The sequence below is a fragment of the Shewanella sp. 125m-7 genome (assembly GCF_052977045.1).
Map to the genome: position 1 here is coordinate 57,672 of NZ_JBRILQ010000009.1, position 57,671 is coordinate 115,342.

47 protein-coding genes, 4 tRNA genes and 2 pseudogenes (2 of these 53 cut by a window edge) are annotated in these 57,671 nt (G+C 42.2%); 43 read left to right on the forward strand and 10 right to left on the reverse strand.

Annotation, left to right across the window (positions count from 1 at the left end; genetic code table 11):
* The 3 genes in view from ACVBIL_RS06400 to ACVBIL_RS06410 are tightly spaced (each overlapping or abutting the next) and all read right to left on the reverse strand, a layout consistent with a single transcriptional unit that may run on beyond the window.
* Positions 1-215 carry the 5' portion of an MlaD family protein gene (locus ACVBIL_RS06400; protein WP_447166149.1) on the reverse strand. The gene continues 2,416 nt to the left of window position 1, outside the view, so only the first 215 of its 2,631 coding nucleotides appear in the window; it begins with the start codon at positions 213-215; its stop codon lies off the left edge, out of view.
* Entirely contained in the window at positions 193-834 is a 642-nt protein-coding gene (locus ACVBIL_RS06405) for a paraquat-inducible protein A (RefSeq protein ID WP_447166150.1), read from the reverse strand. The genes ACVBIL_RS06400 and ACVBIL_RS06405 overlap by 23 nt, the downstream gene beginning before the upstream one ends.
* Positions 821-1,453, reverse strand: a complete 633-nt coding sequence (locus ACVBIL_RS06410; protein ID WP_447166151.1) for a paraquat-inducible protein A — start codon at positions 1,451-1,453, stop codon at positions 821-823. The genes ACVBIL_RS06405 and ACVBIL_RS06410 overlap by 14 nt, the downstream gene beginning before the upstream one ends.
* 185 nt (positions 1,454-1,638) lie before the next feature.
* Here ACVBIL_RS06410 and ACVBIL_RS06415 point away from each other — a divergent pair, with 185 nt between their 5' ends.
* The 13 genes from ACVBIL_RS06415 to ACVBIL_RS06475 all read left to right on the forward strand — a co-directional run bounded on the left by ACVBIL_RS06415 (position 1,639) and on the right by ACVBIL_RS06475 (position 22,440).
* Positions 1,639-1,926 carry a YebG family protein gene (locus ACVBIL_RS06415; RefSeq protein ID WP_447166152.1) on the forward strand — a complete coding sequence of 96 codons (288 nt, stop codon included), beginning with the start codon at positions 1,639-1,641 and terminating at the stop codon, positions 1,924-1,926.
* A gap of 82 nt (positions 1,927-2,008) precedes the next feature.
* Positions 2,009-2,473, forward strand: a complete 465-nt coding sequence (locus ACVBIL_RS06420; RefSeq protein ID WP_447166153.1) for a GAF domain-containing protein — start codon at positions 2,009-2,011, stop codon at positions 2,471-2,473.
* 288 nt (positions 2,474-2,761) lie between these two features.
* A complete protein-coding gene (proQ, locus tag ACVBIL_RS06425; protein WP_447166154.1) occupies positions 2,762-3,397 on the forward strand; it encodes an RNA chaperone ProQ in 636 nt (211 codons plus the stop codon).
* Between the two features lie 33 nt (positions 3,398-3,430).
* Positions 3,431-5,473 (forward strand): carboxy terminal-processing peptidase, encoded by a 2,043-nt coding sequence (prc, locus tag ACVBIL_RS06430; RefSeq protein ID WP_447166155.1) that lies wholly within the window; start codon positions 3,431-3,433, stop codon positions 5,471-5,473.
* Positions 5,474-5,549: 76 nt separating this feature from the next.
* Positions 5,550-8,111, forward strand: a complete 2,562-nt coding sequence (pepN, locus tag ACVBIL_RS06435; protein ID WP_447166156.1) for an aminopeptidase N — start codon at positions 5,550-5,552, stop codon at positions 8,109-8,111.
* 76 nt (positions 8,112-8,187) lie between these two features.
* The gene (locus tag ACVBIL_RS06440) at positions 8,188-8,418 is read left to right on the forward strand and encodes a DUF2835 domain-containing protein (RefSeq protein WP_447166157.1); all 231 of its coding nucleotides are present in this window, start codon (positions 8,188-8,190) and stop codon (positions 8,416-8,418) included.
* 317 nt (positions 8,419-8,735) lie between these two features.
* Entirely contained in the window at positions 8,736-10,784 is a 2,049-nt protein-coding gene (locus ACVBIL_RS06445; RefSeq protein ID WP_447166158.1) for a DUF1302 domain-containing protein, read from the forward strand.
* Positions 10,785-10,801: 17 nt separating this feature from the next.
* Complete coding sequence (locus ACVBIL_RS06450) at positions 10,802-12,166, forward strand: DUF1329 domain-containing protein (RefSeq protein WP_447166159.1); 1,365 nt, start codon at positions 10,802-10,804, stop codon at positions 12,164-12,166.
* 49 nt (positions 12,167-12,215) lie between these two features.
* Positions 12,216-13,232: a WD40/YVTN/BNR-like repeat-containing protein gene (locus ACVBIL_RS06455; RefSeq protein ID WP_447166160.1), complete on the forward strand. Its 1,017-nt coding sequence runs from the start codon at positions 12,216-12,218 to the stop codon at positions 13,230-13,232.
* Positions 13,233-13,244: 12 nt separating this feature from the next.
* Complete coding sequence (locus tag ACVBIL_RS06460; protein WP_447166161.1) at positions 13,245-15,548, forward strand: efflux RND transporter permease subunit; 2,304 nt, start codon at positions 13,245-13,247, stop codon at positions 15,546-15,548.
* A gap of 261 nt (positions 15,549-15,809) precedes the next feature.
* Positions 15,810-20,654 carry an NAD-glutamate dehydrogenase gene (locus ACVBIL_RS06465; protein WP_447166162.1) on the forward strand — a complete coding sequence of 1,615 codons (4,845 nt, stop codon included), beginning with the start codon at positions 15,810-15,812 and terminating at the stop codon, positions 20,652-20,654.
* Positions 20,655-20,713: 59 nt separating this feature from the next.
* Complete coding sequence (gene pyrD, locus ACVBIL_RS06470) at positions 20,714-21,733, forward strand: quinone-dependent dihydroorotate dehydrogenase (RefSeq protein ID WP_447166163.1); 1,020 nt, start codon at positions 20,714-20,716, stop codon at positions 21,731-21,733.
* A 173-nt stretch (positions 21,734-21,906) separates the two neighbouring features.
* Positions 21,907-22,440 (forward strand): cell division protein ZapC, encoded by a 534-nt coding sequence (locus ACVBIL_RS06475; RefSeq protein WP_447166164.1) that lies wholly within the window; start codon positions 21,907-21,909, stop codon positions 22,438-22,440.
* Positions 22,441-22,488: 48 nt separating this feature from the next.
* Here the strand turns inward: ACVBIL_RS06475 and ACVBIL_RS06480 are convergent.
* Both ACVBIL_RS06480 and ACVBIL_RS06485 read right to left on the reverse strand, forming a co-directional pair.
* Positions 22,489-23,332: pseudogene (locus ACVBIL_RS06480) on the reverse strand (ISAs1 family transposase); the annotation flags it as partial.
* 238 nt (positions 23,333-23,570) lie between these two features.
* Positions 23,571-24,170, reverse strand: a complete 600-nt coding sequence (locus tag ACVBIL_RS06485) for a peptidylprolyl isomerase (protein ID WP_447166165.1) — start codon at positions 24,168-24,170, stop codon at positions 23,571-23,573.
* A 625-nt stretch (positions 24,171-24,795) separates the two neighbouring features.
* Between ACVBIL_RS06485 and ACVBIL_RS06490 the strand changes: the two genes are divergently transcribed.
* The 19 genes and pseudogenes from ACVBIL_RS06490 (at position 24,796) to rmf (ending at position 43,056) form a co-directional block, all read left to right on the forward strand.
* A complete protein-coding gene (locus tag ACVBIL_RS06490) occupies positions 24,796-25,098 on the forward strand; it encodes an urease subunit gamma (RefSeq protein WP_447166166.1) in 303 nt (100 codons plus the stop codon).
* Between the two features lie 38 nt (positions 25,099-25,136).
* Positions 25,137-25,442, forward strand: a pseudogene (locus tag ACVBIL_RS06495) (urease subunit beta); the annotation flags it as partial.
* A gap of 131 nt (positions 25,443-25,573) precedes the next feature.
* Positions 25,574-27,292, forward strand: a complete 1,719-nt coding sequence (locus ACVBIL_RS06500; protein WP_447166167.1) for an urease subunit alpha — start codon at positions 25,574-25,576, stop codon at positions 27,290-27,292.
* A 40-nt stretch (positions 27,293-27,332) separates the two neighbouring features.
* On the forward strand, positions 27,333-27,716 hold the full coding sequence (locus ACVBIL_RS06505) for a fluoride efflux transporter FluC (protein WP_447166168.1): 384 nt from the start codon (positions 27,333-27,335) through the stop codon (positions 27,714-27,716).
* A 9-nt stretch (positions 27,717-27,725) separates the two neighbouring features.
* Positions 27,726-28,106 carry a CrcB family protein gene (locus ACVBIL_RS06510; RefSeq protein ID WP_447166169.1) on the forward strand — a complete coding sequence of 127 codons (381 nt, stop codon included), beginning with the start codon at positions 27,726-27,728 and terminating at the stop codon, positions 28,104-28,106.
* Positions 28,107-28,116: 10 nt separating this feature from the next.
* Positions 28,117-28,740, forward strand: coding sequence for a hypothetical protein (locus tag ACVBIL_RS06515; protein ID WP_447166170.1), 624 nt, complete (start codon positions 28,117-28,119; stop codon positions 28,738-28,740).
* A 44-nt stretch (positions 28,741-28,784) separates the two neighbouring features.
* Positions 28,785-29,483: an urease accessory protein UreF gene (locus ACVBIL_RS06520; RefSeq protein WP_447166171.1), complete on the forward strand. Its 699-nt coding sequence runs from the start codon at positions 28,785-28,787 to the stop codon at positions 29,481-29,483.
* 36 nt (positions 29,484-29,519) lie between these two features.
* Positions 29,520-30,179, forward strand: a complete 660-nt coding sequence (gene ureG / locus ACVBIL_RS06525; RefSeq protein ID WP_447166172.1) for an urease accessory protein UreG — start codon at positions 29,520-29,522, stop codon at positions 30,177-30,179.
* Positions 30,172-31,095 (forward strand): urease accessory protein UreD, encoded by a 924-nt coding sequence (locus tag ACVBIL_RS06530; protein WP_447166173.1) that lies wholly within the window; start codon positions 30,172-30,174, stop codon positions 31,093-31,095. The genes ureG and ACVBIL_RS06530 overlap by 8 nt, the downstream gene beginning before the upstream one ends.
* Positions 31,096-31,127: 32 nt before the next feature.
* The gene (gene yut / locus ACVBIL_RS06535) at positions 31,128-32,123 is read left to right on the forward strand and encodes an urea transporter (RefSeq protein WP_447166174.1); all 996 of its coding nucleotides are present in this window, start codon (positions 31,128-31,130) and stop codon (positions 32,121-32,123) included.
* 54 nt (positions 32,124-32,177) lie between these two features.
* The gene (locus tag ACVBIL_RS06540) at positions 32,178-33,176 is read left to right on the forward strand and encodes an energy-coupling factor ABC transporter permease (RefSeq protein ID WP_447166175.1); all 999 of its coding nucleotides are present in this window, start codon (positions 32,178-32,180) and stop codon (positions 33,174-33,176) included.
* On the forward strand, positions 33,173-33,979 hold the full coding sequence (locus tag ACVBIL_RS06545; protein ID WP_447166176.1) for an energy-coupling factor transporter transmembrane component T family protein: 807 nt from the start codon (positions 33,173-33,175) through the stop codon (positions 33,977-33,979). The genes ACVBIL_RS06540 and ACVBIL_RS06545 overlap by 4 nt, the downstream gene beginning before the upstream one ends.
* Before the next feature lie 3 nt (positions 33,980-33,982).
* A complete protein-coding gene (locus ACVBIL_RS06550; protein WP_447166177.1) occupies positions 33,983-34,744 on the forward strand; it encodes an energy-coupling factor ABC transporter ATP-binding protein in 762 nt (253 codons plus the stop codon).
* Positions 34,745-34,788: 44 nt separating this feature from the next.
* Positions 34,789-36,108 carry an ammonium transporter gene (locus tag ACVBIL_RS06555; protein ID WP_447166178.1) on the forward strand — a complete coding sequence of 440 codons (1,320 nt, stop codon included), beginning with the start codon at positions 34,789-34,791 and terminating at the stop codon, positions 36,106-36,108.
* A gap of 407 nt (positions 36,109-36,515) precedes the next feature.
* Entirely contained in the window at positions 36,516-38,651 is a 2,136-nt protein-coding gene (rlmKL, locus tag ACVBIL_RS06560; RefSeq protein WP_447166179.1) for a bifunctional 23S rRNA (guanine(2069)-N(7))-methyltransferase RlmK/23S rRNA (guanine(2445)-N(2))-methyltransferase RlmL, read from the forward strand.
* Positions 38,641-38,877 (forward strand): glutaredoxin family protein, encoded by a 237-nt coding sequence (locus tag ACVBIL_RS06565; protein ID WP_447166180.1) that lies wholly within the window; start codon positions 38,641-38,643, stop codon positions 38,875-38,877. Before rlmKL ends, ACVBIL_RS06565 begins: the two co-directional genes overlap by 11 nt.
* Before the next feature lies 1 nt (position 38,878).
* Positions 38,879-40,798, forward strand: coding sequence for an ABC transporter ATP-binding protein (locus ACVBIL_RS06570; RefSeq protein WP_447166181.1), 1,920 nt, complete (start codon positions 38,879-38,881; stop codon positions 40,796-40,798).
* Between the two features lie 29 nt (positions 40,799-40,827).
* On the forward strand, positions 40,828-42,690 hold the full coding sequence (locus ACVBIL_RS06575; protein ID WP_447166182.1) for a DUF3466 family protein: 1,863 nt from the start codon (positions 40,828-40,830) through the stop codon (positions 42,688-42,690).
* 189 nt (positions 42,691-42,879) lie between these two features.
* Positions 42,880-43,056 carry a ribosome modulation factor gene (rmf, locus tag ACVBIL_RS06580; RefSeq protein ID WP_447166183.1) on the forward strand — a complete coding sequence of 59 codons (177 nt, stop codon included), beginning with the start codon at positions 42,880-42,882 and terminating at the stop codon, positions 43,054-43,056.
* Between the two features lie 111 nt (positions 43,057-43,167).
* On the opposite strand, the gene fabA is transcribed toward rmf, so the two are convergent.
* Positions 43,168-43,683: a bifunctional 3-hydroxydecanoyl-ACP dehydratase/trans-2-decenoyl-ACP isomerase gene (fabA, locus tag ACVBIL_RS06585; RefSeq protein WP_447166184.1), complete on the reverse strand. Its 516-nt coding sequence runs from the start codon at positions 43,681-43,683 to the stop codon at positions 43,168-43,170.
* Positions 43,684-43,750: 67 nt separating this feature from the next.
* Entirely contained in the window at positions 43,751-45,463 is a 1,713-nt protein-coding gene (locus ACVBIL_RS06590) for a S16 family serine protease (RefSeq protein WP_447166185.1), read from the reverse strand.
* 259 nt (positions 45,464-45,722) lie between these two features.
* On the opposite strand from ACVBIL_RS06590, the gene ACVBIL_RS06595 reads away from it, so the two are divergent.
* The 11 genes from ACVBIL_RS06595 (at position 45,723) to rplY (ending at position 53,854) form a co-directional block, all read left to right on the forward strand.
* Positions 45,723-45,813 (forward strand) — tRNA-Ser (locus ACVBIL_RS06595).
* 206 nt (positions 45,814-46,019) lie between these two features.
* Entirely contained in the window at positions 46,020-46,664 is a 645-nt protein-coding gene (gene uvrY, locus ACVBIL_RS06600; protein ID WP_447166186.1) for a UvrY/SirA/GacA family response regulator transcription factor, read from the forward strand.
* 20 nt (positions 46,665-46,684) lie between these two features.
* Entirely contained in the window at positions 46,685-48,514 is a 1,830-nt protein-coding gene (gene uvrC, locus ACVBIL_RS06605) for an excinuclease ABC subunit UvrC (protein WP_447166187.1), read from the forward strand.
* Between the two features lie 47 nt (positions 48,515-48,561).
* Positions 48,562-49,110 carry a CDP-diacylglycerol--glycerol-3-phosphate 3-phosphatidyltransferase gene (gene pgsA, locus ACVBIL_RS06610; RefSeq protein ID WP_447166188.1) on the forward strand — a complete coding sequence of 183 codons (549 nt, stop codon included), beginning with the start codon at positions 48,562-48,564 and terminating at the stop codon, positions 49,108-49,110.
* A gap of 152 nt (positions 49,111-49,262) precedes the next feature.
* Positions 49,263-49,338, forward strand: a tRNA-Gly gene (locus tag ACVBIL_RS06615).
* Between the two features lie 13 nt (positions 49,339-49,351).
* Positions 49,352-49,425 (forward strand) — tRNA-Cys (locus tag ACVBIL_RS06620).
* A gap of 144 nt (positions 49,426-49,569) precedes the next feature.
* Positions 49,570-49,655 (forward strand) — tRNA-Leu (locus tag ACVBIL_RS06625).
* Between the two features lie 988 nt (positions 49,656-50,643).
* Positions 50,644-51,225 (forward strand): type II secretion system protein, encoded by a 582-nt coding sequence (locus ACVBIL_RS06630; RefSeq protein ID WP_447166189.1) that lies wholly within the window; start codon positions 50,644-50,646, stop codon positions 51,223-51,225.
* A 186-nt stretch (positions 51,226-51,411) separates the two neighbouring features.
* On the forward strand, positions 51,412-52,770 hold the full coding sequence (locus ACVBIL_RS06635) for a L,D-transpeptidase family protein (RefSeq protein ID WP_447166190.1): 1,359 nt from the start codon (positions 51,412-51,414) through the stop codon (positions 52,768-52,770).
* A 153-nt stretch (positions 52,771-52,923) separates the two neighbouring features.
* Positions 52,924-53,415 (forward strand): DUF882 domain-containing protein, encoded by a 492-nt coding sequence (locus ACVBIL_RS06640; RefSeq protein ID WP_447166203.1) that lies wholly within the window; start codon positions 52,924-52,926, stop codon positions 53,413-53,415.
* A 151-nt stretch (positions 53,416-53,566) separates the two neighbouring features.
* The gene (gene rplY / locus ACVBIL_RS06645; protein WP_447166191.1) at positions 53,567-53,854 is read left to right on the forward strand and encodes a 50S ribosomal protein L25; all 288 of its coding nucleotides are present in this window, start codon (positions 53,567-53,569) and stop codon (positions 53,852-53,854) included.
* A 62-nt stretch (positions 53,855-53,916) separates the two neighbouring features.
* Here the strand turns inward: rplY and ACVBIL_RS06650 are convergent, their stop codons facing one another.
* The 3 genes in view from ACVBIL_RS06650 to ACVBIL_RS06660 are tightly spaced (at most 49 nt apart) and all read right to left on the reverse strand, a layout consistent with a single transcriptional unit that may run on beyond the window.
* Entirely contained in the window at positions 53,917-55,443 is a 1,527-nt protein-coding gene (locus tag ACVBIL_RS06650) for a SpoVR family protein (protein ID WP_447166192.1), read from the reverse strand.
* 9 nt (positions 55,444-55,452) lie between these two features.
* Entirely contained in the window at positions 55,453-56,721 is a 1,269-nt protein-coding gene (locus tag ACVBIL_RS06655) for a YeaH/YhbH family protein (protein WP_447166193.1), read from the reverse strand.
* Positions 56,722-56,770: 49 nt separating this feature from the next.
* Positions 56,771-57,671: the 3' portion of a PrkA family serine protein kinase gene (locus ACVBIL_RS06660; RefSeq protein ID WP_447166194.1), read on the reverse strand. 1,034 nt of this gene lie beyond the right edge of the window; 901 of the gene's 1,935 nt are visible here — the last part of the coding sequence; its start codon lies beyond the right edge, outside the window; its stop codon occupies positions 56,771-56,773.

Here is a 57,671-nt window from a genome sequence, read left to right on the forward strand (position 1 = left end):
ACGACTTTACCAACCGTAAGACCTTGGTACTTAACTAATGTTTTACCAATGTCCATCCCGGTAGCACTAGGAAAATGAATGGTAACGTCAATTCCTGACTCTCGTATGCTTTTTACACCGAGCCAGGCACCTAATGCGAGTGCAATGATAGGCAGTAACCAAATCGGTGAAAATAACTTTTTCTTTACGATTTTAGGCGCTTGTACTTGAGTCATCTTTAGCTTCCAATCTATCCCAGAGTAAACGGGTATCTATAACTTTTGCAGCAAGCTGCGTGAGTAAAATAACTAAGGCGAATGCAGTTGCCGCAGGAGCGGGCTTGGCATCTAATAACTGTCCCATATTAACTACGGCGACAGTGAGTGAAATAACAAATAGGTCTAGCATGGACCAGCGACCAATCCATTCGATAAAATGAAAGCCGGTCATGAGCCTCTTTTTCGATATAGGCAGTTTAAAACTGATTGCCGAGAGGTAGATAGTTAGCCCGACAATTTTTAGAATAGGGACCAGAATACTGGCAGTAAACAAAATGATCGCAATAGGGATCATATCTGTTTTTACCAAATGAGCGATGCCTGAAAAGATGGTATCTTGGGTTATGCGGCCCTGATTGGTGAGTGTCGTAATGGGATAAATATTAGCAGGGAACAGCAAAATCGCCGCAGTGATCAGTAGTGCCCAGCTTTTTTGTACGCTGGCATAATCTCTAACTTTAAGCGGCGCATCGCAGCGGCTACAGGTTGCGGATTTACAACATGTTATCTTATGACACGTTGGGCAAGATGTTAAACCAATGTCTTTACCTAGGGTCGGTGTATCATTTGTGCTCATCAAGAAAGCTCCACATGTGCTCTAAATCATACTCTCGCATTAAAAATAACGTCATAACAAACAGCATGGTAAAGCAAAATGTGCCAAACCCAAAAGATACACTGGCAAAGTCGGCTAAGTTAAAGGCGGCAACTAAAAAGCTAATGACATAAATTTCTAGCATGGTCAGCTGCGTGAGCACCCCTTGAATTTTTAACAACTGCTTTAACGTTGTTCTAAGGATTGGCGACTGGAGCCCAAGCTTAATGATGAGTATTTGAGACAAAATTGAGATTAACAATAAACCTGGAGCGACAACTGCGGAAATTAATACCGCGATCCCCACTAACCAATAACCTTGTAGATAAACAGAGAGCGCGCCTTCAATTACTGTCGTCGTTCTCATACTGCCTAGAAACTCAAGCTCTAATACCGGGTATAGATTTGCCGGCGCATAAAAGAAAACGGCAGTTAGGCAAAGGGCTAGCATACCGTTTATTGAACAGTATGGAGTATCGTAAAGTGGCGTGTGACATCGTGGACACAGAGCTCGTACCCCGGTGGGCAGAGCGCGCTTCCTTATGACTAAGTCGCAGGACTGACACAAAGTAACACTATTATCTACAGCTTCCATTCCCATCCGTTTTTATACCTAAGCATACACAATAAGCCTTAAACAAATGTTATCGGCTTTGTAATTCACGTATGCAATTGAAAATATTGGTCCATTAACATGATAAGTTTATCAGATATCTAAGAAAACTTGCATAAGAAGTTCAATCTATGAGACTCTTTACTGTATATAAAAACAGTGTGAGGTTCGGTATGGCCGTTGTAACTCAATTTGTAGTCGTTAGAGAAGGGGTTGAAAAGATGACTTTTACATCTAAAAAGGAGGCTGACGCCTACGATAAGATGCTAGATATCGCTGACAACCTAATCCCATTCCTAAGTAAGAGTGACTTGGGCTTAGAGGAAGCGAATATTGAAAAATTAAGCTTTTTCTTGGCTGAGCATAAAGAAGACTTACAGACTTTACTTAAAGGTGGTTCTTTAGAAAAGAAAGTAGCAACAAAGAAATTAAGTAAAAAAGCTGAAAACAAGGACGTTTAATAAAACTCTTTGTTCAATAGCCTCAGTTTGTTGTTAGAATGTTGTGGTTGTATACGCTGCCTCTGGATTAAACTGTTAGGGAATGTTAATTGTGAACGCTTTTTATGACATATTGAATCGTCAAGTTCTCGCACTACTAAGCGGTGAGGATGACTCCATTGCTGCTTTAGCTAATTTTTCGGCATTGTTAAATGATAACCTCACTGATATTAACTGGGTGGGATTTTATTTGCTGAAAAATGAGCAGTTGGTACTCGGTCCTTTTCAAGGCAAAGTAGCCTGTTCGCGAATTCCCGTAGGAAAGGGCGTGTGTGGTACCGCTGTTGCGACTAATACCACGCAGCGGATCGGAGATGTTCATCAATTTGTTGGCCACATTGCTTGTGATAGTGCGAGTAATGCGGAGCTAGTTGTGCCCCTGAGACAAAATGGAACTGTTATTGGTGTGCTAGATATTGATAGCCCATCGTTATCAAGATTCAGTGAAATTGATCAACAAGGCATAGAAACTTTGGTTAAAAGTCTCGAAATTTGCTTATTTGGTTAATCTACGACCAATTATCGCTAATTGTAGGTCGCAATCATTTGAAGCCTCTCTATAATAAGCGGTTTGAGTAATGAAAAAAAACAGACCCGTTTACATTCGGCGAATGAATGGATAGAGTTTGTAGTTTGTTGTTGCTAAGGTAGGTTTGGTTTTAGAGTGAAAAAACAAATGTTAACGATTTTTCATTTGTGATTTGAGTTCTGATCAGACAAATATAAACGACACATTAACTGATACTTGCATTAGTGCTTGTCAGTGGTGTCCCTTTTTTAAACTGTGGAAGTAAAGATGGAATCAACAGAAAAGTTGACCGATACCAACGCTATTCTTGCGTATTTGTACGAAACATTTCCTTTATGCTTTATAGCTGAAGGTGAAACTAAGCCATTAAAAATTGGGTTGTTTCAAGATTTAGCGGAAAGGTTAGCTGATGATTCTAAAGTCAGTAAAACTCAGCTCAGAATCGCGTTAAGAAGATACACAAGTAGCTGGCGCTACTTAAAGTGCGTTAAAGCAGGCGTACAGCGTATTGATTTAGATGGCAATGCTTGTGGTGAACTCGAACAAGAGCATATTGACCACGCGGCAGCTACACTAAAAGAAAGCCAAGACAAAGCTAAGGCTAAGCGCGTTGCGCAAGCAAAGGCGGCTAACCCTGCTAAAGTGGCAAAAAAGCCAGTTAAGAAGCCTGTAGCTAAACGTCCTAAGCCAGCTCAAAGCAGCAAACCTGCAAAAGAGCCTGTAGTAGCTGAGAACTTAACCCCTGCTGTTTTAGCTGAGCTGAAACAGAATCAGCGTGTTAATGTCAAATTAGGTAGATCGCCAGTCGCTGGTGTGATTTTGGACATTAAAAAAGAAGATGTTCAAGTTCAGTTAGACTCAGGTTTAACGATTAAAGTTAGAGTTGAGCACATACTGCTGTAATGGCTTAAAAGCACCTAAAGGAGTAACTTGTTGATGCGAAAACTTTCTCTGGCAGTATCTATTGCCGGTATATTTGTCGGATTCTCGGCATGGGCTGTTAGCCCAACTATTCAATTCAGCGAGTTGCCCGCTCTTAAGCAAGAGCCTCAGCACCAAGTTGCCAGTAAGCGTGTGACAGGGCTTTTCACTCGTTCACACTATCATCGCTTTGATATGGATGATGCTTTCTCTGAACAGGTATTCAATCGCTATTTAAAGCAATTAGATTATCGCAAGAATGTTTTGCTGCAATCTGATGTCGACAGCTTCAAAGGTTATACAACCGAATTTGATGATATGTTGAAAAGCGGTAACCTAGATCAAGCTTATAAAATGTTTGAGTTGGTTCAGAAGCGCCGTTATGAACGATTTGCCTATGCGTTGTCGTTACTTGATGAAGAAATGACTTTTGATCTGCCTGGCGATAAGTATGAATACGATCGTAAGGACGCAAACTGGCCAAAAAACCAAGCTGAATTGAACGAATTGTGGCGCCAACGTGTTAAGTATGACGCGTTAAACCTTTCCTTAACGGGAAAGAACTGGGATGAAATTGTTGAAGTCCTTGAGAAACGCTATAACAATTCAATTAAGCGTTTAAGCCAAACTCACAGTGAAGATGTTTTTCAGGGCGTGATGAATGCATTTGCCCGCACTGTTGAACCACATACCAGTTATCTTTCACCTAGAAACGCAGAACGTTTCCAGATGGAAATGAACCTGAGCCTAGAAGGTATTGGCGCCGTACTTCAAGTCGATGATGACTATACCGTGATTAAGAGCCTCGTCGCAGGCGGCCCTGCAGCATCGAGTGAAAAACTGTCTCCAGAAGATAGGATCATTGGTGTTGGTCAGGAAGGTAAAGACATTGTTGATGTTATCGGCTGGCGTCTTGATGACGTTGTCGAATTGATCAAAGGCCCAAAGGGCAGCAAAGTTGTGCTAGAAATTCTACCTAAGAAAGGTGGCACAAATGCTAAGACATTTGAGTTGACTATCGTTCGCGATAAGATCCGTCTAGAAGATAGAGCGGCAACATCAAAAGTCATTGAGCCTACAGATGGCCCTTACGCTAACCGTAAAGTTGGTGTAATCCAGATCCCAGGCTTTTATATGGATTTGTCGAAAGACGTCTCTAAAGAGCTGGCAGAATTAAAAGAGGCTAACGTTGAAGGTATCATCATAGACCTTCGTGGTAATGGTGGTGGTGCATTAACAGAAGCGACTCTACTGACAGGTTTGTTTATCGAACAAGGCCCTGTAGTACAAATTCGAGACGCAAACGGCCGAGTATCGCAAAATCGCGATAATGATGGCCGCGTGACTTATGACGGTCCATTAACCGTTATGGTTGACCGTTATAGCGCATCAGCTTCGGAGATTTTTGCGGCGGCATTGCAAGATTATGACCGTGCATTAATTGTAGGTGAATCTACTTTTGGTAAAGGCACTGTGCAGCAGCATAAGAGCTTAGGCCGTATCTATGATATGTACGAAAAACCGATTGGGCATGTGCAATATACCATTGCAAAGTTCTACCGGATCAACGGTGGTAGTACTCAGCTAAAAGGTGTTACCCCAGATATTCCGTTCCCAAGTGCGTTAGAGCCTGGTGAGTATGGTGAAGCTGAGGAAGAAAATGCCTTGCCATGGGACAAGGTTCCTGTCGCTCAATATGGCACCTTGGCTGAAATTTACCCGCAGTTGATTACAAGTCTTGATGGTAAGCATAAAGATCGTATTAAGTCTGATGTTGAATTTGGTTATATTTTCCAAGATATTGCTGAATTTAAAGAAAATCATGATGATAAAACTGTTTCTTTAGTTAAGAGTGAACGTTTAGCCGAACGTGATGAAAACGACAAGAAACAACTTGTGCGTGCTAACGATAGACTGGTACGTGAAGGCCAAGCAAAAGTGACGTCACTTGATGATATACCTGATGATGTAGAAGTTGCTGATGCTTTCTTAGATGAAACCGCATACATCACTTTGGATCTAGCTGATATTGAAAAGTTAGCCAAAAATCAAAAATAATCGTATAGAGATAATAAAGAAACGCGCTTAATGCGCGTTTTTTTTAATTAAAATTTAATAAATTAGAGGTTTATTCATGTCCCAGCCACAAGCTAAATTCCTCAAAGACTACCAAGCGCCAGATTTCCAAATTAGCCATATTGAACTGCAGTTTTTTCTTGTTGCAAAAGAAACTCAAGTTGTTGCTACTAGTAAGGTGACCCGTCAAGGTGAGCATCACAAAGCATTGGTGCTTGTTGGTGATGACATTGAGCTTTTGAGCGTTACGATTAATGGTCAGCCGGCAATGTATGAGCAGCACAGTGGCGAGCTTGTAGTTGACACGAGCCTCAATGAATTTGAGTTGCAGATAACCAATAAGTTAGACCCAGAGGCAAATACTAGCCTTGAAGGCTTATATATGTCGGATGGGGCATATTGCACTCAATGTGAGGCCGAAGGTTTTAGGCGTATAACGTACTTTTTGGACCGCCCCGATGTATTGGCTATTTATACCGTACGTATTGAAGCGGACAAGCAGGCGTTCCCTTATTTATTAAGTAACGGAAACTTGGTTGAAACAGGAGATACACAAGATGGTCGTCACTTTGCCAAGTGGCAGGATCCCTTCCCAAAACCCGCTTATCTTTTTGCGTTAGTTGCAGGCGACTTTGACCTATTAGAAGACAGCTTTACCACCTGTAGTCGTCGTGATGTTAAGTTACAAGTTTTTGTTGATAAAGGTAATTTAAATAAAGCGCATCATGCAATGGATTCGCTTAAGAAGTCGATGGCTTGGGACGAAAGTCGCTTCAATTTAGAGTATGACTTAGACATTTACATGATTGTTGCCGTCGACTTTTTCAATATGGGCGCAATGGAAAATAAGGGCCTGAATGTTTTCAATACCAAGTTTGTTTTGGCGGATAAAGCCTCTGCGACTGATGATGATTACCATGGAATAGAATCTGTGGTTGGCCATGAATATTTTCATAACTGGACTGGCAATCGCGTAACGTGCCGTGATTGGTTCCAATTAAGCTTGAAAGAAGGCTTAACAGTATTTAGAGACCAAGAGTTTAGTTCTGATTTAGGTTCGCGGGCTGTTAATCGCATTCATGCCATCAAAGTAATGAAAAACCAACAGTTTGCTGAAGACTCAGGCCCTATGGCGCATCCGATCAGACCTGAGTCGGTTATTGAGATGAATAACTTTTATACCGTGACCGTTTATAATAAAGGCGCTGAAGTCATCAGGATGATGCACACGCTTTTAGGGGAGACGGCTTTTCAAAAAGGCATGGCGCTATATTTTGAACGTCATGACGGCCAAGCGGTTACCTGTGATGATTTTGTTGCTGCAATGGAAGATGCAAGTGGGGTTGATTTAACTCAGTTTAGACGTTGGTATAGTCAAGCTGGCACGCCTCAAGTAACGGTAGAAGAGTCCTATGATGCGACTAATGAAATCTATCAACTCTCTATGTCTCAATCGACACCAGATACCCCTAGTCAAACCAATAAGTTGCCATTACATATTCCGTTTGATCTTGAGCTTATAGGCGTAGAAGGGCAATCAATTGTAAGCAAAGTATTAGACTTTACCGAAGAAAAACAAAGCTTTAATTTCGAAGAGGTGAAACAAAAACCGGTACCATCTTTGTTACAAAACTTCTCTGCGCCAATTAAATTAGAGTTTAATTATTCGATTGAGCAGCTGGTGCATATCATGCGTTTTGCTAGCAGTGAAGTCGCTAAATGGGAAGCTTCAGTTGCGTTATTTAGTCAATCAGTTTGGCAAAATATTGCCAAGCTGCAAAACAAACAGGCAATGTATATAGACCCAAGGATCTTGGACGCATTTAAGGGCGTAATCCTGTCTCAAGATCTTGATAGAGCGCTGATGGCAGAAATACTGACATTAACTAGTGCCAATGCGCTAATTGAGCAAAAAGAATCGGTCGATCTCGACAATCTACAGCTAGCCAGAGAGTTTGTGGTACTTGAAATCGCTTCTGGTTGTGAAGATGAGCTCTTAGCAATAGTGCGTGATTTAGCAGACGTGGATGAAGCCTCAAGTCGTTCGCTAAAGAATGTGTGTTTGAGCTTGTTGCTCAAAGTCGATCAAAGTTACGGCAGCCTAGCCAAGACTCAGTTTGAGTTAGCCGAAAATATGACTGATTGTTTAGGGGCATTATCGGCACTAAACAATGAAGCATCACCTATCCGTGATGAGGTGATGGCGAAGTTTGAAACTAAATGGCTTAATACTCCGTTAGTTATGGATAAATGGCTGGTATTACAGGCTTGTTTAGCCAGTAACGACTGTATCGATAGATTAATTACCTTGTTTGAGCATCAAGCGTTTAGCTTCAATAACCCTAATCGAGTTCGATCACTGATTGGTACATTTGCAGCTGGGAATACATTTGAGTTTCATCGACTAGATGGTGCAGGCTATCGGTTCCTAACCGATGCGATTATCAAGTTGAATACGCTTAACCCTCAAGTTGCCGCTCGGATTATTACGCCCCTCATTCAGTTTAAGAAGTTTGATGCGACTAGGCAGGGATTAATGAAAAATGAACTTCAACGCATTTTGTGCATTGATGGGTTATCAAAAGATTTATATGAAAAAGTCACTAAGGCGTTAGCGTAAAATATAAATTTGTCTACGAGCCTCATTCATTATCTAACCAATGGATGAGGCCCAAATATTTCATGAGAGTTTTACAGTGCCGACATCACATCAAGTATTCCAGTTCCCACTTAACGTTAGTTATCAAGAATTTCTTCCTTACTATAGAGGCGAAGTCAATAAGGTTGAAGTCGTTGATGTTAAAGGACGTACGCTTTGGATTAACGCAAGGCACTTTCGACCTTTCTTAACAAGTAGTGGTATAAAAGCGTATTTCGCAATGACAGTCGATGCTCACGGGAATCTAATTAGCCTTAGAATTAATTAGAGTAATTACTTCAAACGGACGATTACTTTAAACGAAAAGGCTTTTGTTCAAGTAGAACTAGTAAGTGTCTGTAATTAAAACGCTTATTAGTCTACATCCCCTGCTAGCTAAGATTACCTCATGCTGATTTAAATACACCCTTCACAATCCGCATCAATCTCTCTCTTAAGTGACGAAATCTTTTGAAGATTTTCCATGTTTCAACCTTGCTCGCCTCGTAAAATTGCTGTAACAATAGTGTTACCTGTAAGCTAACAGCATGTTGGTTAACAATTCCTATAACAAAAGAATCCAGCAGGTTACGGAGAGAAGCTAAAATGAAAAAGGTTAAAAACGGCTTAAATAAGTCGACGCTTGCTTTGGGGATAGTCGCGGCGCTCGGTTTTGGCATAACAAATCAGGCCAATGCGGTCTCATTTAATTGGGGAGAAGTAGAAGGAACATTCGATTCAACATGGACTGCTGGTGCAAGTTGGCGAACAGAAGGTCGAGATTGGGATAATCAAATCGGTAAGGTGAATCATCCACAATTTGATTGGTCTGGCTATTCAGCATTCGGTAACACCAAATACAGCGCCGCTGAGATTTGGGCGCAACCTGGTTCTTATTCGAGTAACGGTGATTTAGCCGATCTGCTATATACGCAAGGTGATACGACTTCAGAGATTGTTAAAGGACTACATGAGCTTTCTTTAAAGTATAAGAATTTCGGTGTATTTGCTCGTGGTATGTATTTTTACGATCGTAAGGCAAATGATGGAGACTATGGCTATAGCAATCCATTAACAGGCAAAGAGTACGATCCTTGTGAAGATAAAAAAGCTTCAGAAGTCCAGTGTAAAGATATACGTCTACTAGATGCTTTTGTTTATGCTGACTTTGACTTTAACGATGGTGCAAACCCACTGACCATTCGTGTAGGTAATCAAGTTGTCTCTTGGGGAGAAAGCACACTGATTGCACACGGAATTGGTGTCATCAATCCAGTTGATTTAAATATTCTTAATGCACCAGGCGCAGAACTTAAAGAAGCCTTTAGACCACAAGGTATGGTTTGGGCGTCATTTGGCGTGACTGACAATTTATCTGTTGAAGGTTTCTACCAATATGATTGGGAGCCTGTTTGGGTTCCAACACCTGGTTCATTCTTTTCGACTAATGACTTTGCAGGTTATGGTGGTTATTACCAGAATGCGCAGCTAGGTTTTAACGCAAACCCAGATATGGATCTCGACTTCTTGTTGTCTGAATACAATACCCTTGTTGGTATGGTCGGTTCTGCTGCTGTTGATCCCGCAGATTTGGCTAAACTTGCACTGGCTTATCCAACAAAAGCAACGTTAGTCGAAGATCCTGCATCGGCAAGTGATGATGGCCAGTGGGGGGTAAAGCTCGGTTATTACTCACCGGAGTTGGGTGAAACTGAGTTTGGTTTGTACTACATGAACTACCATAGCCGTCGTCCACTTATTAGTGGTACTACGGCAAACTTTAACGATGATGCAATAGCTCGCGATTTACAACGTCTTGGTGGCAAAGCACAGTCTGGTGAAGCCATGACGCGTGAAGATCTGTTAGCACTTGAGACGTTCTCAAAAGCACAGATTGTTTACCCTGAAGATATTCAGTTGATGGGTGTGAGTTTTAATACGTTAGTCGGTGACACTTCCGTTGCGGGTGAAATTGCCCATCGTTTGGATGAACCGTTACAGATTGATGATGTCGAATTACTTTTTGCCGCCATGCCACAACAACTAGCCAATGCGGGAATTCGTCCCGATTTCGATGGCATTTCACAAGTTGAAAACTACGGACCGGGTGAATATGCTGAAGGCTTTATTCGTTTAGATACCACTCAAGCACAGACGACATTTACTCATCTATTTGGCCCCACTTTCGGAACCGATAACCTGACCATGCTGGCAGAAATCGGCGGCGTGTGGATCCATGATATGCCAAGCCATGATGAGCTGCGTCTAAATGGTCCAGGAACTGCTCGTTCAGGTGGTAACCCTGACATGCCGGGGATCATTGAGGCGGTTCATAACGGGCCTGAAACGAATCCTTTCCCAACTGATTTTGCCTGGGGTTATCGCCTCGTTGCAAAAGCTGACTACAACAATGTCTGGGGCGGTGTGAACATTGCGCCAAGAGTGATTTTCTCTCACGACGTTGATGGTATCACGCCAGATCCTATGTTCCTGTTTACAGAAGGCAAAAAATCAGTGGCTTTAGGCGTTAACTTTGACTATCAAAGTCGTTGGGGCGCTGATATCTCTTACAACACCTTCTTTGGTGGGGTAGGGACGACAAATTCAATGGCTGACCGAGATTATGTTTCGTTCAACATTAAGTATTCAATCTAATCACAAGGACAATAACAATGAATAAACTTGCGATATTGCCTGTAGCAGTGATGTTTGCTTTAAGCGCACCCAGTGCTTTGGCTAAAGTTTCTGAAGCAGATGCAGCAAAATTAGGCACAGAATTGACCCCGTTAGGTGGTGAGAAAGCGGGTAACGCTGACGGCTCTATTCCTGCGTGGGATGGTGGTATAACTAAACCTGTAGCGGGTTACAGTAAGGGAATGCATCACCCTGATCCTTTCCCAAGCGACAAGATTGAATTTACGATTACTAATGCTAATAAAGATCAGTACAAAGAATTTCTATCTGATGGTCAGATAAAGCTGTTTGAACTCTACCCAGAAACATTCAAGATGAATGTTTACCAAACACGTCGCTCAGCATCTGTACCTCAGTTTGTATATGATGCGACTAAAGATAATGCAACCCGAGCCGAGTTAATTGACGGCGGTAATGGTATTACTGGCGCCTCGGTCGGTATTCCTTTTCCTATGCCTGAAAATGGCCTAGAAGTGATTTGGAACCATGTACTTCGTTTCCGTGGCGTCGACATTAAAACCTCTCGTAGTCAAGCGGCTCCGACTGCTGGCGGGAGTTATACCTTGGTTGAAACTGCTGAAGAGATCCGTTTTCAGTATTCTCGCCCTGAAATGACCCTAGATAAGCTTTCTAAAGACAATACTCTGTTCTTCTTTAAACAAGTTGTGACTCAGCCGGCGCGTTTAGCGGGGACAGCGTTACTGGTTAAAGAAACAATGGATCAAGAAAAACTGCCTCGTCAAGCCTGGACATACAATACCGGACAACGCCGAGTACGTAAGGCGCCAAACGTTGCTTTTGATACCCCTGGCACCGTGTCTGACGGCCTGAGAACCACAGATGATTTCGATATGTTTAACGGCTCGCCTGTACGATACAACTGGGAGTTAGCGGGTAAGCAGGAGCTTTATATCCCATATAACGACTACAAGCTGCACTCAGACAAGCTTGAATATGAGCAAATCATTACACCGGGTCATATCAATCCTGAGTTTGTCCGTTATGAAAAGCATCGTGTTTGGGTAGTGAAAGCAACGCTTAAGGACGGCATGCGTCATATCTATAAGGCTCGTACTTTCTATATCGATGAAGATTCATGGCAGGTTTCTGTTGCCGATCTTTATGATAATCGTGATGAACTTTATCGTGTAGCCGTCGCTCATGGATTGAATTATTACGAAGTGCCTACCCAGTGGAGTACCTTAGAAGTATTCCACGATTTGCAATCACGTCGTTATATTGCAATGGGTCTAGATAACGAAGGACGTATGTACGATTTCGATGCCAAGCTAAGTGAAGCTAATTTCACACCAGCAGCATTGCGCCGCGCAGGTATTCGTTAACCCCAAAAATAGAGGGGCGCAAGCCCCTCTCTATTTAAAGGAAGTTTGTATGTCGTTTAGCATGCTTCGATTTATCTCAGCATTGAGTGTATTAAGTCTTATTCAGCCTAGTTACGTATTGGCTCAAGAGAATAAGTTAGAACAACAAATTCAACCTCTTGCAGCAAACTCTCTCGTTTTAGATATCGTAAATAATCAAAAAACTTTGGTTGCCGTGGGCGAACGAGGACATGCCTTTGTTTATCAAGACAGTTGGAAACAAGTTAGTACGCCAACGAATGTCTTATTGACTAAAACCTTTTTTATTACGCCTAATAAGGGATGGGCGGTCGGCCATGACGCAACCATTCTCCATACTCAAGATGCAGGGCTGTCTTGGACGTTACAGATGCAGTCAGAAAAGATTGAGAAACCTTTTTTAGATATCTTATTTTTTAATGAACAAGAAGGGGTAGCGATAGGGGCTTATGGATTGTTTTATCGTACATTAGATGGCGGTGAGACCTGGAATAGTGAATATCATCAAGAATTACTCTTTGAAGAGGATGTGGCTTATCTTGAAGAGTTAAAAGCAGAAGATGAAGCACTCTATCTTTCTGAGCGCAGTGCATTGCTGCCTCACTTTAATCGAATTATTCCTGCAACAGATGACACCTTGATTATGGTCGGTGAGCTTGGCTTGGTTGCAACATCGACCGATCGTGGATACAGCTGGGAAAAACAGGACTTTATTTATGAAGGTTCATTGTTTAACGCTGCCGTAGTAGGCAATAACGTTTTTGTTATGGGTCTTAGAGGTAATGTCTTTTCTTCTGATTTTAGCTTAGTCAATTGGCAAAAAGTGCCTTTACCAGTGGACTCAACCATTAATGCTGGCTTTAAAATCGGAGAGGATACGTTGCGGGTTGTGGGGAATGCTGGTGTCATTATCGACATTTCCGTAAAGGGTGACAGCCAGCTGGTAGAGCAACGACAAGGTGAAAACTTGGTCGCTATTGCCGAGGACTCAGAAGGGAACTTATGGGTTGCCGGTAATAAAGGTCTCATCAAATTAGAACAAAAATAATAGGACCTTACTATGTTAGATAAATTAGTTAATGGATTCGAATCTTATCTATTCCGTCATAGAGCTTTTGTCATATTTCTATTTGCGATCGCGACGGTTTTTTTAGGGTTACAAGCAAGTAATCTGAAAATGGATGCGGCATTTGTAAAGAACATTCCGCTTAACCATAGCTACATGCAAACTTATTTAAAGCATCAAAAGCAATTTGGTGGTGCAAATAGCATTATGGTGGCGGTTGAAGATACCAGCGGTAATATCTTTAACCCCAACTTTTTCGATGCATTAAAGAACGTACACGACCAGTTATTTTTTATTCCTGGTGTAGACCGAGCACAAGTTAAATCTCTGTTTTCGCCTTCAACAAGATTTACCGAGGTAGTGGAAGATGGATTTGCCGGTGGGCCAGTGATCCCCGCTGACTTTTCTACTACAGAGCAGGGCTTAAAAGTCGTTCGCGGCAATATCGAGAAGGCCGGTATTGTTGGACGATTAATCGCTGAAGATTATTCTGCTGCAATGGTTAGTGCACAGCTGATGGATTTTGATCCGCAAACAGGCGAAGCGCTTGATACCTTAGCCTTTGCTGAGCAACTTGAAAAAGAATTACGTGAACAATACGAAACCGATGAAATCAAAGTTCATATTATCGGATTTGCTAAAATGGCTGGAGATGTGGCGGACGGTGCTAAAGGCGTACTGTTATTTTTCTTAATCGCTATTTTGGTCACCGCTGTGATGGTTTACTTCTTCTCTAAATCTGTTGCGCTAACCATTTTACCGTTAGTGTGTAGCTTAATCGCGGTTATTTGGCAATTAGGTCTGTTAACCGTGGTCGGCTTTGGTTTAGATCCTATGTCGATACTGATCCCATTTTTGGTCTTTGCCATTGGTGTCAGCCACAGCGTCCAGATGATTAACGCCGTTAAACGGCGAGTGACCGACGGTCAAACGACTAAGGCCGCAGCAGCATTGGCATTTAGAAGTTTGTTAATCCCAGGTGGCGTAGCACTGTTGTCTGACACCATAGGTTTTATGACCCTACTCGCCATTGATATTGGCATTATTAGAGAATTAGCGATTTCTGCATCTTTAGGGGTGGCAGTGATTATCTTGACTAACCTGATGTTGTTGCCGCTGCTTATCTCTTATACCAGGGTAACGCCAAACAAGGACAAGCAAGGTGACACTCCAAGTAAAATCTGGTTAACACTATCAAAATTTGCAACGCCAAAATATGCGGTGTGGGTGTTGATTGTAACTGGGATCCTTTATGGCGTAGGGCTTCAACAGGCCAACAACATGAAGATTGGTGATTTGCAAGGCGGTGCACCAGCGCTACATCTTGATTCTAGATATAACCAAGATACCTTCTTTATTACCGATAAGTTTTCAATTACCACAGATGTAATGACGATTATTGTTGAAGCATTCCCAGAAGCTTGTACTTATCATTCTGTGTTGACTCAAATTGATGATTTTGAATGGCAAATCAGTAATACCCCAGGAGTTGAAGCAACAGCAAGTCTCGCATCTGTGGCTAAGCGCGTTAATGCAGGCTTTAATGAAGGTAACCCTAAATGGAGCGTACTGCCGCGTACAACGGCGAGTTTGGTGCAAGCTGTTGGGCGTGTACCAACAACTTCAGGTCTACTTAATAGTGACTGCTCAGTAATGCCGGTTTACTTGTTTCTTAAAGATCATAAAGCTGAAACTATTGAAGTAGTCATTGCTAAAGTTAATCAACTGCAGCAGCAGATGAACAACGATAAAATTCAATTTAAATTAGCATCAGGTCCTGTAGGAGTGATGGCGGCCACTAACGAAGCGGTTGCTGAAGCTCAGTTGCCTATGATGCTTTATGTTTACGGCGCGGTATTTTTACTTTGTTTGATTAGCTTTAGATCATTACGAGCGACGATTGCGGTGATTTTGCCTTTATACGTGGTATCTACGTTAGCGCAGGCATTGATGACTCAATTAGATATTGGCTTGGCAGTAAGCACTTTGCCGGTGATAGCACTCGGTGTGGGTATTGGTGTGGATTATGGTATTTATATCTTATCGACCATGGCGGTTCGCTTAAGAGATGGCATGCCAGTACAGCAAGCCTATTATGAGGCATTGGTTGAGCGTGGAAGCGCAGTGATTTTTACCGGGTTAACCTTAGCAATTGGCGTAAGCACTTGGTTCTTTTCGGCGCTAAAGTTCCAAATGGACATGGGAATATTACTGACATTCATGTTTTTAGTGAATATGTTGGGGGCAATAATTATATTGCCGGCAATAGCAGCCATGTTTTGGCGGCAGCCCAAGTAGAGTCGATAAAGGAGGAGCATTGGCTCCTCTTTTTTTATGCATAAAAACACGTTATTGGCGATTGATATGTCATTAGTGTGAATTAAATCCCTGCTAGGTTAATTTCAATGAGGATGTACCACTAAAATAGTTCTCGAAATATGGTGAGTTTAGTAATAAACTTCGCGCTATGACCTAGGTCACACAAAAGGCTCAGGTCCGTTTGATAAGCATCCATAAAAATTAAAAAGCGCTGCCAAAGACCCCTAAGGAAATAGCAACATGGCCTTGAAAGATGCAATGCCTTCAGTACTGCTCGAAAATGTAGTCAACCTAATTCACGCTAAAGTACCCAATTTACAAGCTAAACAAGTAGAACAGTTCGCTACTTGCCTCTATGCGCATATGTCGAAAGACGACCTCAATGCGCGCAATGACAGTGACTTATATGGCGCTGTTTTGAGTCAATGGAATGCCCTGAATAAGACCTCCGTCGGGGAAGGTCACATCAGAGTCTTCAATCCAAGCCAAGCCAAACATGGTTGGCAGTCAAGCCACTCTATTATTGAAATTATTCAACCAGATATGCCTTTCTTGGTTGACTCTGTTGGCATGGCTATTAATCGATTGGGCATCACGGCACATATGATATTGCATACGCCGATGGCGATTGAGCGTAAAGATGGCGCGGTGACCCGCGTTAGCTATAGCTCAAATGAACAGGGTAATGTCGATAAAGTCGCTGTTTTCTTAATTGAAATTGATAGACAAAGTAGTGACGATGATATTAAAGCCCTGACTAAAGAAATCGAGTCAGTGATAGGTGATGTTGCCGCCGCCGTTAATGATTGGGAAGCAATGTCGTTAAAACTCAGTGATACGATTGCAGAGTTAGCCGACCGTCCTTATCCTGGTACCAAAGAAGAGCTTAGTGAAGCTAAGAATTTCTTATCTTATCTCAATAATCATCACCTAACATTACTGGGTTATCGTCGATACGATCTACGCAGAGTAGAAGGCGATTTAGAGTTAGTCGCTGATAAGTCTACCAGCTTAGGTTTGATGACAAAGTCTTCAAAAGCTAAAACTGAAACGGGATTATTACTCTCTAGTTTTTCTGAGAGTGCCCGTAAAGAAGCCCTTGATAACAGCTTATTAGTATTGACTAAAAGCAGCGAAAAGAGCCGCGTCCATCGACCTGCATATGTCGATTACATCGGTGTAAAGCGTTTCGATGAACAAGGCAATGTGGTTGGAGAAGATAGATTCATAGGCCTTTACGCATCGAATCTTTATAATCGTAGTCCTCGTGAAATTCCATTACTAGCCGAAAAAGTACAGCGAGTATTGGACAATTCGGGTCTAACACCGCGTTCTCATGATTATAAAGCATTAATGCATATTCTTGAGACATTACCACGCGATGAGTTGATCCAAGCAAGTGTGCAGCAATTAGCCTCTATCGCACACGGCGTGCTTGAAATGCAAGATCGTGACAAGCTTAAATTGTTTGTCCGTAAAGATGGCTTTGGCCGTTTCTTCTCTTGTCTCGTTTATGTATCAAAAGACAGATACAACACCAAATTACGTGAAGATACTCAACGTATTCTTGCTCAACACTTTAATAGTACAGAAGATGTTGAGTTTACAACATATTTCTCCGAATCTACGTTGGCAAGAACGTATTACATCATCAAAGTTGACAATAATAATATGGACGTCGATGTGGCAGCGATTGAGAATAATTTGACAGAAGCAGCTCGCTCTTGGGAAGACAAACTAGCGAGCGCGGTGATCAGCGCTCAAGGTGAAGAGTTAGGCAATGGCTTAATTAAACGTTACGTAGATGCATTTCCACGTAGCTATAAAGAAGATGTATTACCGAGCTCATCAGTAGTTGATATTCAACATCTTGAAGAACTCGATGATGAGCATAAGTTAGGTATGTTGTTCTATCAGCCACAAGAAACTGCGTTGAAGGATAATAAGGTTCGTTTAAAGCTTTTCCACAAAGACGAGCCTATCCACCTTTCTGATGTGTTACCAATGCTTGAAAACTTCGGTCTACGCGTTATTAATGAAAGACCATATGAAGTTAAAACGGGAGATGGTGCAACATACTGGATCTTAGACTTCTTGATGACTACGCAAAATGTGGCGACTGATGATTTAGCCGATAGTCAAGAACGTTTCCAAACAGCATTATCGCAAGTGTGGAAAAAAGAGCTAGAAGATGACGGTTTCAACCGTTTGGTTCTTGCTACGGGTCTGACAGGACGTGAAGTGTCAGTGCTGCGTGCTTATGCTAAATATATGCGTCAAATCGACTCTACATTTAGCCAAGCTTATATTGAGGAAACCTTCTCTAGCTATCCTCAAATTGCCGACCTGCTGGTTAAAATGTACATCCGTAAATTCAATCCTAAGTTGAAGACTCGTACATTAAACAAGTTTATTGAACAGATTGATCTGCGCCTTGATGACGTATCCAGTCTGGATGACGATCGGATTATTCGTCGCTATTTAGATTTAATTAATGCGACCAGTCGTACTAACTTCTATCAGCTAGCTGAAGCGGGTTTACCTAAAGCATACATTTCATTCAAGTTTGAGCCTGCATTGATCCCTGAGATGCCTAAGCCTCTGCCTAAGTATGAAATCTTTGTCTATTCGCCACGCGTTGAAGGTGTTCACCTTCGTGGCGGTAAAGTTGCACGTGGTGGTTTGCGCTGGTCAGACAGACGTGAAGATTTCCGTACTGAAGTGTTAGGTCTCGTTAAAGCTCAGCAAGTTAAGAATACCGTTATTGTTCCTGTTGGTGCTAAAGGTGGCTTTGTTTGTAAACAACTACCTACAGATGGTGACCGTGAAGCATTCTTTGCCGAAGGGCAAACGTGTTACCGCTTATTTATTCGTGGCTTACTCGACATCAGCGATAACATTATTAATGGTGAAGTCGTCGCACCAGAGAATGTCGTGAGACATGACGAGGATGACCCCTATTTAGTTGTTGCAGCCGATAAGGGCACCGCAACCTTCTCTGATATCGCAAACGAAATTGCTATCGAGTATAACTTCTGGTTAGGCGATGCATTTGCTTCAGGTGGTAGTAATGGTTACGACCACAAGAAGATGGGTATTACTGCCCGTGGTGCGTGGGAATCTGTTAAACGTCATTTCCGCGAAATGGGGGTTAACTGTCAAACAACAGATTTCACCTGTTTAGCCGTTGGCGACATGGCGGGTGACGTATTTGGTAATGGCATGTTGTTGTCTAAGCACACTCGTTTAGTTGCTGCTTTTAACCACATGCATATCTTTATTGATCCCAATCCTGACGCTGCGACTAGCTATGTTGAACGTGAGCGTTTATTTGCGCTACCACGTTCTAGCTGGGAAGATTACAACAAAGAGTTAATTTCCAAAGGCGGTGGCATATTCTTACGTTCTGCGAAGTCAATTCCATTATCTGCGGAAATGAAGAAGATGCTGGGCACGCAAAAAGCGTCGATGGCACCACTTGAGTTACTGAAAGAACTGCTGAAGATGCAGGTAGATCTTATCTGGAATGGTGGTATCGGAACTTACGTTAAAGCAACGACTGAATCTCACGTTGAAGTGGGGGATCGCGCCAATGATGCGATTCGCGTCAATGGTAACGAGGTTCAAGCTAAAATTATTGGTGAAGGTGGTAACTTAGGTTGTACCCAATTAGGCCGTATTGAATACTGCGCTAATGGTGGTCGTATGAACACTGATTTTGTTGATAACGTTGGTGGTGTTGATTGCTCTGATAATGAAGTTAACATTAAGATTTTGCTTAACGCCTTAGTCGCTGACGGTGAGATGACGCTTAAACAGCGTAATCGCTTGCTAGAAGAGATGACTGATGAAGTCAGCCGTATTGTGCTACAAGACTGTAAAGACCAAACTCGTACGATTTCGGTCACGCAAGTACGTGGTGCAGAACAGCTTAAAGAGCAAATTCGCTTCATTCACCATCTTGAGAAAGAGGGTAAGCTAGACCGAGCACTTGAGTTCTTGCCAAATGAAGATGAGCTTGCTGATCGTCTAGTAAACGGCAAGTCACTCACTCGTCCAGAGCTATCTGTACTAGTTGCTTACGCTAAGATGGTATTGAAAGAGCAGTTATTAACGTCAGAAATTACTGAAGATAGCTTCTTGAGCCAGCTTTTAGTTGAGTATTTTCCTAAGCAGCTGCAAGAAAAGTATATCGACAACATGGCATCGCATCCATTGCGTGGTGAAATTATAGCCACCTCATTAGCCAATGAATTGGTTAATGATATGGGACTTAATTTCGTTCAACGTATGCAAGATGAGACAGGTGCCTCAGTAGCTGAAGCTGCCATTTGTTATACTATGGCTCGCGAAGTATTTGGTTTAGCTGATTTAACTAAGTCTATTACTGATTTAAATGGTGTCATTCCAGCTGTTGTACAGTGTGAAATGTTACATCAGTTGCGCCGTAATATCCGTCGTGCGAGTCGTTGGTTCCTGCGTCATCGCAACCGTACCTTGAATATCGAACAAACAATTGAGTTCTTTAAACCTGTATTTGATGAATTAAAAGAAAGCGTACATCAATATATGGTCAATGAAGAGGTTGAGGGTATTCGAGCGGAATCGAACGCATTGATCAAAGAAGGTGTGCCTGAAGATGTGGCCATGGTTGTGGCGAATGTCAGCACCTTGTTCTCGGCATTGGATATTGCACAAATCTGTGCTCTAGAAAGTAAGCCTGTACCGTTAGTTGCTGAAACGTACTTTAAGCTTGGTGCAAGTGTTGATTTACACTGGTTCCTTGAGCAAATCAGTGCGCAACCAGTGACTAACCATTGGCAAGCATTAGCAAGAGCGGCCTTTAGAGAAGAGCTTGATTGGCAACAGCGTTCATTAAGTTCTGTGGTTTTAAGAACTTGCACTGAAACCTGTGATGCGAATAAGATCATTTCAGAATGGATTGAATCAAATCAGAGTCTATTGGAACGCTGGTTCCATATGCTTGCTGACTTCAAGACTTCGCAAAGCCATGAGTTTGCAAAGTTCTCTGTAGCCTTACGTGAACTTAATCTTTTGATCCTTCATTGTGAAGGTCAAAAGTAATCTGATTTAAATCAGAAGCCCTGGCAGATGCTGGGGCTTTTTTCGGTCTAGGAGAAAACATGTTTTATAAAATCGCACAAAAGTTCATGTTTCAGATGGATCCAGAATTAGCGCATAATTTTGCTATCGGCAGTTTAAAGTCTACGGGTAATTCGCCTTTAAATTACTTTTATGCGCAAAATATTAAGCCAGCGCCTGTCACTATGATGGGACTGACGTTTCCAAATCCAGTAGGTCTTGCCGCTGGCATGGATAAAGACGGTGAATGTATTGATGCATTTCATGCTATGGGTTTCGGCCATATTGAAGTTGGCACAGTAACACCGCGTCCACAGCCAGGTAACGATAAGCCACGCTGTTTTAGATTAAAACCGGCTAAAGCAATTATTAACCGCATGGGATTTAACAACAAAGGGGTAGATAACCTAGTTGAAAATCTAAAAGCAGTTAAAACCAATGCAATGGTTGGGGTTAATATTGGTAAGAATAAAGATACCCCAGTTGAGCAGGGCAAAGAAGATTACTTGATCTGTATGGATAAAGTTTATCAATATTCTGCTTATATTGCCGTGAATATTTCTTCTCCTAACACACCTGGTTTGCGATCGTTACAATATGGCGATCTGTTAGATGATCTTTTAGGATCTCTAAAGGAAAAGCAGAAAGAGCTTGCTGAAAAACATGGTAAGTACGTACCAATCGCCCTAAAAATCGCACCAGATTTATCAAGTGAAGAGATCGAAAAGATAGCTGAAGCCTTGATTAAGAGTGAGTTTGACGCTGCAATTGCAACAAATACAACCCTAACTCGTGATGGTGTTAGCGGTTTATTGAATGCTAATGAAGCGGGTGGGTTAAGTGGTAAGCCATTGAATTCATTGTCAACATTGGTAATCAAGCAGTTGGCTGAATGTTTGAAAGGTAAACTTCCAATTATTGGTGTTGGTGGTATTAATGCCGCAGAAGATGCGTTAGATAAATTAGATGCTGGTGCTGAAATGGTGCAGATTTATTCTGGATTTATTTATCAAGGGCCAAAATTAATTAAAGATATTGTCGAAGCATATCGAATTAAATAATGTGAATTCGATCTAATACTATTATTCGGTCGTAAAACGATCATTTCGATCTCAACAAGATCTTAATGATCGTTTTTTATTCAATCACTTAAATTCATATCGAAAAAAATTTATTTTGATATTGATGAAATAATCATCTATTATCCAATTGTATCTAAATAAAGGTAAACGTTATGTTATTAATGCCAAAAAGGGATTGGCAGTGGGGATATAATGAAGCGCATGGAGTATTAAGCGTTTCGTTAGGGGATGATATGGAGTTTTTATCGCCCTATAAGTTAAAGTCCCTAATACCAGATGCCAAAGAAACAATGGAGTTTAGTGTTGAACACGCTAAGTTCTATATTGACTTGGTCGACCGTTTATCAAAGTCACTGTCATTGAACGATGCACTATTAGTTCAAATAGCATTGAATGCCACCGCGGCACATTTCTTATTAAAACCGCAGATGCCTAAATCTTGGTTTTTTAATGTCTCACACCAATGTGTTTATAGTGAAGTGGGTAAGCTATTTCAATTAACAACCAGTGAACATACTGCACTTGTCATGGTCATCGAGTCTGGTTTACAAGCCTCATTAGTGATGATCATGTCGACAGAGTGTCGGTTAACAGATTCTAAAAAGCTTATTCAATTTGAAACGATAAAAGTGATGCATGATAGGCTTGCACCCATATCTAATCAAAGACAAGTCAACGCTGCCTAACCCACAGGGCAAGATCATGAGTGTTTGTTTTTTGCTCATAACGTTGCAACCAGCGATAAATAGCTTCTCAAGATAGTCGATATTCATCGCTGCAATCTTTTGTTTCCGACGAATACTCGCTTTCTTTGTTGTTCCGCACACTATATGCTTAATGCAGGCCAAGTTTTCAGCCGCGTTACCACGATAAATCTGACACCCTTCTTTATTCATTGATACATCCAATATCCAATGTAAGTTGTTTTCTATCCCCCAATGCCCTCTTACTGCATTAGCAAAACGCTCCTGCGTTAGTTCCGCTGAGCTGATATGGTAGCGATACTCTAGCGATACTCTAGCGATTCCTTACCTGACTTTTCAAGACGATAACTTATTGCTACAGCATTAGTTTTTAGACCTTTTCACTGAGGGAAATCAGCGGCTAACATTTCTGCTGGGAGCACATGATGTTTTCGTGCCTCTATTCGTCCATGACGCTGTTCGGTACTGGCGTTATCAACGACAATGTTCCGCTAGCATTTTCCGCAGTTGATTGCCTATCATCAGGTCATAGGAGCCACGTACCTTTGCCGTCTATAGCTATTAACTCACCATCACTGCGCTGTGAGATAGTTTTCTTCGACTTTTATGCAGCGCTGAAACTCTTTCGGCGCCAATCTAGAAATGACTCGTGCAATCGTGTCGTGAGCAGGAATACCTTGCTTAAACATACCTTTACTCTGCAACTAACCAAAATGAGCTTCTGCAAAATTCTCAATATCTTCTCAGCCAATTGCCCCGCGATTGTTGCGCATATGGTCAGGAACAAAATATCGAATAATGGATAATTAATTTTGGCTGATTGGCGGGGGTCTTTAAGTTCAGCAAAATGTTGAGAAAAAGCGTCGACAGTCATGATTACGACTCTAGAAAAAGAGAGTATATGATCACAGCTCGAACGGTAGGTCAAATCAGATTTTATTGTTCATAAATCCTTCGCGATCTGACCCTGGACTCCCCCCTGTCTCATTAAATATTTGATTATTCATCGAGATAAATTGAGTTATTAAAATCTTAACGATAGTGATTCAATACAGCCAAAAAAGATATTAATGAGGCGATCAGTTTATATTTGAACGCCTGATTAGCTATGCTTAATTGCTTGCACAACTTGTTTCAATAACTGAATTAATCAATATTTCTGATAAAGGTACGTCATTGACTCCAGTGTTAACAATGCTTATTTGATCGACCACATCCATCCCTTTAATAATTTTGCCAAATACCGCGTATCCATAATTTGAGCCTGATGCATCAAGTTGTGGATTATCGAGTACGTTAACGAAAAACTGAGTCGTTGCTGAGTCCGGAGCGTTTGTGCGCGCCATTGCAATGGTGCCGCGTTCGTTGCTAATGCCAACATTAGCTTCATTAACAATCGGTTCATTCCCTGGTTTAGCGACTAAGCCGGTATTAAAGCCACCACCTTGAATCACAAAGTTATTTATGCTGCGATGAAATAGTGTTCCTGGGTAGTAATCACTATCGACGTAATCTTTAAAATTATTGCCAGTAACAGGCATATTGGTTAAATCAATCGCTAATGTCATATCCCCCATAGTTGTAGACATGATATAGCAGACATCGGCTTGAAGCTTCGGCGCTTGTACTGGAGGCGGAGGTGTTTCAGTACTATCGCTTCCGCCACAAGCAGTTAAAGCAAGACAAAGTAGCAGAGGAAGTGTTTTTTTCATAAGGTACTCACTTTTAAAACTCGCACAACGTATGTAGTGAAAGCGTGTTTATTGTTATTTTTGTGTGAGTTTTTATTTTAAGGGTTTCTATCTGCAGATCAATGAAATGCCTGTAATGGTTACAAAGTGTCGCATCTTGGTATTAATAGGATGAGACATCAATAATTTTGCTGTGGGAAAAGTGTAATTTGCTAACAAACGCATTCTATAAATTTTTATACAAATGTAGAAATTAAGTTCTTCGGGTCTATGTCTGAATAAGCACAGATCAAGGCTTATTTAAATAGCTCCTATTCACAAGCAAATCTTAACACCACTCATAAAATTTAGGCCAAGGTTTTACGGCGAGTCATTTTTTTGGAGGGGCACATCAGCTTATGTAAGGTTAGATAGCGGGTCTAACCCACGAAGAGCTACACATTATATCGACTTCTATTATCGTTAACGTTTGGATTGCTCCTCCTTTTTAGATGAAAAATGGGCTTTTTTTTATAAAGTTGGTCATATCCACCATCACTGACTACTCTTAATTCCTGAATACAACGATAAAACAAATGATTTCAATAAGCACAAAAAACAGTCGATTTAAGCGTGGAACACCAGACTAGGCTAAGGAGAAGGCGGTATGCATCTAACCCCGAGAGAAACAGATAAACTATTAATTTACATGATGGCTAGCGTGGCGTTAAAGCGTAAAGATAAAGGCTTGAAATTAAACCATCCTGAGGCCGTGGCAGTTATTAGCGCCAGTGCATTAGATGGTGCCAGAGAAGGCAAAACGTTAGAAAAAGTAATGGAAGAAGCCAGGCAAGTATTAGGTCAGGAAGATGTGATGCCTGGCGTCACTGATATGATCCCTTATGTTCAAGTCGAAGCCGTTTTTACTGACGGTAGTCGCTTGATCACTGTGCACGATCCCATTCAATAACGAGGTTAGTCATCATGGCCAATAAAAGTTCAACTGATATGACAGGTATTGCCGTTGGTGGGTTAGTCCTTGGTAAAGGCGACCTAGAGTTCAATGCCGGTTACCCAACCACCGAAATGAAAGTCAGAAATACCGGCGACCGGCCAATACAGGTTGGTTCACATTTTCATTTTTTCGAAGTTAACTGCAACCTCGAATTTGACCGTGAAGCTAGCTTTGGTAAACGGTTGAATATTCCGGCAACTACCGCATTACGTTTTGAGCCCGGTGATGAGAAAGAAATTTCACTAGTACCGTTCCAAGGTAAGCAGAGGGTAATAGGTTTTAATAGTTTAGTTGATGGTTGGGTTGGTAATGAGCATGACCACAGTTATCGTCCGCGTTTATCCGAAGCGATTGAAAAGGTGAAGCGTTACGGGTTCAAAAATAAGTCATAAACCTATCGTCAGCAGGATAACATTTTACGGAGCATATCATGCCAAAAATTTCCAGACATCAGAATGCAGATCTATTTGGACCGACCACTGGTGATAGAGTTCGGCTTGGTGATACTTGCCTACTAATTGAAATCGAGAAAGATTTACGAGTATATGGTGAAGAGGCTGTGTACGGTGGTGGTAAAACACTCCGTGATGGCATGGGCTATGACTGCGAGTTGACTAGCGCCGCAGGATCCCCCGATTTAGTCATTACTAATGTCACTATACTTGACGCTGTACAGGGAGTGATTAAAGCTGATGTTGGCATTAAAAATGGTCATATTTGTGGCATAGGTAAAGCAGGTAACCCCTCCATCATGAACCAGGTTACCCCAGGGCTCGCGCTTGGGCCAGGTACTGAAGCAATTTCAGGCGAACATTTAATTCTAACCGCGGGTGGTATTGATGCCCATGTTCACTTTGTCTCACCACAACAAGCTGAACATGCACTCAGTAACGGTATTACGACCTTGTTTGGTGGTGGAGTAGGACCAAGCGATGGAACGAATGGTACAACCATTACTCCCGGTGTCTGGAATATTGAAATGATGCTGCGCGCTTTTGATGAATGGCCTGTCAATGCGGGGTTAATGGCGAAAGGTAACTGTTCAGCTGCTGCCCCCTTGTATGAGCAAGCTAAGGCTGGGGCTGCCGGTTTTAAAATTCACGAAGATTGGGGAAGCACACCAGGGGCAATTCGCAACGCATTAGCGGTAGCGGATAATCTGGATATCCAAGTTTGTATTCATACCGATACACTTAATGAAGCCGGTTTTGTGGAAAACACCATTGCTGCCTTTGAAGGCCGCACAATTCATACTTACCACACCGAAGGTGCAGGTGGCGGGCACGCGCCAGACATTATCAGGGTGGCTAGTTTATCTAACGTTTTGCCCAGTTCAACGAATCCAACCATACCCTATGGCATTAACTCTCAGGCTGAACTGTTTGATATGACGATGATCTGTCATAACCTCAGTCCAAAGATTCCGACTGACGTGGCCTTTGCTGAAAGTCGGATCCGAGTCGAGACCATTGCGGCAGAGAATGTGTTGCACGATATGGGTGCTATATCCATTATTTCCAGCGATTCACAAGCGATGGGCCGAGTAGGTGAAACCTGGTTACGCGCTATTCAGGCTGCCGATGTGATGAAGAAATCTCGCGGTAAATTACCTGAAGATAGTACTAACAATGATAATTTCCGCGTATTACGTTATGTAGCCAAAGTAACAACTAATCCTGCTATCGCGCAAGGTATTAACCACATTGTCGGCTCTGTTGAAGTCGGTAAACTAGCAGATTTGGTGCTATGGGATCCGGCATTTTTTGCTGCCAAACCAAAGATGATTATTAAAGGGGGCATGATTTCATGGGCATTAATGGGAGACCCTAACGCCTCACTTCCAACACCTCAGCCCGTCACTTATCGTCCTATGTATGGCGCAATGGGCGCGGCGAAGCAAGCAACCCGAATCACCTTTACCTCACAATGTGCACTAGATGATGGTGTAGTTGATAAATATCAGCTCAAATCACGGGTTGAAGCTGTCTATTCTACGCGTACAGTGACTAAGCAGCATATGATCCGTAATAACGCCACGCCAACGATCGAAGTGGATCCTGAAACCTTTGCTGTAACAGTTGATGGTGAGAATGCCACTGTTGAGCCGATGGATTCTATTGCATTGAGTCAACTGTACTTTTTTAGCTGATTAGAGGTGCGGGCAACCCCGCTCGTAGGAGTGGCAAAACATGACTGGATTAGATGTTATGTGGGTAGGTCTAGGTGGTGGAATCGGTTCTGTGCTGCGATGGTTAATGGGCCGTTGGGTTGGTACCTGGTATCACGGTAGCTTTCCTACCTCGACTTTTATTTTAAATGTATCGGGGGCATTTGTTATCGCTTATTTATCGGTCCTTTTAGGGGTTGATTGGCAAAATCGATATGGTGCCCCCCTTAATGCATTGATATTAACTGGCATATTGGGTGGCTATACCACCTTCAGTTCAATGCAATTAGATGCATTAAAGTTAGTCGAGGATAAACAGCGCCTGATGGCCGTTTTTTATCTGCTAACTTCAGTTGGTGTTGGTTTTATTGCGGCTGCGGCAGGCATAGCATTAGCCCTTATCTAAGGTGGATATATGTATGGTCTAGCACTTGTTGTTTTTATTGGGGGGGCTTTGGGCGCTATGGTTCGTGAATTTATCATGTTGGCAACCCCGCCTTTAGCGGATGGTTTTCCACTGGATATTTTACTCGCAAATATACTGGCGTCATTTTTACTTGGTCTTGCAACGGCTCATCACCGTTTAAAAAATATTTCAGATGAACTCATTTTACTGTTTGGTGTTGGTGCTATGGGAGGGATGTCGACCTTTTCCAGTTTTGCCTATGGTGCGGTAAGTGAATTAATGAAGCCCGGTGGGTTAATCATTTCGGTGGTGTATATGCTGTCTAGCTTGGTACTGGGTTTTATTGCGGTATGGCTTGGCTTGCAGCTGGCAAAAGAAATTAAGGAATAGGGACATAGCTATGATACTTGTTGAAAAAATTGTTGGAAATAGCACGGAGCCAAGTTGGATAAATGCCTTAGAGGGCTACGAAATAGATTATTTAAATTTAGAACAGTGGGAAGCACCAAAAAATAGGATCAGAAAAAACTCGCAACGAGGCTACGAAATTGCCATCTCGTTACCCCGAACGGAACAATTGAAAAATAAAGATATTATTTATATTGATGAAGTCAACAAAGTCGTAGTGATTACCCAGATTGCTTTAAAGGATGTCATGGTTATTCATTTGACTCAACTAGAAAAAATAGCGGAATGGCAGCGTTTATTGTTTCAATTAGGTCACGCATTAGGTAATCAGCATTGGCCAGCAATTTTTAAACATAACTGCGTTTACGTCCCCTTTTATGTCGACCGGAAAATTATGACGTCGGTGATGGGGACTCATGCTTTTGAAGGGCTAACGGTTGAATTTAAGGCCGGTGATGACGTTGCGCCATTACTGGAAGCCAATGAACTCAGGTTGCTCTTTGCTGGTGCTGAAGCGTCCACCCATAAACATCATATAGCAGCCGAAGATGAGAATAATCACGAACATAACCATGAGCATAAACACGATCATAAACATAGCGATACAGCGCATTAAGCAAATAGCCATTGAGCCTTAGCTATCGATTACAGGAGTAATAAATGATGCCAGCGTTAACGCTTACTCAATTGGTTAGAATGGTGCAACTGACTGACTCTGCATTACCCATAGGTAATTTTGCCTTTTCCAATGGTCTAGAATCCGCTTTACAAACAGGTATTGTCCGCAATGCGGCGGACCTTAAATCATTTACAACCGTCGCGCTAAATCAGAGTGCGAATATGGACTGTATTGCATTACTTCATGCCCATCGTGCGGCCTTACACCGTGATATACCGACATTGATTAATATTGACAATGAACTCTGGTGTCGACGTGTTGGTGACGAGCAACAACTAATGATGCGCCGTATTGGCCGTAAGTTTCCAGAGCTGGTTGATAAAATTTCATCGACTCCGTTACTTAAGGAGTGGTTGCAAGCGATCACTCAAAAACATACTCAGGGGACATTTCCGGTGAGTCATGCGGTTATTTTTGCCGAAATGGGCATCGGGGAGCGGGAAACCTTCGCCGTCCATCAATATGGCGTGGCTTCTATGATCTTAGGAGCTGCAATGCGACTAATGAAAATTGATCATTATACCACGCAAAAAATACTGTTTGAGATCAATGAAACGCTTGATGCCAGCTATGACAACATAGCCGATAAGTTACTGGATGATATGAATTCTTTTGCCCCAATACTTGATTGTTTAATCGGACATCACAATCAGGCTCACGTCAGAATGTTCATGAATTAACCTTCAGTTAATCACACCATTAGAAAAGGATTGAAAATGAAGAAGATAACCAGAATTGGTATAGGTGGCCCTGTAGGATCAGGAAAAACTGCGATTATTGAAGCGATTACACCAAAATTAATTACTATGGGTGTCAAACCTATCATCATCACTAATGACGTGGTTACCACGGAAGATGCCAAACAAGTTCGACGCACATTACAAGGAGTGTTGGTTGCGGAGAAAATTGTTGGGGTCGAAACGGGAGCATGCCCCCACACCGCAGTTCGTGAAGACCCATCGATGAATATTGCCGCTGTGGAAGAGTTAGAGGCCGCGTACCCTGAGAGTGACGTTATTTTTATCGAGTCCGGTGGAGATAATCTGACCTTAACCTTCAGTCCAGCATTAGCAGATTTCTATATTTACGTCATTGATGTTGCAGCTGGCGATAAGATCCCTCGTAAGAATGGAGCTGGCGTTTGCCAATCCGATATATTGGTCATTAATAAGCAGGATTTAGCACCGTATGTGGGAGCTGATCTTGCTGTCATGGATCGCGACTCTAAATTAATGCGTAAAGATAAACCGTTTGTATTTACCAATTGTAAAACCGGTGAAGGCATCGATCAGTTAATCGCATTGATCATGTCGATGGCACTCTTTGATATCGATGTGCAATTAGTCTCGCCTGAGTTGGAGAGCCGCCATGCATGAGCGTCTGAAGGCTATTGATGATGCCAAAGAACTCAGCCGATTTCATAGTCAACCTAAGCAGATGCGCGCGGGGGCTCCGGGGAAAATTGGTGAGTTGAAATTGGCTTTTTCATTAAAAAATAATCGCCACGTTCTTAGTCATCTCTACCGAGTAACGCCATTACTGGTGCAGCAAGCACTGTATTGGGATGAAGCCATGCCAGAGCTGCCTATTTGTTCGATCATTTCAGTGGGAGGCGGTGTGTTACAAGGCGACCGCTACCACATCGATATTCGGGTAAATAAAGATGCTTGCGCGCATGTAACGTCTCAAGGGGCTAATAGAATCCATCGCATGGATGCCAATTATGCCTCGCAATATCAGAGCATAACCTTAGAAGAAGGCGCCTATCTGGAGTTCATGCCCGACTTTACCATTCTCTACAAGCAATCTCGCTATATTACTGAGACTGATATCGTTGTAGGTAAGGGGGCTTCGTTACTGTATGGCGAAATGGTGATGCTAGGGCGACTCCATCATGAAGATGAGCGAATGGAGTTTGATTTACTGTCGTTACTTACCCGTGTAGTCACAGTGGATGGCAAAAAACTATTTACAGAAAAAATTCTACTGGAACCCGATGGCAATGACCCCGAGTTGGTCAGTCAAATGCAGAGGTTTAATGTATTTGCCAATATCTTATGTCTCACTTCGGTAGAAAATGCCACATTGATTATGGCGGAGTATGAGGCTTATTTTGCTGAAGACAACAGCATGTTTGCCGCGGTGTCAAAACTGCCCAATGATGCCGGTTTAATGTTACGCGTGGTTGCTCAGGAAAGTCACCAAGTTAGCCGTCAGGTTAAAACTTTTTGGGGTATTTTTAGGCGCGTAGTGAAAGATAAAGCATTACCTGAGGCATGTCTTTGGCGCTAACGTCTGCAGAGTCTATGGGAGATAACAATTCAATGAGAGATAACACTTCAATACGAGATTGTTTTTCGATACACGATAACTATGTCACTTACTGCTTGCGTGGGACCAGTCAGGTCTTTTTTATGGAAAATGCCTTCACTGGAGTATTGTTTTTTATCGCAATGGGGTATGCCTCCTATGACAGCGGACACTGGTCTACTACATTTGGTGCCTTGCTCGGGGTCTTAGTCGCCACAGCCACTGCCATGATAACTCATGGTGATAAAGACATGACTAAATCGGGTTTGTACGGTTTTAATGGTATTTTAGTGGGCGCAGCATTACCGACCTTTATCGCACCTTCAATAGTGCTCTGGCTATTTATTATCATTGGCGCTGCATTTAGCACTGTGGTTACTAATGCATTTAAAAACATTCTAACTAACACCTTAGGAATTCCCGGTTCGACAGGCCCTTTTGTACTGTGTGGTTGGCTATTTATGATATCAGCCTACAGTTTCGGCCATTTGGATGTCAGTATGTTTTCCAACCCCAGCTTACCCACCGATTACCTGCTAGGACGCACGGCTGTCCCGTCATTACCGGAGCTTATCGCCATATTCTTTAGAAATATTGGCCAAGTGTATCTGCTGGGATCTGCAGTCAGTGGTGCCATTATGTTACTCGGTATCTTTATCGCCTCGGTTCCTGCTGGGATCGCTGCGTCATTAGGCTCGCTGATTGCGATTGTCTTTTCAGTTATGTTCGGCGCCAACCCCGATGTCATCCATGCCGGATTGTACGGTTTTAGTCCGGTTCTCACTGCAATGGCCGTGGGTGTTATTTTTATTTCACCATCGTGGAGAAGTGCTATTTATGCATTATTTGCCACCATAGTGACCGTAGTCCTACAGGGAGCGCTGGATGTATTTATGGAACCTGACGGACTGCCATCATTTACCTCTCCCTACGTTTTAACTATGTATTTGTTTATTGCAGCTAAAAATATTATCGAGCCTGCAGCATCTAATGTGAGTGGAAACGCTTAGTTCATTGAACGATATTTTAGTTTACGGAACGATATTTAGTTTAAGGACAAATATATGCACATGAATGATGCGCTATTATCAAGCGATGTAGGGCTGCCGTTACTGGCACTGTCTGGAGGGGCTTTAATCATTGCTTGTAAGATTGCTCAACAACGTATTTTCCGTAGCAATGAATTAATGGTGTTAATGGCCGTGCTGGGGGCCTTTGTGTTTGCAATTCAGATGATCAACTTTGCAATCCCAGGTACCGGAGCCAGCGGTCATATTACGGGTGCAATACTATTGTCAGCATTATTGGGCGCTCCCGCAGCTTTTGTGGTGATTGCCTCGATATTAATTGTTCAGGCGCTATTTTTTGCCGATGGAGGATTGCTAGCATTAGGCGCTAACCTCGTTAATCTGGGTATCGTACCTTGTTTTATCATTTTCCCTTTAGTTTGGCAGCCATTGGCAGGGCGATCATTGAGTAGAACGCGTTTAGCACTAGCCTCGATCTCGGCCTGTATGCTGGCCTTAATAGCTGGTGCTGCAGGAATTGCGATAATGACACATCTGAGTGGCATCACGCGCTTGCCGTTAGCCGAATTTTTGTTATTCATCATCCCGATCCATGCGGTCATCGGTATTGTTGAGGGGGCTGCAACAGCGGCAATCCTCTATTTTGCCTATCATCAGACTCAATTTTCCAGTCAAGCTAACACCTTGGTATTAGCTTCAAGAAAATCACAGGTGATAGCATTTGGTATGGCGGCTTTATTGTGCGCAGCGGTACTTAGTCGGTTTGCGTCAAGCAGCCCAGATGGTCTGGAATGGACCATGGATAAACTAACGCTTAATGCAATCCCACAATCGCTTCCGGCTGAGGCTTTGCAAAAATCCCAACAGGCATTAACACTGTTTCCGGACTATCAAGTTGCAGGTGTGACTCCGTTATTGCAAACCCCCATGGCAGGGGTGATTGGAAGTCTGGTTACCCTAGGGATTATTTTAGCCCTATTCGCAATGATCAAAGTGATAAAGCGCGCGACTCGTTATGCCGGAGCAAACAAATGAGGACGTTAACCAGTGCGCTAAATGATTTTCGGGCAATTGATGATTATAGTCGTCAAGAAACCTTGATTAATCGACTCGATGCTAGGGCTAAGTTAATCAGTTCTGTTGCGATATTAATGGCCGTTGTTAGCCAAGATAGTTATGCCATTGCGGCCTTATTGCCTTTGTATTTATATCCAATGGTGATACTGGTGACTGCAGATATCCCTATGCGTTTTATACTGCCAAAGTTATTACTGGCACTACCTTTCATCATATTGCTTGGGATCCTCAATCCTTTACTCGATACGAGCATATGGCAGACGCCGTGGGGGAGTTACGTATCGGCGGGCTGGTTATCACTGATGTCGATCATACTGCGCCTACTCCTGTGTGTCAGTATTGCCATTTTATTACTGGCGACGACGGGGATACAAGGCATCGTCGCCGGTTTACAGCGCCTGGCTGTGCCAAATGTACTAACGACGCAAATTTACCTGCTTTATCAGTTTTTTTTCATTATTGCCCAAGAGTTATTGGTCATGCTAAATGCCTATCAGTTACGACGGATCAATCGGCAAGCGGCAATTCCATTGCATTTTTATCAGCATTTGATGATTAGTTTGTTTCATAAAACTGTGCAACGTTGCACTCGAATTTATGAGGCGATGTTAGCGCGGGGATTTCGTGGTGAGTTAAAACAATTTGCTGCCACACGTTGGAGTTCGTTAGATACAGTTTGGACCTTATTTTGGTGTACCTACGGTCTTTTATGCCGTTTATATAATCTTCCTGATGCGCTAACGCAAGTACTGATGAGGTAAATCATGAGTCATCATTTAATTACCTTCGACAAGGTTTCATATCAATATAGTGACGGTACTCAGGCTTTGAATGAGGTCGCTTTTCAAATCCACCATGGTGAGAAAATAGGCCTATTGGGTTCTAATGGCGCTGGAAAATCGACTCTAATTAACATTCTTTGTGGATTTCTCACTCCGGCGAAGGGCGCTGTTTATCTAGGTGATTTATCTATCAATGAGAATAGTCTGCTTACAGTTCGTCGCACATTAGGTGTGGTTTTTCAAAATCCTGATGATCAACTGTTTATGCCAACAGTGTATGACGATATTGCTTTTGGGTTACAAGAACTAGGCGTCAGTGCAGCAGATATTGCAGGGAGAGTGGATTCGGCATTAATTAAGGTCGATGCCTTGGCGATTAAACATAAACCGCCATTTCGGTTATCACTTGGGCAAAAAAAAATGGCGGCCATAGCTGGAGTCATCGCAATGGAGCCACAGGTATTAGTTCTTGATGAACCTACCGCCAGTTTGGATCCGTTAGCGCGTGAGAAAATAATTTCTTTGATGCTGTCGTTCAGCCATAGCCAGCTTATCGCGACCCACGATCTGGATATGGTATTGGCGGTGTGCGATCGCGTAATTGTCTTGCATCAAGGTGAAGTTGTTGCAGCAACCACACCGGAGGCCTTATTTTCTGATGAGCAGACAGTCAGACAATACGGTTTAGCCTTGCCACTATCTATGCAGCAAATTAGTCGTCCAGCTAAAAAAACATTTAATTAATTGCACTTAAAAAGTACTTCATAAGCACTAAATAAGGAAAGGTTATGGATATATTAAATACTGGCGATACTGCATTTTTGCTGTTATGTACAGCTCTGGTGCTTTTAATGACCCCAGGACTAGCGCTCTTTTATGGGGGATTGGTAAAAGAAGCCAACATGCTAACCATTATGATGCAGAATTTTATTTGCATGGGGTTAGTCTCCATTATATGGGTGTTTGGCGGCTTTAGTCTGGCATTTGGTAATGATATTGCCGGTGTTATTGGTTCATTAACTGAATATATGGGACTTTATCATATTGGCGCCGAACCGAATGACACTTACGCTAAAAGCGTGCCATTTATCATCTTTTTTGCATATCAAATGATGTTTGCCATTATTACACCAGCATTGATGACAGGGTCTTTTGCGGGGCGTTTTAAGTTTCCTGCTTACCTTAAATTTGTCACGTTATGGACCTTGTTAGTCTACATCCCTGTGGCTCATTGGGTATGGGGCAACGGCTTTTTAGCATCCATGGGCGTCGTTGATTTTGCAGGGGGGTTAGTCGTACATACGACAGCAGGGATTTCAGCACTGACGGTTGCCATGTATGTGGGTAAACGACGCAGTACGTTAGCGGGTAAAAAAGAGCAACCTTCTAATTTACCTTTGATGGCAGTTGGGTTTGGATTGTTGTGGTTTGGCTGGTTTGGTTTTAATTCAGGAGGGGCATATGCGGCGAATGAGTTGGCCGCATATGCTTTTACTAATACGACCCTAGCGGGTTCAGTGGCTATGTTGGTCTGGATGTTTTGGGAGTGGCGCGAAAATGGCAGACCTTCTTTTAGCGGTATCTTAGTGGGGGCGGTTGCAGGGTTGGCGACGATCACCCCAGCAGCGGGTTATGTAGAGCCCAGCTCAGCGCTGCTTATTGGTGCGCTTGGCGCGACAGCTTGTTATTTTGCTAAGTATGTGCAAGAAAAACTTGAAATTGATGATGCTCTTGAAGTTTGGCGTGCCCATGGAGTGGGCGGAATCGTCGGCTCACTTTTGATTGGTATCTTTGCCAGCGAGGCAATCGATCAAGTTGATGCAGGGGCCCAACAATTTTTTGTTCAACTATTGGCTGTTATTATTATTAGTTTCTATTCTTGGGCACTGACCAAAGGCATACTCAAAATTGTTGACCGCAACGGTGATTTAAAAATTTCTGATGAAGAGCAGGACGCCGGTCTTGATTTTGTTGAGTTTGGTGAGCATGCCTACAACAATGATAATACTTGCGAAGACGAAGTGACGACGGAGGTGAAGGGGACATCATCGGATAATATTTCAGAAACGGAAATCGAGAATGTGACAAAAAACGATAAGCCTGATTAAGTGTGGGTAAATAGGGTGAATAGCTTACAGAGTGTTCGCCCTTGCTATTGATTACACGTTTGTTGGCGAGTTAAATCCGCTGCTTGCAGGCTTATGGCTAACCGGGTTGCTGCTATGTACTTGCAATTAAAGCCCCCCATCGTTAACCACTTGAATTTTACTGCTAATTCACGGCCTCATTGTTGGGTGGTAAGAATGGCAAGTCTTTGTTCCCCCTCAAACACCTCTATTTCGAGAGGCCTAGTTTTGAGCTTTACTCCGTTGACACGAAAGCAGCGATTCAAGGCATAAGGTGCCAAAAACCCGTAGATTACTGGATTAAATCTAGCTTTAGTCAATAACTTTTATCATTTAGTAGTACTAACAGGTATAATGTCGAACTAATTTTTACTGTGTCGACTTAATCAATGTTAAATTTTTTTGCTGCAGCTCCACGGGGCTATGAATATGCGTTATCACTTGAACTCGCTGAGCTTGGCGCTTCTAATATTAAAGAAAGTGTAGCGGGCGTTTATTTTTCCGCTTCGTTAGAGCTAGGATATCGCATTACGCTTTGGTCGCGCTTAGCGAGCAGAATCATTTTTGTCATTTATAAAGGTCCTTGTGAGTCACCAGAGCAGTTGTATAACGCAGCTTATGGTATTGACTGGCAGATGCAGTTTTCAAACCGCAGTACATTTAGCATCGATTTCCATGGCTTGGGTGGTTTTATCAATAATACCCAGTTCGGTGCGCTAAAAATTAAAGACGCAATTGTGGACCGCTTTCGCGATGATGACTTTTCTCGTCCAAACGTTGAAAGAGTCGACGCGGATTTTAGAATTGATGCTCACTTTAGACGTGGCGAGATCACCATTGGTTTTAATTTCTCAGGCCCAGCGCTGCATAAACGTGGATACCGCTCTACTACTGGTGAAGCACCGTTAAAAGAAAATTTAGCGGCTAATATGCTTGTACGCAGTGGCTGGCAAGCCGCACAAGTGGATTTACTTGATCCTTTCTGTGGTAGTGGCACCATTTTGATTGAAGCGGCCATGATGGCGTCTGATATGGCTCCAGGTATTCACCGTGAGCGTTATGGCTTTGATCATTGGTTACCGCACAACAAAAAAGTGTGGGAAGAGTTATTAAATGAAGCACGCGCGCGTGCCTCTATTGGTAAAACTCGCTGTGAGATTAAATTCTTCGGTTCAGATATCGATTCTCGTTTAGTCGCGTTAGCCAAACGTAATGCTGAAAATGCTGGCGTACTTGAATTAATCGATTTTAGTGTCGGTAATGCGCTAGAGATTAAAGTGCCAGTAGAGTCAGGTTTCTTGATCTCTAACCCGCCGTATGGTGAGCGTTTAGGCAATGTGACCTCATTACTGCAGCTGTACTATCAGTTAGGCGATAAGTTTAAGGCTGAATTTGGTGGCTGGAGCATTGCGATTTTAAATAGCGATGTTGAGCTGTTATCAGCATTAAAGCTTAAAGCTGACAAACAAATGAAGATGAATAACGGCGCTTTAGAGTGTGCGTTTAACCTTTATACTGTGCATGCTGAAAATACTCGCCGTGTCGATCCTGCCAATATTAAAATTGAAGGTGATGTCAGTGACATCGCCGTGCCGTTTGCTAACCGCATTAAAAAGAACTTTAAGCAGTTAGAAAAGTGGGCTAAAAAAGAGGGCATTGATAGCTACCGCTTATATGATGCCGACTTACCTGAATACAATGTTGCAGTCGATAAGTACCTTGATTACGTGGTGATCCAAGAGTACTCAGCACCTTCTGAAATTCCAGAAGCCGTGACTAAGCGTCGATTAACCGACGTATTGATCTCTTTACCTAGTGCGATAGGCATTGACCCTAATCATATCATTTTGAAAACCCGTGAGCGTAAAAAGGGTACCAACCAATATGAAAAGTTAGCGGCTAGCAAATTAGAGCTTATTACCACTGAATATGGCGCTAAATTTAAGCTAAACCTTAAAGAGTACCTAGATACAGGATTATTCTTAGACCATCGCTTAACACGTAAATTAGTTGGCGAAAAATCAAAAGGTCGCAGTGTTTGTAACTTGTTCTCTTATACCGGTTCTGCATCAGTGCACGCGGCTTTAGGTGGCGCGACCTCAGTGACCACTGTTGATATGTCAAATACTTATATTGATTGGGCAAAAGAAAACTTTGCATTAAACGGCTTAAACAGTGACAAATATCAGTTTGTTCAAGCTAACTGCCTACAGTGGATGAAGCGGACTCATGACAGGTTTGACCTGATTTTTATCGACCCACCAACCTTCTCAAACTCTAAGCGTATGGAAGATTCATTTGACGTGCTGCGCGATCACGTTGATATGTTAGCGAACGTGTTCAAGTTGCTTAATCCTGGTGGAGAAATTATTTTCTCTAATAACAAGCGCAAATTTAAGATGGAAATTGAGCAGCTTGAAGCCCTAGGCATGTCAGTTAAGAATATTGATAGTCAAACTCTGCCAATGGACTTCAAGAGAAATCCGCATATTCATAACACTTGGCTAATTACCCATGCCAAGTAATGTTTCAGTTGTCTTGTTTCACACAGATGCTTGTCATCTGTGTGAGCTTGCGGCTGAGCTGCTTGAGCAAACCGATGTTGCTTATAGCATGATTGATATTTGTGATGATCAAAATCTAGCAGAGCAATACGGTATTCGTATTCCTGTTGTCAAAATAGTCGACACCCAAAGTGAGCTAAATTGGCCGTTTGATCTCGCAGCATTAAAAAAATTTTTAGGAGCGTAAGTTGAGTCTAGTACGTATTAATAACGGCTCTTTAGCCTACGGTTACACCCCATTATTGCAAAAAGCTGATTTTACCATCGAACCTGGTGAACGTGTTTGTATCGTAGGTCGTAATGGTGCGGGTAAGTCGAGCTTAATGAAAGTGTTAAGTGGCGATGTGTTGCTTGATGAAGGCGAGTTTAACATTGCTACTGACGTTAAAGTTAGCCGTTTACAGCAAGATCCGCCTAAAGCCGAACAGGGCTCTGTATATTCGTATATCGCTGCAGGCTTAAAAGAGGTTGGAGAAAAATTAGAACGTTATCATCAGCTTGCTCATGATTTAGGCACTGCATCTGCTGATGAAATGGAGCGTATGCTAAAGCAGATGGAACGTCTGCAAGATGATATTGATCACCTTAATGGTTGGCAGCTTGATAACCGCATTAATCAAAACTGTGAACTATTAGGCTTAGACCCTGACGCGGCGCTATCTGAGTTATCAGGTGGTTGGCAACGTAAAGTGGCGCTAGCGCGCTCTTTAGTCAGTGATCCAGACTTATTGCTGCTTGATGAGCCGACCAACCATTTAGACATTGATACCATCGAATGGTTAGAGCAATTCTTACTGAGCTATCGCGGCGCGATAGTGTTTGTCAGTCACGACCGTGGCTTTATTCAACGCATGGCGACACGTATTGTCGATTTAGATCGTGGCGTAGTGACCTCTTGGCCGGGCAATTACCAAACTTACTTAGACGGTAAAGCTGAATGGCTGCGTGTAGAAGCTGAGCAAAATGCCCACTTTGATAAAAAATTAGCTGAAGAAGAAGTGTGGATCCGTCAAGGCGTTAAAGCGCGTCGTACTCGTAACGAAGGTCGTGTGCGCGCACTTAAAGACTTACGTGTTGAGCGTATGGCGCGTCTTAATCGTCAAGGCGGCGCGAAAATGGCCGTTGCTGACACTGACCGTTCAGGCAAATTGGTATTTGATATCGAAAATCTCGAATACAACTTACCTGAAAAGAATTTGGTGAAAAACTTCAGCACATCGGTTATGCGTGGCGACCGTATTGCATTGATTGGTCCAAACGGCTGTGGTAAGTCAACATTAGTTAAGTTACTTATTGGCCAGTTAGAAGCGCAATCTGGCTCTGTAAAAGTGGGTACTAAGCTTGAAATTGCTTACTTTGACCAATACCGTGAAGCATTAGATCCTGAAAAAACAGTTGAAGAAAACGTAGGTGAAGGTAAGAAAACCATCACGATTAATGGTCAAGACCGCCATATTTTAAGCTACCTACAAGACTTCCTGTTCTCGCCTATGCGAGCCCGAACCCCAGTTAAAGCATTATCTGGTGGTGAGAAAAACCGTTTATTATTAGCCCGTTTGTTGCTAAGACCTGCCAACTTAATTATTCTCGATGAACCTACCAACGATCTTGATATTGAGACGCTGGAGTTGTTAGAGTCTCTACTAGCAGATTATAAGGGAACATTGTTACTGGTTAGTCACGATCGTGCCTTTATCGATAATACCGTGACCAGTAGCTGGTGGTTTACCGGCAATGGCGGCTGGAGTGAGTACGTTGGTGGCTATGAAGATGCCGTTGCTCAAGGCGCAAGGTTCTATTCCGGGGAACCTCAAGCAGTAAATGCGGTCGAAGCTCCAGTTGTTGAAGTTAAACAGGTAGTTCAACCTGTTGAAAAGAAAGTAGAAAAGAAGCTTTCTTACAAGCTTCAAAGAGAATTAGAGACTCTTCCGGCATTAATGGAGCAGTTGGAGCAAGATCTTGAAAAGCTACAGGCAGTTGTCAGCTCAGCTGATTTTTATGCTCAAGAACAAAAAATAGTGAATGAAAACTTAAAAGCGTTGTCCGATAAGGAAAGTCAGCTTGAAAGTTGCTTTGAGCGATGGGAAGAGCTCGAATCATTGAAGTAAGCTAAAAATAAGAAATAGGAAGCGAGTTAATGAAGTTTAAGTTGGATAAAACCCTATCGTTAGTAGCTGTGGGCGTTATAAGCGTACTTCAAGGTGTTCATGCAGCACCTGTGTATGAAATTATTAATATCGACCTTGATACATATGATCTTAATGGCACCATTGAAAACACTCGTAACGGCTATGGTATGGCGGTTAATATTAATAATGAGGCTGTCGGTGCTGCCAAAGGTAAAAAGAAGCTATCAGTTTCTGAAGATGATGACGGTGTTATCGATATTGAAGACGGTGTTGCTGATTCAGAGACAATAACTTATTCAGTTAACCTTCCTATTATTGCTAATAACTTCACCTTTACAGCGGTTGGTAATGAGTGGATGCCAACCTTTGAGAGTGTTAACGGCACCACGGCGCCTACTTTTCCTGAAGATGATGCGACAGTCAACTCGATTGATACTTTTTTCTATGACATCAATGATAGTGGCCTTCAAGTGGGCGCGATGACGGCGCCGGAAAGGACTATTGATTATGACGGAAGCAGTGACACTCAAGAGTTTTGGTATTACCGCGAGTACGAGCAACGTGGCTTTGTAAAACAAGGAGCAGATGCCGAAATTGCGTTAATTCCAGCTTATTCCGAGTATGTCTATAAAGCGGGTGAGGCCGAAGAACAAACGATTACCGTTGGTGGTTTCTCAAGTGCTGCAGCAGTTAACGATAGTGGTTTAGTTGTTGGTTACGCCAGTACGGATATCAGCGAGAATAGTGCCAACATTATCAATTCTTGTGTTGATAATAATAGCGAAACCGCGCCGCAAGATATTTGTATTCAATCGGCCCAGTTTCCAAATCAATATGGCTATAGCGATATTCAATATCAAATTCGTGGCTATGTTTGGCAATACGAAGCGGGTAACAATACACCGACAGCGACCATGCTGCCATTAGGCCTAGAAGTCACCAATGACAGCGTTTATAGCGCGCAGGGGTTGGGTATCAATAATGGTGCCGTCGTTGCTGGTCGTTCTTACGTCTATCGTAAAAATGATAAAGACAGATTATATTACGATGCTGCTTACTGGACTGATGAAAATAAAGATGGTGAGTATGAGTATAATTGGGTCGATGTCGATCAAGTTCGCGACGTGTATTCATCCATTGCTTACAGCATAAATGACAACGGCATATTGGTTGGTAGCTACAACAAGTACATTGAAGGTTATAGAAGAGATAAGTTTTTCTACTTCGATACTAAGAGCCCAGAAACAGCGCTGGTTACCCCCAACGACTTTTATAACAACTTATCTGATTTAAGCAGTCGTGGCCGTGATATTAATAACCAAGGGCAAGTTGTTGGTTACATCGAAACGACTCATGATAAAGAGAAGCCACGTCCTAAAGCGGGCTTTCTTTACGATTTACCATCAAATGAGTTTAATAATGTCAACGAGTTGTTAACTTGTGATTCAAAGGGCTATAAGCAAAATGCTGAAGGCAATTGGGAACGCAATTTAGTTGAAGTACAGGATGGTTCAGGTAAAACCTTAACCTATAAAAGTGAAATTCTGGTTGTTGAAGCTAATAGTATCAATGACGATGGCACGATTGTAGGTACGGCGTTTATTCGTAAGCCTTCTTATAAGTTTGATGATGACGGCAATATTGTAATCGGTGATAACGGCTTACCGTTTTTTGAGTTAAACGGCTATGGCGACCCGGTAACCTCATTCCTGCCTCGTATGGTGGTATTACAGCCTGCAGCTTCTGGTGCAGAAGCGTGTACGGTTACCGATAATGATGGCAGTAACGATGACTACGAGCGTAAAGGTGCTGCAAGTTTTGCGTGGATCTTGATGTTACCTCTGTTGTGGTTTAGACGTCGATTCAACTGATAATGTTTACGTAACGAAAAATCGAGGCGATAGCCTCGATTTTTTTTGCAATAAATTTGTAAGACTTCTCAATAGCTTAAATAGTAACCGTATTTTAAGCCGTTTTTTAGGATTGATCTCACCTAAAAAAAGCTTTATTTATGGAGGTGAAGCGATAGCTTCTTTTGTTATTGATGAGAGGGTGCTTGCATGAAGAGACAAAAAAGAGATCGATTAGATAGAGCTTTTTCAAAAGGATTTCAAGCAGGAGTTGGAGGCAGATCGAAAGAGAACTGTCCGTATTCGCTGTTAGATTCAAAATCACAATGGCTTGGTGGTTGGCGTGAGGGAATTGATGGTCGGCTCAACGGTTTATTTAATAAGTAATATTCAGTTATCGATTCTAAGCCATTTTGAATGTTAACTATTGGATTGCAAATTGCAGCATTTTGCCCTCAAGAAAGAGGGCATTTTAATTTAAAGGCCAGCGCTATTGTATTAGAAGCTGGTCGTATCGGTAAAAATACCAACTTTTAAATCTTTAGCGCTATAGATTTCACGGCCATCAACTTCCATTGTGGCATCAGCAATACCCATAACCAGTTTGCGATAGACCTTACGCTTAATAGTAAGCTTGTAGGTGACTTTTTTTGCTTCAGGTAATACTTGGCCAGTAAATTTAACTTCACCCACTCCCAAAGCTCTCCCTTTGCCTTCTGCGCCTTCCCATCCAAGAAAAAAACCAACAAGTTGCCACATCGCATCTAGACCTAAACAACCAGGCATTACGGGGTCGCCAGCAAAGTGGCAATCAAAAAACCAAAGGTTAGGGGTAATATCGAGTTCTGCAACAATCTCACCTTTACCGAATTCACCACCGTCGGCATTAATTTTTAATACACGGTCGATCATTAACATATTGTCTTTTGGCAGTCTCGGAGAATTGGGTTTGAATAATTTGCCAATTCCACATGCAATAAGATCTTCTTTGGTAAAACTGTTTGCGTAACTCATTATTTTTAATTCTCCAGCAATTTGAGCTGCCAAGATTAGCGAACAGGTGTACGCTAAACAACTCCGATCAGCTAGAAAATCTCAATTTGTCGATCAGTGTTGCAAAAAAGCTCTTATCTTCGTCTTGATACCCAGCAAGGTTTTCTAAACGAGATTGCACCAATCCGTAAATTGACTCTTGTGGGAACTGGTTATTTTCATCAGCAATTCCTGCAGGCGTTTGCATTAAAATTTCGACCGCTTCATCAATGTGTCTAACTTGGTATAGGGTGAACACCCCTTCAGTAACCGCATCAACAACATCTTGATGTAAGTTTAATTGCTGCATATTAGAGCAGGGAATAATGACGCCTTGATGACCCGTTAGCCCGCGTCGCTTACAAAGCTTGAAGAAGCCTTCAATTTTTTCGTTTACACCACCAATAGCTTGGATATTGCCAAACTGATCGATAGCGCCTGTCGCGGCTAAGCTCTGCTTAATCGGCTTTTCTGATATCGCAGAGATCAAACTACAATACTCTGCAAGGGAGGCGCTATCTCCATCAATCTCTTGATAAGATTGCTCGAATACGATGTTAGCGTTGAGGTGCAGCGGGGCATCTTTTCCAAATATTCGGTAAAGGCAGGCTGACAGGATCATCATGCCTTTGGCATGAATATTACCGCCTAATTCAGATTTACGCTCAATATCAGCAACCTCGCCGTCTCCGTAGTGAACTGAAGCTGTGATCCGTGCCGGTTCGCCGTAACTGAACTCAGCATTCTCTATGACGGTTAAACCGTTAATTTGGCCCACGATTTCATCTTGTGTCGGCAAGTTAATAAACAGGTCGTCAAAGTTTTGCTCAGAAAGCTTTTCTGATGCGTTATGACGGTAATTAACCATGCTAATCGCTTTTAAGAGAGACGCTTGCGAAATCTGAGCACTCTGCGCATAAGCCTTAGCTTGAGCTAACAAGTGTTCTAAGTTGACAGCCATAAGGCTGAGACGTTGCTGATGATCGGCAAGCTTGGCACTGTATTGTAATAATAGTTGCAGCGCGGACTCAGTAAGAGTGATCTGTAGATCATTAAAGATACTCGCTAACCATTGACAGTAATCTGTTGCAGAGTATTCAGATAAGTCCATCTCATTGATTAATTCGCCAAGCAAAGGGAACAGTCGAGAAAAACTAGGTTCAGCTAACCAGCAACTACCATATTGGTGACTAGAACCAATAAGAATGATTTTGCAGTTCATCGGTAGCTGCGGTAGTTGACTGTGAACTTGATAAGATTGCTTCTCAACAATCTCTAGTAATAGGTCCCATAAGTTTTCTTTTTTCCATAAAGAATCTGCACAGATAAATAAGTAATGGCAACTGGCGAGTAGGCCAGGCTCATAGATCTGCGTGTCGTTGTCATAACGCCCGACTAGGTCAACTTTACGAACCGAACCCGACAAGTATTTATATTGATGAACTTTAGTCGCAAGTAACGAGTCAAGGTTATTGGTATCATGCGCGGCCCAAATGGGGTCCTTGTGTTCATCGAACCTTAAGCTTAGTGCGGGAAACTCACCGAGTTCGCTAACGAGAGAACTAATAATTTGTTTACGATTACAACCGAAATAATCGGCTAAAAACATATGTTGATTATCAATTGCAGTAAGCAGTTTAAACGCATCAAGACAACGTTGTTGAGCGATTAAATTCGCTTTTGCACTAGAGCTGAATACCTGTTCTGCCGGAATGTCGAAACGTGGAAGCAGCGCTGAGGCAGGAATAACGTTTGAGTTCATAAATGTGTATGTCTATTTTTAGTAAGCTGATACTAGCACATATTTAAATATGCTTTGCCAGTTAACGTACAAGCGCCTGTTCAGGTCTCTATACATAAGGTTTTTATACAATAGTGTCGTTATGCAACTAAAGACTGTGACTGCCTATACAAACTTCCGCCTAATCGCCCAATACTTGAGCTTTTAGCGTCGTTCGGTGTGATTTTTACGGCAAATGGGTTTACATCATAAACGGAAACGCATAATATTCACAACGTTCGGAGAGATGGCAGAGTGGTCGAATGCACCGGTCTTGAAAACCGGCATGGGTTTATAGCCCATCTAGGGTTCAAATCCCTATCTCTCCGCCACATTAAGAAAAGGCAGCCTAATGGCTGCCTTTTTGCTTTTAAACTATAAACTATTGTTATTCTGTAGTATTTCCTGTCTTTACTCCAAATCATGCTCGGATATTTTACTTTCTATATACTGTTAGATGGGATAAATTAACCTTATATCATTCTTGATTTGTCTCTGTGTTAAAGGGACTAATTGAACATCAAAAGGTAACACGGCTTTGATATCTGTATATTTAGTTGATGACCACGAATTAGTAAGAACGGGTATTAGACGGATCCTCGAAGATGAACGGGGCATTAAAGTTGTCGGCGAGGCGGGTGATGGCGAAACCGCTGTACAGTGGTGTCGTAAGAATGAAGCCGACGTGATTTTGATGGACATGAATATGCCCGGGATAGGGGGGTTAGAAGCAACCCGTAAAATTTTGCGTTTTCAGACCCACGCTAAAATAATCGTGTTAACTATTCATACAGAAGACCCTTTCCCGACAAAAGTCATGCAAGCCGGTGCTTCGGGTTACTTAACTAAAGGTGCGACCTCTCCGGAAGTATTGCAGGCCATTAGACAAGTTGCTCATGGGCAGAGATACCTTTCACCGGAAATCGCACAGCAGATGGCGTTGAGCCAATTCAATAAGTCAGAAGATAACCCCTTTAAATCATTGTCGGAAAGAGAACTACAGATCATGCTAATGATCACTAATGGTGAAAAAGTAAGTGAGATCTCAGAGCAGTTAAACCTTAGCCCTAAAACGGTCAACAGTTATCGATACCGTTTATTCGCAAAGTTGGGAATTGGTGGGGATGTAGAGCTGACTCGACTCGCAATACGTTATAAAATGCTCGATACTGGACAATTCTAAGTAGTAAATCTAAACAATTTATGTCAGATGCTTTTAATGCCGACCACTTTTTAAAAACAGTCACCTCGTCGCCAGGCGTATACCGGATGTATGACGCGAAGGGGACTGTTATTTATGTGGGTAAGGCCAAAGACTTAAAAAAACGCCTTTCCTCATATTTCCGTAAGAATCTCGGAAACGTTAAAACACAAGCCTTGGTTTCCCATATAGCCAATATTGATGTCACTGTCACCCACAGTGAAACTGATGCGCTGATTTTAGAAAATGATTATATCAAGCAATACATGCCTAAATATAATGTATTGCTACGGGACGATAAATCCTACCCTTATATTTTATTGAGTAATCATAAGTACCCGCGGTTAGCGTATCACCGAGGCCCGAAGCGAGATAAAGGCCAGTATTTTGGGCCTTACCCTAATGGAGGGGCGGTACGGGAAAGTTTGCATTTGATGCAGAAAATATTTCCCATCAGGCAGTGTGATGATCTGTATTATAAATCCCGCTCACGGCCATGCTTGCAATATCAAATTGGTCGCTGCAGCGCACCTTGCGTTGATAAAGTCTCTTTAGAGGATTATCAAGAACAGGTAAGGCTTGCTACTTTATTCTTAAAGGGTAAAGACCAACAAGTGATGTCAGTTTTGGTGGGGAAAATGGAACAAGCCGCCAGCAATATGCACTATGAGCAGGCAGCGCTATTTCGTGATCAAATCACCGCACTAAGGCGGGTCACTGAACAACAAGAGGTGTCGAATGCGTCTGGTGATATGGACGTTATAGGCGCTTACTATGCATCGGGTGTCGCCTGCTTTCACCTACTGTTCATTCGAGATGGCAAAATATTTGGTAGTCGTAGCTATTATCCGAAAGTACCAGTCGATACGGACGTTTCAGAAGTGCTGCGCTCATTTATGCTGCAGTTTTATCTAAATTCAGATACTCAGCGTACGACACCGAAAGAGATTTTGATCAGCAATGCATTTGATGAGCAAGCTGAACTGGCGAAAGCGATTCAAACGGCACAAAACAAAAAAGTCGAGATAAAGACTCAGGTTCGCGGCGAGAGAGCAAGCTTTTTGCGGCTGGCACTCACCAATGCAACCAATGCGGTTAATACTCATTTGTCTCATAAGAACACGATAGAGCAACGCTTCCTGCTGCTAGAAGAAGCGATAGAGTCCACCAATAACATTCAACGCATGGAATGTTTCGACATTAGTCACACGATGGGCGAGAGTACCGTTGCCTCCTGTGTGGTCTTTAATCGAGAAGGGCCGAGTAAGGCTGACTATCGTCGTTATAACATCTCTGGTATTACACCTGGTGATGATTATGCTGCGATGAAGCAGGCTATTACGCGCCGTTTTGATAAAATTACCGACAAGGGCAAAATCCCTGATATCTTGTTTATCGACGGGGGAATTGGGCAGCTACGAATAGCTCAAAAAATTGTAGATGAAAAATTTGTTGCGCTGGATAATGCACCGACGTTAATTGGCGTTGCAAAAGGTGAAGGGCGTAAACCAGGTTTGGAAACCTTAATCTATGGTGAAAATGAAGAATCATTTACGCTACCTGCAGATTCTGGGGCATTACACTTAATTCAGCATATTCGTGATGAGTCTCATCGCTTTGCAATTACTGGCCATAGACATAAAAGACAGAAAACGCGCAACACCTCGACGTTAGAGTCAATCGCCGGAGTTGGGCCTAAACGGCGTAAAGCCTTGCTACAGTATTTAGGTGGATTACAAGAAGTGAAGGGCGCAAGTGTATCAGAATTGGGAAAAGTTCCCGGTATTAGCTTAGAAATGGCACAAACGATACATGATGCATTGCGAGGGTAGCAAAATTAAGGCAAGATTGGCGCTGCTTTCGAATATTAGGTTATACAATGCCGTTTAACATTCCTATTGCGTTAACACTTTTCAGGTTAGCCCTGTTACCTGTTTTTGTTGTACTTTTTTATATACCAGAACCCTGGTCTCCTTTTGCTTCTGCATTTGTCTTTTGGCTAGCAGCAGTTACTGACGCATTGGATGGTTATGCCGCGCGAAAGTTAAAGCAGTCGACCCGCTTTGGTGCTTTTCTCGACCCCGTTGCTGATAAAATAATGGTCACAACGGCACTAGTTTTATTGATAGCTGAATACAGTAATATTTGGTTAACCTTACCTGCACTGTTTATGATTGGCCGTGAAATTGTAATTTCTGCGTTACGTGAATGGATGGCGGAAATAGGTAAACGAGGTGCTGTTGCAGTATCTTGGATTGGCAAATATAAAACTGCGGCACAGATGGTAGCTATTACGGGCCTAATTTGGCAGCCAAATGAGTTTTTAACTTATGCCGCTTTCGGATTATTTTATATTGCAGCCGTTTTGACATTTTGGTCAATGGTTAGCTATATTTTAGCCGCCTGGAAGGATTTAACTGCCGAATAGCTCGTTAAAGGAGCAGCGCGATCAATAAATGGGCAGTCAGTCGTTTATCGATAAATATAGCGTTGACTCTTGGCGTTTAATCGGTAGAATGCCATTCCGTAGTCAAGGGGAAGCGAATTAAGCGAAACCAAGATTACAGATTAAATTGAAATGCGACATTAGCTCAGTTGGTAGAGCGATACCTTGCCAAGGTATAGGTCATCGGTTCGAACCCGATATGTCGCTCCAATTTACATCATGTGGCGCGATGGCAGAATGGCTATGCTGCGGATTGCAAATCCGTCGATCTCGGTTCGACTCCGGGTCGCGCCTCCATAACTTTTAATAGTTATACAGAATAAGAGTTATAAAGAATAAGAGTTATAAAGAATAAGAGTTTGATGAGTTTAACCAATGTCAGTAAGACGTGGTTAAAAAGTATTGATACCGACAATATGTATCGTCAAAGTCAACGAGTTTGCCCGTGTGGTGGAATCGGTAGACACAAGGGATTTAAAATCCCTCGCTGAATAAGCGTGCCAGTTCAAGTCTGGCCACGGGTACCATCTTCTTATGAAGAGTGACTAAACCAGCCTAGAGCTGGTTTTTTTACGCCTGAAATTTATCTCTTATGAGAGAGGGCAAGTGATTCCTTTTTATAACAGATGCCTCGCTGAATAAGCGTGTCTATTCAGTTGAAAAGAGCAAGTCTGGCCACGGGTACCATCATTTAAGCCCTTACATTCATTTGTAGGGGCTTTTTTGTACCCTAACTTTAGCGTATCGCTAAGTTTTGAAACAAAGAGCTGCAAGGGATTCTTTTTAATAACAGATGCCTCGCGTAACAAGCTAACCAGTTCAAGTCTGGCCACGGGTACCATCTTCTTTTAGAAGAGTGAATGAACCAGCCATTGAGCTGGTTTTTTTACGCCTGAAATTTATCTCTTATGAGAGAGGGCAAGTGATTCCTTTTTATAACAGATGCCTCGCTGAATAAGCGTGTCTATTCAGTTGAAAAGAGCAAGTCTGGCCACGGATACCATCATTTAAGCCCTTACATTCATTTGTAGGGGCTTTTTTGTACCCTAACTTTAGCGTATCGCTAAGTTTTGAAACAAAGAGCTGCAAGGGATTCTTTTTAATAACAGATGCCTCGCTGAATAAGCGTGCCTATTCAGTTGAAAAGAGCAAGTCTGGTCACGGGTACCATCATTTAAGCCCTTACATTAATTTGTAGGTTTTTTTGTGTTAATGTTAGCGCAAAGCAAAGTCATAGAGCCATTAGTCGCTTTTGCATTGTTAGGGGTTAAAAGATGGCGTCGTTCATTCAATGGAGTTTAAGGGGGAAAGGGCTCTGTGGACTAAATGGCTTGCCTCTGCGAAAGTATTGGGATCTTGATTCTTAGCAAATCAATGGAAAATATGATGAGTATCCGAGGGCTGTTAGCCTAGCCCATTTAGCCTATTCTATTAATAAGTAATGCCATTAACTCAAGTGACTTGCTTAGACTTGAGGCGTATATTGACTATATATTTAGAATAGAGGAGTACGATGTGAGAATCCTTGCTAAAGGTTTTACCTTAATCGAATTAGTCGTTGTCATTATCGTGCTAGGAATTCTGGCTGTTATCGCCGTACCTAAATTTATCAATTTAAGTCAAGATGCGCATGATGCTGCGATTAAAAGTGCCTTTGGGAGTTTTACATCAGGTGTAAAGCTGTACCATAGCTGCTGGCTCACCTCTGGGAAAAGTGGTTATCAAGTTGATTTAGCGTGCTATGGTGATGGTAATCTGGATTCTGGCATAACAGGTTATCCGTTAGGGACCGATACTTCCGCAAGTAGCCAAGACGGCACACTGTTGCAAGGGGAGTACTGTAAAGAAGTTTGGCAAGGCCTGCTAGATAATGACGAGTATACTCTAGTCAGCCATTTTGGTGACCCCTTTGTAAAAGGAAATGATATTGTATACTGGTTTTCTGGTGGCGCACTAAGTTCAAGCGATACGTATTGTTATTATAACTATATTGCAGATAATCCAGTAAAAGGTAGCGAAAATTGGCAGTTAAAATACTATCCTGGTACGGGTAAAACAGAAGTCGGTAAAGGCACATTAAGCGTGAGTAATCCTTAATTAAGAATACAATTATTATGTGATTCAAGCTCTTGCACCGCAGGAGCTTTTTTATGTGTTTTTTATTAAATTTGCTTACCGAATTTTTCAAGTCGTCATATACAAAACATCATTATTTGCCATACTTAACCTTAGTGTTGATAAAGGGGTGGGTAAATGCGATTTTGTAGTCTTGTATGCTGCTTTATGTTGATTTTTGTAAGCATAGATTCTAGTGCGGATGAGCGAAAGAAGAATGCCCAGAGTTTGTTATATCAACAAGTTACCTTATTAGCATTGGTTGATAGTCAATTTCAACAACATAAAGAGACCTTATTAAGTAAGTCGATCTCAACTAATCAATGGTTGCAGATAGAGAATGATATTCGGCTATTTTGGGCGCAGCGCCTAATTCCCATCAGAAATGCTGCGAAAAGTGTGTCAAACGATCCTTTTATCAGAGCGATGTCTATAGAACCACAGCTTAACGGTTACCTTCAGTTGCAAAACCGTATACGTCATCTTCATTGGCTGGCACAGCAAGATTGGTGGCAACCTATAACCATTGATAAACTCATTCGTCCCGGAAAAAATGACCCCGCTATTCCTAATATTGTTAGGCGCTTATGGTTATTAGGCGATGCAGAGAATGCGACGATAGAAGCAACAATATTAGACGATGCGATTGTTAGGTCTTTAAAGCGTTTTCAAAGACGCCATGGACTTAATCCTGATGGTATCGTTGGTCCCGAAACGCTTAAATGGCTAAATCTTGCTCCTGAAAAACGTGCATATATTTTGGCGAATAATTATATCGAAAGGGCTGAATTTATGGCCCAACGTGGTGAACGTTTTCTTATCATTAATATCCCCGCATTTGAGATGGAGCTAATTAATAACGGCAAGGTAGAGCTGGTATCAAAGGTCATTGTTGGTAAGCCTTATCGCCCAACCCCGTTACTCAGCAGTTCAATATCAAATGTGGTGATTAATCCAAGTTGGCGAGTGCCTAAAAAAATCATGTATAACGATTTACTGCCTCATGTTAGAAAAGACGGTAACTATATTACTGAACGTAATTTTGATGTATTTGATCGCAATAACAATTTGGTGTCGAGGACGCCTCAGCAATGGAGCGATCTCGCTAGAGGACCATTTCCCTATCGCTTGGTACAGCGCCCCGGTTTTAACAACACCTTAGGCCGTTATAAGTTTTATTTTCCTAATGAGTTCAGTGTTTACCTTCATGACACGGCAGATCCGAATCTATTCGAGCGCAGCAATCGTGCGTTGTCATCAGGGTGTATCCGTGTTGAGAATGTCGAAGGGTTAGCAAATTGGATGGCCGCAAACTTAGTTAAAGATAAACAGACTTGGGTAGATAGGCATAAAGAGCGTAGTCGGACCCAATGGTTTGCTTTGAGCTCAACATTAAATGTTCACCTAGTGTATTGGACGGCATGGATTGACGACCGCAACCAAGCTCAATTTAGGAACGATATTTACCAACTACAAAATACACACGCCCTTACAGAGCGCGCCAGTGCTCAAATCAATGACTTATAATGTAGTTTTCACTAATTTATGCTGATTACTTGATTTCTTCAATTCTTCGGGTTAGTTTGCCTGCCAGTTGTCGGAAAAGTAAACAGTGGTGAAAGTGTGTCAGTAGTATGTTCCTCTCGTAGACAGTTATTATTAGGCTTAGGTGGTGTAGCAATGTTTTCTTTGTTGCCATCTAAAGCACATGCAAGTCGTTCAACTAAAGGGGTTAGAAATCTAGGTTTTTATAACCGTCATACAGGAGAGCGCGGGCAGGGAAGCTATTGGATTGATGGTGATTATCAAAATGAGATATTGACTGACTTTAGTCAAGTTCTTCGTGACCATCGCCAGAATGAATCAGCACCAATGGATAAACGCTTATTTGATTTTGCGTATAACCTAACAGAGTCTCTGAGTTTTGAAGATGAACTCCACATAATATCTGGTTACCGTTCACCAAAAACTAACGCTATGTTAGCGAAGAACAGTAATGGCGTCGCTAAGAAGAGTTACCACATGAAAGGTATGGCGTTAGATCTAGCACTGCCAGGGGTCAAGTTAGCCCATATTCGAGAAGCGGCAATCGAACTTAAGCTTGGTGGGGTAGGCTACTATCCAAGTTCTGGATTTGTCCATATCGATACCGGACCAATCAGAAACTGGTAACTCGTACTTTAGCTATGCTATCGATAATGGAATTATAATCTTTGTTAGGCTAAATTTTATGTGGTAGAATCCGCCCGCTTTTAGCCGGTCGTGGTTGGTCGAAAATCATGGCCTTAAATTTTATATTATTTTTTTATTAAGTGAGTTTACTATGTCTTACACTATCGCTGCAGAAGTTCGTACAGAAATCGGGAAAGGTTCGAGCCGCCGCCTACGTCATGCGAACAAAGTTCCAGCTGTTATCTACGGTCCAGGTAAAGAAGCAATCTCTATCGTTTTTGCTCACAAAGATATCATCAACATTCAAGAGAACAAAGATTTCTACACTTCTGAGCTAACTATCGCTCTAGAAGGTAAAGATGTTAAAGTTCGCGTTCAAGATATGCAACGCCACGCGTTCAAGCCAATGATTGAACACGTTGACTTCAAATTTGCTTAATTTTTAAGTTGATTTGAAAAAAGCGCCTATTGAGGCGCTTTTTTTATGCTTGTAATATGCCATTAATTACTCTTATCATCTGCTAGCTTAGGACAGGCAGCAATTATGCTCGTTTTATTGTCATCATTATATTGTTCAAGTTTTACATCAAAACCCCAAAGTCGGTGGAGGTGTTTGACCACTTCGTGGCAAGTATCTGCAAGTGGGATCCTTGAATTTGGGATGTACCTTAATGTTAACGACCGATCTCCGCTAACCTCAACTTTTTGCACTTGAATATTAGGCTCCAAATTCGACAAGTTATATTGTTGGGATAGCTTTTGTCTGATCTCCTTATAGCCTTCATCATCGTGGATGGCTGAAACACTAATATGATTTTTCCTGTCATCATCTAATATTGAGAATAACTTAAATTGCCTAATGATATTAGGGGATAAATATTGGCTGATGAAGCTCTCATCTTTGAAGTTTTCCATAGCAAAATGCAGTGTTGTTAACCAATCACTTCCCGCTATATCTGGAAACCATTGTTTATCTTCTTCAGTTGGGTTTTCACAAATGCGCCTGATATCGACAAACATATTAAAGCCTAAGGCATAAGGGTTAATTCCGCTGTAATGAGGGCTATTATAGCTAGGCTGCGCGACAACATTGGTGTGGCTTTGTAAAAACTCCAACATAAATCGATCCGTCACTAGCCCGTCATCGTAAAGATGATTGAGAATGGTATAGTGCCAAAATGTTGCCCAACCTTCATTCATCACTTGTGTTTGTTTTTGAGGATAAAAGTATTGGCCCATTTTGCGGACGATACGCACAATCTCACGTTGCCAAGGTTCAAGTAGGGGCGCATTTTTTTCGACAAAATAGAGTATATTTTCTTGGGGCTCTGCTGGGAAGCAGGCTTTTCTCTCTGTTGCAGCCTCTAACGGTTGAGCGGGAATGGTACGCCAAAGTTCATTGACTTGGGTTTGAAGGTAAGCCTCCCTATCTTTTTGGCGCACTTTTTCTTCTTTAAATGAAATCTCACTAGGGCGTTTATACCTATCGACACCATAACTCATCAGTGCATGGCAAGAGTCGATAACGCTCTCTACTTTATCAATACCGTAAAGCTCTTCACATTCGCTAATGTAATTTTTAGCAAAGACTAAATAATCAATGATAGAACTCGCATCAGTCCAGGTTTTAAAAAGATAATTACCTTTAAAAAAACTATTATGACCAAAGCTGGCGTGCGCCATGACTAGTGCCTGCATTGTGATGGTATTCTCTTCCATGAGATAGGCAATACAAGGATCTGAATTAATGACGATTTCATAGGCAAGCCCCATCTGTCCGCGCTTGTAACCTTGTTCTGTTTCAATAAAGCGTTTACCAAAAGACCAGTGTGTGTAGCCAATGGGCATACCAATCCCAGCATAGGCATCCATCATCTGTTCTGCTGTAATGACTTCTATCTGGTTTGGATAAGCATCTAAACGATAAATGCCCGCTACCCGTTCTATTTCTGTTAGGTAAGTTTGTAATAAGTCGAAGTTCCAATCCGGCCCATCGTCCATGGGTGTTCTTTTATTTGGCATATCCATAAGCACTCCCTAAACAGCCTGTTTTTTAAATAGCTCTCTAAACACGGGATAAATGTCCTCAGCCTGTTTTATGTGTTGTACTGCAATATTGGCATGAGATTTTTTTAGATCTTCGTATTCGCGCCAGAGCGTCTGGTGGGCACGGTTAGTGATCTCTATGTAGCTAAAGTATCTAACAACGGGTAGTATTTTCTTTTCTAAGAGTTCGTGACATGAAGGGGAGTCATCAGCCCAGTTGTCGCCATCAGAGGCTTGAGCTGCGTAGATATTCCATTCACTTTCTGGATAGCGCTTCTGCTGAATTTCATGCATCAATTTAAGAGCACTCGATACAATCGTACCGCCAGTTTCTTGGGAGTAGAAGAATTCGTGTTCATCAACTTCTTTTGCCTGGGTATGATGGCGGATATACACGACGTCTAAGTTCTTGTAGGTCCGTGTTAGAAAGAGATAAAGTAGAATGTAAAACCGCTTAGCCATGTCTTTTGTTGCTTGGTCCATTGAGCCGGACACATCCATTAAGCAAAACATCACTGCTTGACTAGATGGCACTTCACGCTTGGCAAAGTTGTTGTAACGTAAGTCGAAAGTATCAATGAATGGCACTTTTTTAATGCGCTCTTTTAGATCTTTAATCTCTGCTTTTAACCCAATAATGCGTTCAGCTTCAGAGCCTGGCGTATTTTCAAGTTCATTGAGTTCAGCTTCAAGTTGCTTTAACTTTGCTTTCTTGGTTGATGTCATTGCCGTTCTTCGAGCAAGCGATGACCGCAGTGATCGCACAATATTGATATTTGCGGGCACGCCATCATTAGTAAAGCCGGCTCGATAAACTTGATATTCAACTAATTTATTCAAGCGGTTGTTCTGTAAATTAGGTAATTCAAGATCTTCAAATAACAGCTCTAAATATTCATCTTTTGAAATTTGAAACACAAAGTCATCTTGACCTTCGCCAGAGTCAGAAGCATCACCTTGACCAGCGCCTTGCCCCTGACCTGAAGGGGGCCGGTCTATTTGATCACCCTTAGTAAACTTATCATTTCCTGGATGAACACGTTCTCGAACGCCGCCGCTACCTTGATGAAATGTTGGTTCACTGATGTCGCGAGTGGGGATACTGATCTTTTCTCCTTTGTCTACGTCGGTGACACTGCGGCGAGTGACGGCGTCACTCACTGCCTTTTTGATCTGTTTTTTATATCTATTAATAAAGCGCTGTCGGTTAACAGTGCTTTTGCCTTTAGCATTAAGCCTTCTATCAATAAAACTTGTCATGCGCACCTCCTAGCCAATAGAAGGGGAGTCAAACTCCCCTTAGGGCTTTCTAAGAAGACTTTCTTACTCTTAAATACCACTCAGAGAGCAGTCTGACTTGTTTTTGGGTGTAACCTTTTTCCATCATTCGGTTGACAAAGTCATCGTGTTTACGCTGGTCATCCGTGGAAGATTTACCATTGAAAGAAATAACAGGTAATAAGTCTTCGGTATTTGAGAACATTTTCTTCTCAATTACTGTCCTGAGCTTTTCATAGCTGGTCCACAATGGATTTGTGCCCTCGTTATTTGCTCTAGCACGTAGGACAAAGTTAACGATTTCATTTCTGAAGTCTTTAGGGTTACTGATCCCTGCGGGCTTCTCGATTTTTTCAAGTTCAGAGTTTAACGCGGCTCTATCAAATAATTGGCCAGTTTCTGGGTCGCGGTACTCTTGATCTTGGATCCAAAAGTCGGCATAGGTTACGTATCTATCGAAGATGTTTTGACCGTACTCTGAGTAGGACTCTAGATAGGCGGTCTGGATCTCTTTACCAATAAATTCGACATATTTAGGGATGAGATAACCTTTTAAAAACTCCAGGTAACGCTCAGCTATTTCTGTAGGAAACTGTTCTTGTTCAATTTGACGTTCTAATACATAGAAGAGATGTACTGGGTTAGCTGCGATTTCAGTGTGATCGAAGTTAAACACCTTAGAAAGGATCTTAAAGGCAAAGCGGGTTGATAAACCTTGCATTCCTTCGTCCACACCAGCGTAATCCCGATATTCTTGATAGGATTTGGCTTTAGGATCAGTGTCCTTAAGACTTTCGCCGTCATAAACTCGCATCTTTGAGTATATCGATGAATTTTCTGGAGCGATGACACGAGATAAGACAGTGAATTGTGCTAAAGTCTCCAGCGTACCGGGGGCGCAAGGTGTATTTGCAAGCTCAGAATTGGTCAGT

Excerpts from the sequence above, each read along its gene's own strand:
- ACVBIL_RS06405 (WP_447166150.1), bottom strand. The coding sequence starts at position 834 with ATGAGCACAAATGATACACCGACCCTAGGTAAAGACATTGGTTTAACA.
- ACVBIL_RS06410 (WP_447166151.1), bottom strand. The coding sequence starts at position 1,453 with ATGGGAATGGAAGCTGTAGATAATAGTGTTACTTTGTGTCAGTCCTGC.
- ACVBIL_RS06415 (WP_447166152.1), top strand. The coding sequence starts at position 1,639 with ATGGCCGTTGTAACTCAATTTGTAGTCGTTAGAGAAGGGGTTGAAAAG.
- ACVBIL_RS06420 (WP_447166153.1), top strand. The coding sequence starts at position 2,009 with ATGTTAATTGTGAACGCTTTTTATGACATATTGAATCGTCAAGTTCTC.
- proQ (WP_447166154.1), top strand. The coding sequence starts at position 2,762 with ATGGAATCAACAGAAAAGTTGACCGATACCAACGCTATTCTTGCGTAT.
- prc (WP_447166155.1), top strand. The coding sequence starts at position 3,431 with ATGCGAAAACTTTCTCTGGCAGTATCTATTGCCGGTATATTTGTCGGA.
- pepN (WP_447166156.1), top strand. The coding sequence starts at position 5,550 with ATGTCCCAGCCACAAGCTAAATTCCTCAAAGACTACCAAGCGCCAGAT.
- ACVBIL_RS06445 (WP_447166158.1), top strand. The coding sequence starts at position 8,736 with ATGAAAAAGGTTAAAAACGGCTTAAATAAGTCGACGCTTGCTTTGGGG.
- ACVBIL_RS06450 (WP_447166159.1), top strand. The coding sequence starts at position 10,802 with ATGAATAAACTTGCGATATTGCCTGTAGCAGTGATGTTTGCTTTAAGC.
- ACVBIL_RS06455 (WP_447166160.1), top strand. The coding sequence starts at position 12,216 with ATGTCGTTTAGCATGCTTCGATTTATCTCAGCATTGAGTGTATTAAGT.
- ACVBIL_RS06460 (WP_447166161.1), top strand. The coding sequence starts at position 13,245 with ATGTTAGATAAATTAGTTAATGGATTCGAATCTTATCTATTCCGTCAT.
- ACVBIL_RS06465 (WP_447166162.1), top strand. The coding sequence starts at position 15,810 with ATGGCCTTGAAAGATGCAATGCCTTCAGTACTGCTCGAAAATGTAGTC.
- pyrD (WP_447166163.1), top strand. The coding sequence starts at position 20,714 with ATGTTTTATAAAATCGCACAAAAGTTCATGTTTCAGATGGATCCAGAA.
- ACVBIL_RS06475 (WP_447166164.1), top strand. The coding sequence starts at position 21,907 with ATGTTATTAATGCCAAAAAGGGATTGGCAGTGGGGATATAATGAAGCG.
- ACVBIL_RS06485 (WP_447166165.1), bottom strand. The coding sequence starts at position 24,170 with ATGAAAAAAACACTTCCTCTGCTACTTTGTCTTGCTTTAACTGCTTGT.
- ACVBIL_RS06490 (WP_447166166.1), top strand. The coding sequence starts at position 24,796 with ATGCATCTAACCCCGAGAGAAACAGATAAACTATTAATTTACATGATG.
- ACVBIL_RS06500 (WP_447166167.1), top strand. The coding sequence starts at position 25,574 with ATGCCAAAAATTTCCAGACATCAGAATGCAGATCTATTTGGACCGACC.
- ACVBIL_RS06505 (WP_447166168.1), top strand. The coding sequence starts at position 27,333 with ATGACTGGATTAGATGTTATGTGGGTAGGTCTAGGTGGTGGAATCGGT.
- ACVBIL_RS06510 (WP_447166169.1), top strand. The coding sequence starts at position 27,726 with ATGTATGGTCTAGCACTTGTTGTTTTTATTGGGGGGGCTTTGGGCGCT.
- ACVBIL_RS06515 (WP_447166170.1), top strand. The coding sequence starts at position 28,117 with ATGATACTTGTTGAAAAAATTGTTGGAAATAGCACGGAGCCAAGTTGG.
- ACVBIL_RS06520 (WP_447166171.1), top strand. The coding sequence starts at position 28,785 with ATGATGCCAGCGTTAACGCTTACTCAATTGGTTAGAATGGTGCAACTG.
- ureG (WP_447166172.1), top strand. The coding sequence starts at position 29,520 with ATGAAGAAGATAACCAGAATTGGTATAGGTGGCCCTGTAGGATCAGGA.
- ACVBIL_RS06530 (WP_447166173.1), top strand. The coding sequence starts at position 30,172 with ATGCATGAGCGTCTGAAGGCTATTGATGATGCCAAAGAACTCAGCCGA.
- yut (WP_447166174.1), top strand. The coding sequence starts at position 31,128 with ATGAGAGATAACACTTCAATACGAGATTGTTTTTCGATACACGATAAC.
- ACVBIL_RS06540 (WP_447166175.1), top strand. The coding sequence starts at position 32,178 with ATGCACATGAATGATGCGCTATTATCAAGCGATGTAGGGCTGCCGTTA.
- ACVBIL_RS06545 (WP_447166176.1), top strand. The coding sequence starts at position 33,173 with ATGAGGACGTTAACCAGTGCGCTAAATGATTTTCGGGCAATTGATGAT.
- ACVBIL_RS06550 (WP_447166177.1), top strand. The coding sequence starts at position 33,983 with ATGAGTCATCATTTAATTACCTTCGACAAGGTTTCATATCAATATAGT.
- ACVBIL_RS06555 (WP_447166178.1), top strand. The coding sequence starts at position 34,789 with ATGGATATATTAAATACTGGCGATACTGCATTTTTGCTGTTATGTACA.
- rlmKL (WP_447166179.1), top strand. The coding sequence starts at position 36,516 with ATGTTAAATTTTTTTGCTGCAGCTCCACGGGGCTATGAATATGCGTTA.
- ACVBIL_RS06565 (WP_447166180.1), top strand. The coding sequence starts at position 38,641 with ATGCCAAGTAATGTTTCAGTTGTCTTGTTTCACACAGATGCTTGTCAT.
- ACVBIL_RS06575 (WP_447166182.1), top strand. The coding sequence starts at position 40,828 with ATGAAGTTTAAGTTGGATAAAACCCTATCGTTAGTAGCTGTGGGCGTT.
- rmf (WP_447166183.1), top strand. The coding sequence starts at position 42,880 with ATGAAGAGACAAAAAAGAGATCGATTAGATAGAGCTTTTTCAAAAGGA.
- fabA (WP_447166184.1), bottom strand. The coding sequence starts at position 43,683 with ATGAGTTACGCAAACAGTTTTACCAAAGAAGATCTTATTGCATGTGGA.
- ACVBIL_RS06590 (WP_447166185.1), bottom strand. The coding sequence starts at position 45,463 with ATGAACTCAAACGTTATTCCTGCCTCAGCGCTGCTTCCACGTTTCGAC.
- uvrC (WP_447166187.1), top strand. The coding sequence starts at position 46,685 with ATGTCAGATGCTTTTAATGCCGACCACTTTTTAAAAACAGTCACCTCG.
- pgsA (WP_447166188.1), top strand. The coding sequence starts at position 48,562 with ATGCCGTTTAACATTCCTATTGCGTTAACACTTTTCAGGTTAGCCCTG.
- ACVBIL_RS06635 (WP_447166190.1), top strand. The coding sequence starts at position 51,412 with ATGTTGATTTTTGTAAGCATAGATTCTAGTGCGGATGAGCGAAAGAAG.
- ACVBIL_RS06640 (WP_447166203.1), top strand. The coding sequence starts at position 52,924 with ATGTTTTCTTTGTTGCCATCTAAAGCACATGCAAGTCGTTCAACTAAA.
- rplY (WP_447166191.1), top strand. The coding sequence starts at position 53,567 with ATGTCTTACACTATCGCTGCAGAAGTTCGTACAGAAATCGGGAAAGGT.
- ACVBIL_RS06650 (WP_447166192.1), bottom strand. The coding sequence starts at position 55,443 with ATGGATATGCCAAATAAAAGAACACCCATGGACGATGGGCCGGATTGG.
- ACVBIL_RS06655 (WP_447166193.1), bottom strand. The coding sequence starts at position 56,721 with ATGACAAGTTTTATTGATAGAAGGCTTAATGCTAAAGGCAAAAGCACT.